This window comes from Streptomyces sp. T028 (genome assembly GCF_048159505.1).
Taxonomy (GTDB): domain Bacteria; phylum Actinomycetota; class Actinomycetes; order Streptomycetales; family Streptomycetaceae; genus Streptomyces.
In genome coordinates this window covers 196,252-252,412 of sequence record NZ_JBLRVZ010000019.1, presented here as the reverse complement: position 1 = coordinate 252,412, position 56,161 = coordinate 196,252, and the positions used below count along the sequence as shown (strand labels likewise).

General features: G+C 72.6%; 50 protein-coding genes and 2 pseudogenes (2 of these 52 running past the window's edge). 25 read left to right on the top strand and 27 right to left on the bottom strand.

Features of this window, described 5'->3' with window-relative positions; all coding sequences use genetic code 11:
* From narJ to ACLZN2_RS19675, 4 genes and pseudogenes are all read left to right on the top strand, one after another.
* On the top strand, positions 1–658 hold the 3' portion of the coding sequence (gene narJ / locus ACLZN2_RS19690; protein WP_416979800.1) for a nitrate reductase molybdenum cofactor assembly chaperone. Its footprint begins 161 nt before the window's first position; the window shows 658 of its 819 coding nt (coding positions 162–819); its start codon lies off the left edge, out of view; the stop codon is at positions 656–658.
* Positions 655–1,422, top strand: coding sequence for a respiratory nitrate reductase subunit gamma (gene narI / locus ACLZN2_RS19685; RefSeq protein WP_416979799.1), 768 nt, complete (start codon positions 655–657; stop codon positions 1,420–1,422). The genes narJ and narI overlap by 4 nt, the downstream gene beginning before the upstream one ends.
* Positions 1,419–2,054 carry a vitamin K epoxide reductase family protein gene (locus tag ACLZN2_RS19680; RefSeq protein WP_416979798.1) on the top strand — a complete coding sequence of 212 codons (636 nt, stop codon included), beginning with the start codon at positions 1,419–1,421 and terminating at the stop codon, positions 2,052–2,054. The genes narI and ACLZN2_RS19680 overlap by 4 nt, the downstream gene beginning before the upstream one ends.
* A 38-nt stretch (positions 2,055–2,092) precedes the next feature.
* Positions 2,093–2,335 (top strand): annotated as a pseudogene (locus tag ACLZN2_RS19675) (DUF6457 domain-containing protein); the annotation flags it as partial.
* A gap of 207 nt (positions 2,336–2,542) precedes the next feature.
* On the opposite strand, the gene ACLZN2_RS19670 reads toward ACLZN2_RS19675, so the two are convergent.
* The 3 genes from ACLZN2_RS19670 to ACLZN2_RS19660 are packed head-to-tail and all read right to left on the bottom strand — an operon-like array spanning position 2,543 to position 5,367.
* On the bottom strand, positions 2,543–3,109 hold the full coding sequence (locus tag ACLZN2_RS19670) for a NifU family protein (protein ID WP_416979797.1): 567 nt from the start codon (positions 3,107–3,109) through the stop codon (positions 2,543–2,545).
* Between the two features lie 6 nt (positions 3,110–3,115).
* Positions 3,116–5,065: a ferrous iron transporter B gene (gene feoB, locus ACLZN2_RS19665; protein ID WP_416979796.1), complete on the bottom strand. Its 1,950-nt coding sequence runs from the start codon at positions 5,063–5,065 to the stop codon at positions 3,116–3,118.
* Positions 5,062–5,367, bottom strand: coding sequence for a FeoA family protein (locus ACLZN2_RS19660; protein WP_416979795.1), 306 nt, complete (start codon positions 5,365–5,367; stop codon positions 5,062–5,064). Before ACLZN2_RS19660 ends, feoB begins: the two co-directional genes overlap by 4 nt.
* A gap of 548 nt (positions 5,368–5,915) precedes the next feature.
* On the opposite strand from ACLZN2_RS19660, the gene epsC reads away from it, so the two are divergent.
* From epsC to ACLZN2_RS19605, 11 genes are all read left to right on the top strand, one after another.
* Positions 5,916–6,506, top strand: a complete 591-nt coding sequence (gene epsC, locus ACLZN2_RS19655; RefSeq protein ID WP_416979794.1) for a serine O-acetyltransferase EpsC — start codon at positions 5,916–5,918, stop codon at positions 6,504–6,506.
* A gap of 56 nt (positions 6,507–6,562) precedes the next feature.
* Positions 6,563–7,477 carry a cysteine synthase A gene (gene cysK, locus ACLZN2_RS19650; RefSeq protein ID WP_416979916.1) on the top strand — a complete coding sequence of 305 codons (915 nt, stop codon included), beginning with the start codon at positions 6,563–6,565 and terminating at the stop codon, positions 7,475–7,477.
* A 172-nt stretch (positions 7,478–7,649) separates the two neighbouring features.
* A complete protein-coding gene (locus ACLZN2_RS19645) occupies positions 7,650–8,495 on the top strand; it encodes a class I SAM-dependent methyltransferase (RefSeq protein WP_416979793.1) in 846 nt (281 codons plus the stop codon).
* A 14-nt stretch (positions 8,496–8,509) separates the two neighbouring features.
* Complete coding sequence (locus ACLZN2_RS19640) at positions 8,510–8,860, top strand: cupin domain-containing protein (RefSeq protein WP_416979792.1); 351 nt, start codon at positions 8,510–8,512, stop codon at positions 8,858–8,860.
* 109 nt (positions 8,861–8,969) lie between these two features.
* On the top strand, positions 8,970–9,980 hold the full coding sequence (gene adhP, locus ACLZN2_RS19635; RefSeq protein WP_416979791.1) for an alcohol dehydrogenase AdhP: 1,011 nt from the start codon (positions 8,970–8,972) through the stop codon (positions 9,978–9,980).
* 231 nt (positions 9,981–10,211) lie between these two features.
* Entirely contained in the window at positions 10,212–10,553 is a 342-nt protein-coding gene (locus ACLZN2_RS19630) for an ArsR/SmtB family transcription factor (RefSeq protein WP_416979790.1), read from the top strand.
* The gene (locus tag ACLZN2_RS19625) at positions 10,550–12,304 is read left to right on the top strand and encodes a SulP family inorganic anion transporter (RefSeq protein ID WP_416979789.1); all 1,755 of its coding nucleotides are present in this window, start codon (positions 10,550–10,552) and stop codon (positions 12,302–12,304) included. Before ACLZN2_RS19630 ends, ACLZN2_RS19625 begins: the two co-directional genes overlap by 4 nt.
* The gene (locus ACLZN2_RS19620) at positions 12,301–12,711 is read left to right on the top strand and encodes a pyridoxamine 5'-phosphate oxidase family protein (protein ID WP_416979788.1); all 411 of its coding nucleotides are present in this window, start codon (positions 12,301–12,303) and stop codon (positions 12,709–12,711) included. Before ACLZN2_RS19625 ends, ACLZN2_RS19620 begins: the two co-directional genes overlap by 4 nt.
* Entirely contained in the window at positions 12,711–13,136 is a 426-nt protein-coding gene (locus ACLZN2_RS19615) for an ATP-binding protein (RefSeq protein WP_416979787.1), read from the top strand. Before ACLZN2_RS19620 ends, ACLZN2_RS19615 begins: the two co-directional genes overlap by 1 nt.
* A gap of 107 nt (positions 13,137–13,243) precedes the next feature.
* Positions 13,244–13,639 (top strand): anti-sigma factor antagonist, encoded by a 396-nt coding sequence (locus ACLZN2_RS19610; RefSeq protein WP_416979786.1) that lies wholly within the window; start codon positions 13,244–13,246, stop codon positions 13,637–13,639.
* A gap of 60 nt (positions 13,640–13,699) precedes the next feature.
* Positions 13,700–14,050, top strand: coding sequence for a zinc ribbon domain-containing protein YjdM (locus ACLZN2_RS19605; RefSeq protein ID WP_416979785.1), 351 nt, complete (start codon positions 13,700–13,702; stop codon positions 14,048–14,050).
* Positions 14,051–14,110: 60 nt separating this feature from the next.
* Here the strand turns inward: ACLZN2_RS19605 and ACLZN2_RS19600 are convergent, their stop codons facing one another.
* Positions 14,111–14,314: a hypothetical protein gene (locus ACLZN2_RS19600; RefSeq protein WP_416979784.1), complete on the bottom strand. Its 204-nt coding sequence runs from the start codon at positions 14,312–14,314 to the stop codon at positions 14,111–14,113.
* A gap of 213 nt (positions 14,315–14,527) precedes the next feature.
* On the opposite strand from ACLZN2_RS19600, the gene ACLZN2_RS19595 reads away from it, so the two are divergent.
* From ACLZN2_RS19595 to ACLZN2_RS19565, 7 genes are all read left to right on the top strand, one after another.
* A complete protein-coding gene (locus tag ACLZN2_RS19595; RefSeq protein ID WP_416979783.1) occupies positions 14,528–14,878 on the top strand; it encodes an ArsR/SmtB family transcription factor in 351 nt (116 codons plus the stop codon).
* A 125-nt stretch (positions 14,879–15,003) separates the two neighbouring features.
* Positions 15,004–15,486, top strand: coding sequence for an NADH-quinone oxidoreductase subunit B family protein (locus tag ACLZN2_RS19590; protein ID WP_416979782.1), 483 nt, complete (start codon positions 15,004–15,006; stop codon positions 15,484–15,486).
* The gene (locus ACLZN2_RS19585) at positions 15,483–17,516 is read left to right on the top strand and encodes a proton-conducting transporter membrane subunit (protein WP_416979781.1); all 2,034 of its coding nucleotides are present in this window, start codon (positions 15,483–15,485) and stop codon (positions 17,514–17,516) included. Before ACLZN2_RS19590 ends, ACLZN2_RS19585 begins: the two co-directional genes overlap by 4 nt.
* Positions 17,517–17,526: 10 nt before the next feature.
* Complete coding sequence (locus ACLZN2_RS19580; protein WP_416979780.1) at positions 17,527–18,483, top strand: respiratory chain complex I subunit 1 family protein; 957 nt, start codon at positions 17,527–17,529, stop codon at positions 18,481–18,483.
* Complete coding sequence (locus ACLZN2_RS19575) at positions 18,480–19,160, top strand: hypothetical protein (protein WP_416979779.1); 681 nt, start codon at positions 18,480–18,482, stop codon at positions 19,158–19,160. The genes ACLZN2_RS19580 and ACLZN2_RS19575 overlap by 4 nt, the downstream gene beginning before the upstream one ends.
* Positions 19,160–20,767, top strand: a complete 1,608-nt coding sequence (locus ACLZN2_RS19570; RefSeq protein WP_416979778.1) for a proton-conducting transporter membrane subunit — start codon at positions 19,160–19,162, stop codon at positions 20,765–20,767. Before ACLZN2_RS19575 ends, ACLZN2_RS19570 begins: the two co-directional genes overlap by 1 nt.
* A gap of 4 nt (positions 20,768–20,771) precedes the next feature.
* Positions 20,772–22,265: an NADH-quinone oxidoreductase subunit C gene (locus ACLZN2_RS19565; protein WP_416979777.1), complete on the top strand. Its 1,494-nt coding sequence runs from the start codon at positions 20,772–20,774 to the stop codon at positions 22,263–22,265.
* A 24-nt stretch (positions 22,266–22,289) separates the two neighbouring features.
* On the opposite strand, the gene ACLZN2_RS19560 is transcribed toward ACLZN2_RS19565, so the two are convergent.
* Genes ACLZN2_RS19560 through ACLZN2_RS19550 form a run of 3 tightly spaced genes read right to left on the bottom strand, consistent with a single transcriptional unit; the run spans position 22,290 to position 23,286 of the window.
* Entirely contained in the window at positions 22,290–22,763 is a 474-nt protein-coding gene (locus ACLZN2_RS19560) for an ATP-binding protein (protein WP_416979776.1), read from the bottom strand.
* On the bottom strand, positions 22,760–23,098 hold the full coding sequence (locus tag ACLZN2_RS19555; RefSeq protein WP_416979775.1) for an ArsR/SmtB family transcription factor: 339 nt from the start codon (positions 23,096–23,098) through the stop codon (positions 22,760–22,762). The genes ACLZN2_RS19560 and ACLZN2_RS19555 overlap by 4 nt, the downstream gene beginning before the upstream one ends.
* Before the next feature lie 5 nt (positions 23,099–23,103).
* A complete protein-coding gene (locus ACLZN2_RS19550) occupies positions 23,104–23,286 on the bottom strand; it encodes a hypothetical protein (protein ID WP_416979774.1) in 183 nt (60 codons plus the stop codon).
* Between the two features lie 176 nt (positions 23,287–23,462).
* Between ACLZN2_RS19550 and ACLZN2_RS19545 the strand changes: the two are divergent.
* Positions 23,463–23,906 (top strand): annotated as a pseudogene (locus ACLZN2_RS19545) (thioesterase family protein); the annotation flags it as partial.
* 24 nt (positions 23,907–23,930) lie between these two features.
* On the opposite strand, the gene ACLZN2_RS19540 reads toward ACLZN2_RS19545, so the two are convergent.
* The 20 genes from ACLZN2_RS19540 to ACLZN2_RS19445 form a co-directional block, all read right to left on the bottom strand.
* The gene (locus tag ACLZN2_RS19540) at positions 23,931–25,427 is read right to left on the bottom strand and encodes a DUF6519 domain-containing protein (protein WP_416979773.1); all 1,497 of its coding nucleotides are present in this window, start codon (positions 25,425–25,427) and stop codon (positions 23,931–23,933) included.
* 32 nt (positions 25,428–25,459) lie between these two features.
* Positions 25,460–27,664 (bottom strand): hypothetical protein, encoded by a 2,205-nt coding sequence (locus ACLZN2_RS19535; RefSeq protein WP_416979772.1) that lies wholly within the window; start codon positions 27,662–27,664, stop codon positions 25,460–25,462.
* A complete protein-coding gene (locus ACLZN2_RS19530) occupies positions 27,661–31,533 on the bottom strand; it encodes a putative baseplate assembly protein (protein ID WP_416979771.1) in 3,873 nt (1,290 codons plus the stop codon). Before ACLZN2_RS19530 ends, ACLZN2_RS19535 begins: the two co-directional genes overlap by 4 nt.
* The gene (locus ACLZN2_RS19525) at positions 31,530–34,601 is read right to left on the bottom strand and encodes a putative baseplate assembly protein (protein WP_416979770.1); all 3,072 of its coding nucleotides are present in this window, start codon (positions 34,599–34,601) and stop codon (positions 31,530–31,532) included. The genes ACLZN2_RS19530 and ACLZN2_RS19525 overlap by 4 nt, the downstream gene beginning before the upstream one ends.
* On the bottom strand, positions 34,598–34,969 hold the full coding sequence (locus tag ACLZN2_RS19520; protein ID WP_416979769.1) for a GPW/gp25 family protein: 372 nt from the start codon (positions 34,967–34,969) through the stop codon (positions 34,598–34,600). The genes ACLZN2_RS19525 and ACLZN2_RS19520 overlap by 4 nt, the downstream gene beginning before the upstream one ends.
* Before the next feature lie 4 nt (positions 34,970–34,973).
* The gene (locus tag ACLZN2_RS19515) at positions 34,974–35,303 is read right to left on the bottom strand and encodes a hypothetical protein (RefSeq protein ID WP_416979768.1); all 330 of its coding nucleotides are present in this window, start codon (positions 35,301–35,303) and stop codon (positions 34,974–34,976) included.
* A gap of 2 nt (positions 35,304–35,305) precedes the next feature.
* Positions 35,306–35,818, bottom strand: a complete 513-nt coding sequence (locus tag ACLZN2_RS19510; protein WP_416979767.1) for a phage baseplate assembly protein V — start codon at positions 35,816–35,818, stop codon at positions 35,306–35,308.
* A 9-nt stretch (positions 35,819–35,827) separates the two neighbouring features.
* Entirely contained in the window at positions 35,828–36,955 is a 1,128-nt protein-coding gene (locus tag ACLZN2_RS19505; RefSeq protein WP_416979766.1) for a hypothetical protein, read from the bottom strand.
* Positions 36,956–37,015: 60 nt separating this feature from the next.
* Positions 37,016–37,348: a tail protein X gene (locus ACLZN2_RS19500; protein ID WP_416979765.1), complete on the bottom strand. Its 333-nt coding sequence runs from the start codon at positions 37,346–37,348 to the stop codon at positions 37,016–37,018.
* Between the two features lie 40 nt (positions 37,349–37,388).
* The gene (locus ACLZN2_RS19495) at positions 37,389–38,030 is read right to left on the bottom strand and encodes a hypothetical protein (protein ID WP_416979764.1); all 642 of its coding nucleotides are present in this window, start codon (positions 38,028–38,030) and stop codon (positions 37,389–37,391) included.
* The gene (locus ACLZN2_RS19490) at positions 38,027–38,614 is read right to left on the bottom strand and encodes a hypothetical protein (protein ID WP_416979763.1); all 588 of its coding nucleotides are present in this window, start codon (positions 38,612–38,614) and stop codon (positions 38,027–38,029) included. Before ACLZN2_RS19490 ends, ACLZN2_RS19495 begins: the two co-directional genes overlap by 4 nt.
* Positions 38,615–38,624: 10 nt before the next feature.
* On the bottom strand, positions 38,625–44,945 hold the full coding sequence (locus ACLZN2_RS19485) for an eCIS core domain-containing protein (RefSeq protein ID WP_416979762.1): 6,321 nt from the start codon (positions 44,943–44,945) through the stop codon (positions 38,625–38,627).
* Positions 44,942–45,190 carry a hypothetical protein gene (locus ACLZN2_RS19480; protein WP_416979761.1) on the bottom strand — a complete coding sequence of 83 codons (249 nt, stop codon included), beginning with the start codon at positions 45,188–45,190 and terminating at the stop codon, positions 44,942–44,944. Before ACLZN2_RS19480 ends, ACLZN2_RS19485 begins: the two co-directional genes overlap by 4 nt.
* Positions 45,181–47,142 carry an ATP-binding protein gene (locus tag ACLZN2_RS19475; protein WP_416979760.1) on the bottom strand — a complete coding sequence of 654 codons (1,962 nt, stop codon included), beginning with the start codon at positions 47,140–47,142 and terminating at the stop codon, positions 45,181–45,183. The genes ACLZN2_RS19480 and ACLZN2_RS19475 overlap by 10 nt, the downstream gene beginning before the upstream one ends.
* Positions 47,142–48,329, bottom strand: coding sequence for a Pvc16 family protein (locus ACLZN2_RS19470; RefSeq protein WP_416979759.1), 1,188 nt, complete (start codon positions 48,327–48,329; stop codon positions 47,142–47,144). Before ACLZN2_RS19470 ends, ACLZN2_RS19475 begins: the two co-directional genes overlap by 1 nt.
* Positions 48,326–49,048 (bottom strand): hypothetical protein, encoded by a 723-nt coding sequence (locus ACLZN2_RS19465; RefSeq protein WP_416979758.1) that lies wholly within the window; start codon positions 49,046–49,048, stop codon positions 48,326–48,328. The genes ACLZN2_RS19470 and ACLZN2_RS19465 overlap by 4 nt, the downstream gene beginning before the upstream one ends.
* A complete protein-coding gene (locus ACLZN2_RS19460) occupies positions 49,041–49,769 on the bottom strand; it encodes a hypothetical protein (protein ID WP_416979757.1) in 729 nt (242 codons plus the stop codon). The genes ACLZN2_RS19465 and ACLZN2_RS19460 overlap by 8 nt, the downstream gene beginning before the upstream one ends.
* Before the next feature lie 10 nt (positions 49,770–49,779).
* A complete protein-coding gene (locus ACLZN2_RS19455) occupies positions 49,780–50,301 on the bottom strand; it encodes a phage tail protein (protein ID WP_416979756.1) in 522 nt (173 codons plus the stop codon).
* A 10-nt stretch (positions 50,302–50,311) separates the two neighbouring features.
* A complete protein-coding gene (locus ACLZN2_RS19450; RefSeq protein WP_416979755.1) occupies positions 50,312–52,114 on the bottom strand; it encodes a phage tail sheath family protein in 1,803 nt (600 codons plus the stop codon).
* 493 nt (positions 52,115–52,607) lie between these two features.
* Positions 52,608–53,318, bottom strand: a complete 711-nt coding sequence (locus tag ACLZN2_RS19445) for a FadR/GntR family transcriptional regulator (protein ID WP_416979754.1) — start codon at positions 53,316–53,318, stop codon at positions 52,608–52,610.
* Positions 53,319–53,576: 258 nt separating this feature from the next.
* Here ACLZN2_RS19445 and ACLZN2_RS19440 point away from each other — a divergent pair, with 258 nt between their 5' ends.
* Both ACLZN2_RS19440 and ACLZN2_RS19435 read left to right on the top strand, forming a co-directional pair.
* On the top strand, positions 53,577–54,749 hold the full coding sequence (locus tag ACLZN2_RS19440; RefSeq protein ID WP_416979753.1) for an ABC transporter substrate-binding protein: 1,173 nt from the start codon (positions 53,577–53,579) through the stop codon (positions 54,747–54,749).
* A gap of 50 nt (positions 54,750–54,799) precedes the next feature.
* Positions 54,800–56,161 carry the 5' portion of an ABC transporter permease gene (locus tag ACLZN2_RS19435; RefSeq protein WP_416979752.1) on the top strand. It continues 414 nt past the right edge of the window, so the window shows 1,362 of its 1,776 coding nt (coding positions 1–1,362); the start codon lies at positions 54,800–54,802; the stop codon falls past the right edge of the window.

The following is a 56,161-nucleotide window of genomic DNA, read 5'->3' as shown; positions in this document are numbered from 1 at the left end:
CCTGCAGTATCCCGACTCCGAACTGACCTCCGCCCGGGCGGAGTTGACCACCGTGGTGGAGGCCCTGCCGGCCACGCCCGCGGCGGAGCACCTGGCCCGGTTCACCGACTGGTTCGCCGCACAGGACCCCGAGGCGCTGGAGCGGCACTACGTCGAGATGTTCGACCTGCGCCGCAAGAGCAGCCTCTACCTCACCTACTACCTGCACGGCGACACCCGCCGCCGGGGCATGGCCCTGCTCACCCTCAACCAGCGCTACCGGGCCGCCGGCTGGGACACCGACGGCGGGGAACTGCCCGACCACCTCCCGGTCGTGCTGGAGTTCGCCGCCCTGGCCGGCCCCGGCGGCGGCGAGGCACCGCTGCGCCAGCACCGGCGCGGGCTGGAGCTCATCCACCGGGCGCTGACCGACGCCGACTCGCCGTACCGGCACGTCCTGGCCGCGCTGCTCACCCTGCTGCCGCCGCCCACCGAGGCGGACCGGGCGGCGGTGGACCGGCTCGCCGCCGAGGGACCGCCCAACGAGGAGGTCGGACTCGACCCCTACGGGACCTACGGGGAAGGGGAGTTCGCTCCTCCGGGCACCTTCGTGCCGCCGATGGCCGCCCCGCCGACCCGTGTTCCGCCCACTCCGACGATCCGTGAAGGCCACCGATGAACGCCGCGTTCTCCCCCTTGGCCGCCGCCTCGGCGAGCGGTGCCGATCTGCTCCTGTGGGTCGCCGTCCCCTACATCTGCCTCGCCGTGTTCGCCGTCGGACACGTCTGGCGCTACCGGCAGGACCAGTTCGGCTGGACCTCCCGCACCACCCAGCTCCTCGAACACCGCTGGCTGCGCTGGGGCAGCCCGCTGTTCCACCTGGGCGCCTTCATGGTGATCGCCGGACATGTCATGGGGCTCGCCATTCCCGACTCGTGGACCGAGGCCGCGGGCATCTCCGAGCACGCGTACCACACCACGGCCGTCTGGGGCGGTTCCGTCGCGGGCGTCGCCATGGTCACCGGGCTCGGCATGCTGTGCGCCCGCCGGCTGCTGACGCGGACGATCCGGCTGGGCACCGACCGCAGCGACAAGCTGCTCTTCCCGCTGCTGTCCGCCACCGTTCTGCTCGGCATCACCGCCACCGCCGCGCACAACGTGTTCGGCCCCGGCTACGACTACCGCTCCACCATCTCCGTCTGGTTCCGCGGCCTCTTCGTCCTGCAGCCGCAGCCCGAGGCGATCGCCGGCGCACCGCTGCTGTTCCAGCTGCACGCCCTGACCGCCTGCCTGCTCTTCGCCGCCTGGCCGTTCACCCGACTGGTCCATGTGTGGAGCGCGCCGATCGGATACCTGGCCCGGCCGTACCTGGTCTACCGGCGGCGAGCCACGGCGGGCACGGACCGGACCCGGCCGGCCTCCGTCTCCCGGCGAGCCGCATGAGTCACGGACCGGCGCTCGCACCGGACGCCCCGCCCACCCCGCGCCCGCGTGCGGTGGGCGGGAGCCGTCGCACGGGCTGGGTGATGGTCCTCACCGGGGTCGTCGGCTGGCTGGCCTCCTTCCAGCTCACCGTGGACGACTGGCGGCTGCTGCGCGATCCCTCCTACCAGCCGCCCTGCAACATCAGCCCCGTCGTGAGCTGCGGCAGCGTCATGTCCAGCCCGCAGGGCAGCCTGTTCGGCTTCCCCAACATGCTGCTCGGACTGGGCGCCTTCGCCGCCGTGACCGCCCTGGGCGTCGCCGTGCTCTCCGGGGCGCGCCTGCACCGCCGGCTGTGGCTCGCGCTGGACGCCGGAGCGCTGGTGGGGGTGGTGTTCGCGCACTGGCTGATCGGACAGTCGCTCTACGAGCTCAACAAGCTCTGCCCCTACTGCGCCGTGGTCTGGATCGCCACCATCGCCCTGTTCTGGTACGTCACCGTGCACTGTCTGGAACAGGGCGTCATCCGCGTGCGCCGGGGCGTCCTGGAGGCGGTGCGGGACACGCACTGGATGCTGCTCGCCGCCTGGTACGGGGTGATCGCGCTCCTCGTCCTCACCCGCTTCTGGCCGTACTGGAGCAGCCTGCTCTGACCGGCCGCACGAACGAAGGAACCACGATCATGGACGATGTACTGAAGGACTGGACAGCCGCTCTCAAGGCCGAACTGGGCCTCGACTTCGAGGTCGACCGCGCCCTCCTCCTCGCTCTCGCGGGCGATGCCGCTCACGGCGTCGCCCGGCCCGCCGCTCCGCTGACGACCTTCCTGGTCGGGTACGCGGCGGGACAGGCGGGCGGCGGGCCTGACGCGGTGGCGGACGCGGCCCGGCGCGCCGGAGAACTGGCCGCCCGATGGGCCGCCGAGGCCATGTGACGAGCCACACCAGTCAAACGTGCTCACCCCCCGACGGGTAGAACACCGGTCGGGGGGTGAGCACGTGGCGCCGACGGCAGCTCGGGCGAAGTCCGCTGCGGTGCGGCAGCGCCCCAAAGGGGCGCGGGGAACTGCGCAAAGGGGCGCGGGGAACTGCGCGACCAGCCACGACGGACCCGCAGATGACACACTGGCCCCAGCGGAGCGCTAACCGTTGCGGACCCCCCGCAGCGCGGGATGGCGCCGCCGCAAGTGGCCCTCCAGGCGCTGGTGAAGCGTGAACCAGGAAGCGGGGCAGCCACCGCAGGCGCCGCCGAGGCGAACGGTGACGACGCCGTCGCGTACGTCGACGAGGTCGATGCTGCCGCCGTGGGAGCGGGCGAAGTCGCCCACCTCCCCGGCCAGGACCTCGCATGCCACGTCCTGAAGCAGCGCATCGTCACCGCGGTGGTCCGAGCCGGAGGCCGGGATCCATCCGGCGGGTTCGTCGAGGGCGGCGTGCAGCGCGCTGCGGACCCGGGCGCCCTCCTCCGGCCAGGCGCGCCCCGGGCCCAGCCGGGTGACGACGGCCGCGCCTTCCACCTCGATCCGCGCGAGGGTGCCGTCGGCCAGCAGGGCGGCCAACGGCGCGGGCACCTCGGCGAGCGCGCCCGTGCCGGTTGCGGTGAGGGTTCCGGTTCCGGTTCCGGTTCCGGTGAGGATTCCGGCAGGGATCACCCAGCGCAGCCGGTCGGGCCGGCCGGGGATCCGCTGGGGGTGCAGGGGAACCGTCACGGCGGCTCACCCGCCCAGCAGTACGGTGACCGACCGGGCCAGGTAGGCCATAAGCCAGGCCAGCGCGGTCAGATAGCCGAAGGCGATCGTCGGCCATCTCCAGGTGCCGGTCTCCCGGCGCAGGACCGCGACCGTGGCCATGCACTGCAGCGCGTACACGAAGTAGACCAGCAGCGCGGCGACGGTGGGCGCCGTGAACACCGGCTCTCCGGCATGCTCACCGTCGGAGTAGGTCATGGCCGCCAGCGCCCGCTCCGGCTGTTCGGGGTCCTCGGCGGCGGCGACCTGGCCGAGGGTGGCGACGAAGGTCTCCCGGGCGGCCTGGGCGGACAGGACGCCGACGTTGATGCGCCAGTCGAAGCCCAGCGGGTCGTAGACGGGGGCGACCAGACGTCCCAGGTCAGCGGCGTAGCCGTGGTCGACGGTGTAGGCGGACACGGCGACGGAGTCGGTGGGGTCGACGCCTGCCGCGCGCAGCTGCGCGTCCGTGTGCAGCGGCAGGTTCAGCAGCAGCCACAACAGGAGGCTGGTGGCGACGATGACGGTCGAGCACTTGCGCAGGAAGGCGCGCGCGGAGGACCACATCGCCACCAGCACCGCGCGCGGGGCGGGCAGCCGGTAGGGCGGCAGCTCCATGAAGAACGGCACCGGCCGGCCGCGGCGGTCGCCGAGCCTCTTGAACACCCAGGCGGCCAGCACCGCCGAGACCGCGCCCAGCAGGTACAGGCCGAACATGACGAGGCCCTGTGCGCCGAACGGGCCGACGTCGGCGGACGGTTCGACCAGCAGGCCGATGAGCAGCACGTAGACCGGCAGTCGCGCCGAGCAGGTCATCAGCGGGGCGGCCATCATGGTGGCCAGGCGGTCCTTGGCCGAGGGCAGCGTGCGGGTGGCCATGATGCCGGGGATCGCGCAGGCGAAGGACGACAGCAGCGCCACGAAGGCACGGCCCTCCAGGCCGAAGCGGGCCATCACCCGGTCCATCAGGAAGGCCGCCCGCGCCAGATAGCCGACCCCCTCCAGCAGTGCCAGGAGCAGGAACAGCAGCACGATCTGCGGGACGAACACCAGCACTCCGCCGACTCCGCCGATGAGGGCGTCCCCCAGCAGCCCGGACAGCCACGGACTGCCGACGTGGGCGTCCACCTGGCCCGACAGCCACGCGAACAGCGACTCCACCCCGTCCTGCAACGGAGCGGCCAGGGTGAAGACGGTCTGGAAGAACAGCACCATCACCGCGAGGAACACCGCCGTTCCCCACAGCGGATGCAGCAGTACCGCGTCCACGCGCTGCGTGATCCGGTGGCGCTCCGGGGGCCGGTAGGCGGCGAAGGCCAGGACCGATTCCACCCAGGCGTCCTGCTCGCCCGGCTCGGTGGGCGGTGCCACGACCGGGGCCGACCAGGTACGCCAGGAGGTGAGCTGCTCGCGCAGTCGCGCGATGCCGACCCCTCGGTGGCCGATCACCGGCAGCACCGGCACGCCGAGTGCCTGAGCGAGCGCGTCGACGTCCAACCTGCCCTGACGGAGGGCCAGTTCGTCGGTGAAAGTGACGACCGCACAGGTCGGCAGCCCACGGGTCAGGACCTGGGCGACGAGACCGAGGGAGCGGCGCAGTGTGGTGGCGTCCACCACGACCAGCAGCGCGTCGGGCCGGTCGGTCCCCTCGAAGCGCCCGTCGAGCACGTCGACGGTGATCTGCTCGTCCGGGCTGATCGGCTCCAGGCTGTAGGTGCCCGGCAGGTCCTCGACCAGGTGACGGTGATGGCCCGTCCGTGCTGTTCCGACATGGCGGGACACGGTGACGCCGGGGTAGTTGCCGGTCTTGGCGCGCAGGCCCGTGAGGGCGTTGAAGACGCTGGTCTTGCCCGAGTTGGGGGCGCCGACCAGGGCGATCCGCTGCGCATCGGGCAGGGTCGCGGCCGTGCCCGGGGCCTCATGGCAGCCGGCGCTCACCGCTGCGCCCCGGTGACCCGCACGCACTCCGCCTGTGCCCGGCGCAGGCACACCTCGTAGTCCCTGACCCGGTAGAGAACCGGATCACGCAGGGGCGCCCGGCGTACCACCTCCACGACCGCGCCGGGGGTGAACCCGAGGTCGTGCAGCCTACGGGCGACAGCGGGCTCCCCGTCGGCGACGACCCCGATCACCGCGGCGCGGGCACCGGGTGCCAGGTTCGCCAAGGAGCGCGGCAGGGCATCGATGACGACGGTCCCCGGACCGCCTGCTTCCTCGAACGCCCCATCAGTGCCACTCATGTGTGTCTCCACCATGTCGCGCCGGGCACCATCAGCCCAGCAGAGATCATCAGCGAGACTTAAGTTAGCCTTACCTACCCATGGACGACCTGGGACATACGGCCCTCTGACCTGGGCCTGTCGGCCCCGTCGACGGGCACGAGAAGACCGGCGCCGAGTGCGCGTCCGGCCGCCCGCGCGGGTGTCGCAGACGGCCGGACGGTGACCGAACCGGGAGGACTCCGCTTCCCACCGCGGCCTCTGGAACAGGAGAACGCGCGGCCGGCGGAGGGAAGCAGTGGTCCGTGGCCTCCTCCCGGCCGATCCCGGAAGGCAGTCTCGCCCGGCCGCGGACCGGGACGCGCGGGCCGAAAAGCCCCTCGCCCAGGGGCTGTTGGTCCCGGACCACCAGCGGCGATCCGGACCGCCCGGCCCCCGCACACCGGGCGCTTCGGACCGGGCGCCGCGCCGGGAACGGGCCGTAGCGTTCACCAACCGCTCCGGCCCGCGGCGATGTGAACCGACCGCCGGTCGGCACCTTGCCGGGACCGGCCCACAGAAAGACGCGCATGATCTTCGAAGACCTCCGGACGGCCTGCCGCAAGGATCCCGCCCTGCACGGCGTCCACGTGGTCGAGGTCCTGTTGTATCCCGGCCTGTGGGCGATCTGGTCCCACCGGGTCGCGCACAGGCTGTACCAGCTCGGTCTGCCGCTGCTGCCCCGGCTGCTGTCCCAGCTCTCCCGCGCACTCACCGGCATCGAGATCCACCCGGGCGCGGTCATAGGGCGCCGCTGCTTCATCGACCACGGCATGGGTGTGGTCATCGGCGAGACGGCCGTCCTGGGCGACGACGTGATGCTGTACCACCGCGTCACCCTGGGCGGCACCGGCTGGTGGTCGGACACCAAGGCCGCCAAGCGGCATCCCACCGTCGGCGACCGGGTCGTCCTCGGTGTCGGCGCCACCGTGCTCGGCCCGGTCCACGTCGGCCACGACACGCTCGTCGGCGCGCACGCCCTCGTACTGCGCGACGTACCCGCCCACTCCCGCGTCCACGCCCCACAGGCGGCCTCCACCGCCCGCCCTCACGGCACGGCGACGGCTTCGCACACCGCCGGGATCCGCACTCCCGCAGACGAGAAAGAAGGACGGCCATGACCGCCACCCACCCCCCGACCACGCCACCGACCACTGCCCCGACCACGCCCTCGATCATGCCCTCGGTCACGGCGCTGATAGGCCGCACCCCCATGGTGGCGCTCCACCGCTACGGCGCGGACCTGCCCGCGCGTCTGGTCGCCAAACTGGAGTCAGCCAACCCCGGCGGCAGCGTCAAGGACCGCATCGCGCTCGCGATGATCGAGGACGCCGAGGCCACCGGTGCCCTCCGGCCCGGCACGCGCATCGTCGAACCGACCAGCGGCAACACCGGCATCGGCCTGGCCATGGTGGCGGCCGCCAAGGGCTACCCGGTCACCTTCACGATGCCCGAGAGCATGAGCACCGAACGACGCGCCCTGCTGCGCGCGTACGGCGCGGAACTGGTCCTCACCCCGGCCGCCGAGGGTATGACCGGCGCGGTCGCCCGGGCCACCGAACTGGCCGAGTACCACGGCTGGTTCATGCCGCAGCAGTTCCGCAACCCGGCCAACCCCGACGCCCACCGCCGCACCACGGCCCAGGAGATCTGGCAGGACACCGCCGGACAGGTGGACGTCCTGGTGGCCGGCGTCGGCACCGGCGGCACCGTCACCGGCGTCGGACAGGTCCTCAAGGAGAAGAACCCCGACGTCACCGTGGTGGCCGTGGAACCGGCGGAGTCGGCCGTCCTGTCCGGCGGCTCCCCCGGCCCGCACCGCATCCAGGGCCTCGGCGCCGGCTTCGTCCCCGACGTCCTGGACACCGAGGTGTACGACACCGTCTGCCGCGTCTCCCTGGCGGAGGCCCGGACCGAGGCCCGCCGCGTGGCCCGCACCGAGGGCATCCTCGTCGGAGTCTCCGGCGGAGCCGCCCTCCACGCGGCCACCACCCTGGCCCACCGCCCGGAGCACGAGGGCGCCCTGATCGTGGTCGTGCTGCCCGACACCGGGGAGCGCTACCTCAGCACGGACCTGTTCCACGACGCGTAGGGGCCCGCGCCGTGAAGGCCCACGCCGTGAAGGCCCGCGCCATGACGGGCCACCGGCCCACCGGGTCCACCCGGGCCCGGCAATCGGGACGTTCGGCCCCAGCCGCCCCACCACCACTCCAAGTTAGGTTCACCTAAGAAACACCGGTGCCGGCAGAGAGCGAGGCACGAACATGGCATCGACAGACCCTCAGACCCTCCACCAGAGCATCCCGGTACCCGGCGACGGACTGGACGCCGCCCGCATGCCCGGCCACTGGCTCCTGGCCCGCCTGGGCAAGCGCGTGCTCCGCCCCGGCGGCCTGGAGCTGACCCGCTGGATGCTCGACACCCTGGGCATCCGCACCGACGACCGGGTGGTGGAACTCGCCGCAGGGCTCGGCAGCACAGCCCGGCTCGTCCTCGAACACGCCCCGGCCGCCTACACCGCCGTGGACCGCGACCCCGCCGCCGTGGCACACCTCTGCGCCCTCACCACCGCCGGACCGACCGAGGTGGCCGCCGTGCGAGCGGACGCCGCCGACACCGGACTGCCGCCCGGCAGCGCCACCGTGGTGTACGGGGAGGCCATGCTGACCATGCAGCCCGACTCCGCCAAGGGCCGCATCATGCGAGAGGCACACCGGCTGCTCGCCGGCACCGACGGCCGGTACGCCATCCACGAGCTGTGCCTGCTGCCCGAGGACCTCGACCAGGAACACGCCGAGGAGATCACGAGGGATCTGGGCCTGGCCATCCACGTCGGCGCCCGTCCGCTGACCCCGTCGGGCTGGGTCGCCCTGCTCGCCGCCGAGGGCTTCACCGTCACCGCCCGCCGGCGGGCACCGATGGCGCTGCTCGAAACACGCCGCCTCATCGCCGACGAGGGACTCGCCCGGGCCACCCGCATCGCCGGCCGGGCCCTGCGCGACCCGGCAGCCCGGCAGCGGGTCCTGGAAATGCGCCGCGTCTTCCGCCGCCACCAGGCCCATCTGGGCGCGATCAGCCTCGTCGCCACCCCCACCACGCTGTTTTCCTGAGGAGAAGGATCCGCATGACCGCCACCGTCATCACCGACCTGGCCACCGAACTGCCGCTGACCGAGGACAGCACCCTCAGCCGCGTCCTGTACCGCGACGACCGGCTGCGCGTGGTCGGCTTCGCCTTCGCCGCCGGCCAGGAACTCACCGAGCACACCTCCGCCCTGCCCGTGGTCATCCAGGTCGTCAGCGGTCGCCTCGACCTCGTCCTGGGCGACGAGAAGACCGAGGCGACGCCCGGAAGCTGGATCCACCTGCCCGCTCGGTTGCCGCACACCGTGCGGGCCACCGAGCCCAGCGTCATGCTGCTGACCATGCTGCCCGCCCCGGAGCCGTCCGGCCCCGAAGCGCCCACCGCGGCATGACCTCGTCGTGGGGCCGGTCGGCCCCCCAACGGGGACGTCCAGCACCTGCCGCCGCACCGGTACGCGGCGCGACGCTGGAACCGCACCGCACCGAACTGAGGAGCATCCCATGAAGGCAGCAGTCGTCCGGACCTTCGGCGAGCCGCTGGTGATCGAGGAGCGGCCGGACCCGCAGCCCGGTCCCGGCCAGGTCCGCATCCGTCTGGAGGCGTCCGGACTGTGCCACACCGACATCCACGCCGCGCACGGTGACTGGCCGGTGAAGCCGACTCCGCCGTTCGTCCCCGGTCACGAGGGAGTCGGCATCGTCGAGGCGCTCGGGGACGGCGTGACCCATCTCGCGGTCGGGCAGCGGGTGGCGGTGCCGTGGCTGGGATGGGCCTGCGGGCGCTGCGAGCACTGCCTGTCGGGCTGGGAGACCCTGTGCGAACAGCAGCGCAACACCGGGTACGGCGTGGACGGCGGGTACGCCGAGAAGATGCTCGCCCCCGCGGACTTCGCCACCCCGGTCCCCGAGGGCATCGACCCGCGCGACGCGGCCCCGCTGACCTGCGCCGGTGTCACCACGTACAAGGCGCTGAAGGTCGCGGGCGTCCGGCCGACCCAGTTGGTGGCGATCTCCGGCGTCGGCGGTCTCGGCCACCTGGCCGTGCAGTACGCGAAGATCGCCGGAGCCACCGTCGCCGCGATCGACGTCACCGACGACAAGCTCGAACTGGCCCGGGAACTCGGCGCCGACATCCTGATCGACGCGCGCAAGGAGGATCCGGCCGAGGTGCTGAAGCAGCACGGCGGCGCGCACGCGGCCATCGCGCTGGCCGTCAACGAGCAGGCGTTCGCCGCCGTCTACGGCGGTCTGCGACGCGGCGGCAAGCTGGTCATGGTCGCCCTGCCCGCCGGCGGAACCATCCAGGTACCGATCTTCGACACCGTCCTCAACGGCACCTCCGTCATCGGCTCCATCGTCGGCACCCGCCAGGACCTGGAGGAGGTCTTCCAGCTCCACGCCGCCGGACGCACCAAGGTGATCTACGAGACCCGTCCGCTGGACACCGTCAACGACTCCATCGCCGATGTCCTCGACGGACGGATCAAGGCCCGCATCGTCTTCGAGATGTGACCCGGCTCGGACAGCCGGACGTCCCGCCGCCGCCGTCCACCCCGCCCTCCGCCCTCCGCCCTCCGCGAACGGTCGCGATCAGCAACGCGTCACTGACAGATGTCTGAATTGCAAAATTTCGCAAGTTCATACATGCTGAAGCGGCTGTGCCCGCTCCACCGGTAGCCGCGGGCGCAGCACAGTCGTGTCCGCCCGGAGGGGCGGAAGCAGGTGTAGGGAAGCCGAGGGGTCGTGTCCGTTCCGCTGTACCAGGCCAAGGCCGAGTTCTTCCGGATGCTGGGGCATCCCGTCCGGATCCGGGTGCTGGAGCTGCTCCAGGAGGGACCGAAACCGGTGCGGGAGCTGCTGGCCGCCATCGAGGTGGAGCCCTCGAGCCTGTCCCAGCAGCTGGCGGTGCTGCGCCGCTCCGGGATCGTCGCCTCGACCCGGGAAGGATCGACCGTCGTCTACGCACTGGCCGGCGGGGACGTGGACGACCTGATGAAGGCCGCGCGCCGGATCCTCACCGAGATGCTGGCCGGGCAGGGCGAGCTGCTGGCCGAGCTGCGGGAAACCGAGGTCGCCCCGCGATGACCTCGGCGATCAGCCGGGCAACGGCCCGGCTCACCGCGCTTCTGCCCACCCGCGCCGACCTGACCGACATGCGACGCGCCCCTCGGCGGGACCTGCTGGCCGGGCTCACCGTGGCGATCGTGGCGCTTCCGCTCGCGCTCGGTTTCGGTGTCTCCTCCGGTCTCGGCGCGGAGGCGGGACTGGCGACCGCCGTGGTCGCCGGCGCGCTCGCCGCTGTGTTCGGCGGGTCCAATCTCCAGGTTTCCGGGCCCACCGGGGCCATGACCGTGGTGCTGGTGCCCATCGTCGGCGAGTTCGGGCCGACCGGCGTGCTGACCGTCGGGCTGATGGCGGGCGTCATGCTCGTGGCGCTGGCCGCGCTGCGGGCCGGCAAGTACATGCAGTACGTGCCCGCGCCGGTGGTCGAGGGCTTCACGCTGGGTATCGCCTGTGTGATCGGACTGCAGCAGATCCCGGGCGCGCTCGGCGTGCCCAAGCCCGAGGGCGACCGGGTGCTCGTCGTCACCTGGCGGGCCGTCGAGGAGTTCGCACGGCATCCGAACTGGACGGCGGTCGGATTCGCGGTGTCGGTGGCCGCGGTCATGCTGATCGGTGCCCGTTGGCGGCCGACCGTCCCGTTCTCCATCCTCGCGGTCGTCGCGGCCACGGTCGTCGCCCAGGTCGCGGGACTGGACGCGGCGAAGCCGATCGGCGACCTGCCGTCCGGGCTGCCCGCGCCCTCGCTCGGCTTCCTGGACCTCGGCTCGCTCGGCACCCTGCTCGCGCCCGCCGTGGCGGTGGCGGCGCTGGCGGCCCTGGAGTCCCTGTTGTCCGCCTCGGTCGCGGACGGCATGACGGTGGGGCAGAAGCACGACCCCGACCGCGAGCTGTTCGGCCAGGGACTGGCCAACATCGCCGCCCCGCTGTTCGGCGGGGTGCCCGCGACCGGCGCGATCGCCCGGACCGCGGTCAACGTCCGCACGGGTGCCGGCTCCCGGCTGGCGTCCCTCATCCACGCCGCGATCCTCGCGGTGATCGTCTTCGCCGCGGCGCCCCTGGTCTCGAAGATCCCGCTCGCCGCCCTCGCCGGTGTGCTGCTGGCCACCGCGGTCCGTATGGTCGAGGTCGGCTCGCTGAAGGCCATGGCGAAGGCCACGCGTTCGGACGCGCTGATCCTCGTCCTGACCGCGGTGGCCACCCTCGCCCTGGACCTCGTGTACGCGGTGGTCATCGGCCTGGTCGTGGCAGGTGCTCTCGCCCTGCGCGCCGTGGCCAAGCAGGCCCGCTTCGACCAGGTGCCGCTCGACCGGGGCGACCACAGCGCCGAGGAACACGCGCTGCTGGCCGAGCACATCGTCGCGTACCGCATCGACGGGCCGGTCTTCTTCGCCGCCGCGCACCGCTTCCTGCTGGAACTGACCGAGGTGGCCGACGTACGGGTGGTCATCCTGCGCATGTCGCGGGTCTCGACCATGGACGCCACCGGTGCGCTGGTCCTGAAGGACGCGGTGGAGAAGCTGACCCGGCGCGGCATCCTCGTCCTGGCCTCCGGGATACGCCCCGGCCAGGTCCAGGTGCTGGACTCGGTCGGCGCGCTGGAACTGCTGCGGCACGACGGCCGGGACTACGCCACCACCCCGGAGGCGATCCAGGGTGCCCGCGATCACCTGGAGCTGGCGGGAGTGCTGCCCGCGGGTGCCGTCCGGCAGAAGCACAAGCGGGTCCCGAACCCCGCCACGGCTCCCGAGTTCCATGAGGAGGCCGCGCGATGAGCCGTCCCGACACGGCCCCGCGCCTGGTCGAGGTCTCCGGTGCGGAGGCGCTGTGGCTGGTGGAGGGCAGCAGTCTCGGCCGGCTGGTGTACCCGCAGCGGGGGCAGACCGTCGTACGGCCCGCCCGGCATGTGTGGGAGTTCGGGCGACTGATCGTCCGGGCTCCCGTGCAGGCGGCTGTCGTGTCCGACGAGGCTGTGACGTACCAGGTGGACGAGATCCGGGTGGTGGCCGGCACCGGCTGGACGGTGAGCCTGTCCGGCCCCGCCGAGGTGATCGCCGCCCCCGACGAAGCCGCGCACTACCGCCGCACCCTGACCGGCTGGACGCACGGCCCGCACGACACCGTGCTGCGCCTGCAGCCCAAGACGGTCAGCGGGTTCCGCCTGGTCCGCGCGGAGGCCTGATGTCCCGGCGACTGGAAGCCCTCCCCCACCGGCATGTGCTCACCCTGCCGACCCTGCCGGCCGCCGTGCGCACGGCCCGCGAGACGGCCGAGCAGGCGCTGACGGAATGGGGGATCGGCCTGCGGCACCCCGCCGTGGACCCGGCCTTACTGATCCTGGGTGAGCTGGTGACCAACAGCGTCCGGCACGCCGCCGTCCGCTCCCCGCAGCTGACCGTGATCTACGCGGCCGGCCGGGACTGCCTGGCCTTCGGCGTCCACGACCGCCACCCCTACCAGCCTCCGCTCCACGGCGCCCCCGTCGACGGCGGGACCGGCGGGCTGGCCACGGTCATGGAGCTGACCCTGGGGCTCGGCGGCAGCGGGGTCGTCCGGCCGGACGCCGACGGGCTGGGCAAGAGCATCTGGATCACCCTTCCCCTTTGAATCCGCTGAGTCCGCTGAATCCGCTGAATCAAACGAATCCGCCGGGCCGCTTGAATCCAACGGGCCGCTGCCTCCAACGGACCGCATCGCAAGGAAGTTCATTCCCCATGACCATCGAGTGGCGCTACGCCATCGAGCAGGATCTCGGCATCCTCTCCGTCACCGGACACCTGGGCCCGGACGCGGTCCGCCGCTTCGGCGGCGCGGTCGGCTGGGTCGTCGCCCGCGGCACCGGGCCGGTCATCCTCGACCTGACGGAGCTGCGCAGCTGGTCCGCCGAAGGCCAGCTGGCCATCACCGAGGCCGCGCGCCGTCTCGCCGGGGCGGGCCGCAGACTGGAACTGGCCGCCATCCCCGCCGACGGCTCACTGGTCCCGCCGGGCGACTGCCCGGACATCCCCGTCCACTGCGACCTGGCCGCGGCGTTCGCCGCCCACGCCCGGCGCGAGCCGGCTCCCGAGCAGGAGCAGCAGGCGTGGCGCACCGACGGCTGGCCCACCTGACCCCGAACCGACCCCCACCTGATCCACGTATCGGCCCCCTGACTGAAAGAACTCCATGCCATGAGTGACAACCTTCCCGCCTGCCCCGAATGCTCCGGTGCGTACACCTACGAGATGGGTGTGCTCCTGGTCTGCCCCGAATGCGGGCACGAATGGTCGCCGTCCGACGAGTCCGCGGGTGGCACCGGGGACAAGGTGATCCGGGACGCGGTCGGCAACGTGCTCGCCGACGGTGACACCGTGACGGTGGTCAAGACCCTGAAGGTCAAGGGCAGCCCGACCGGGATCAAGGCGGGTACCAAGGTGCGCAACATCCGCCTCGTCGACGGCGTGGACGGCCACGACATCGACTGCAAGGTCGACGGGTTCGGGGCCATGCAGCTCAAGTCCAGCGTGGTCAAGAAGGCCTGACCCCGGCACCTCTCCGCCGACCGCCCGGGACGACGTCCCGGGCGGTTTCGCGTGTGCGGATCAGTTCCCGTGGGTGCCGGACGCCGGGCCGCTCGTCCGGTCCGTTTGAGCCGGACGGTCGCCGAACGACAGCCTGAGCATGCGCGCGTCGCCGCAGCGAGGGCAGACGCCGTCCGGGCCGACGGCGGTGGGGCGGCACTTGAGACGGCAGGCGGGGCATTTGAGCCACATGACGCCGATGCCGCGCAGCGGGGTGATCCTCACGCAAACCTCCTCACAGGACCTCAGTAATTGCTAATGTTAGCAATTACTGAGGTCATCACCGCTGGATTCGGCGTCTCTGATTCCACCCGCGGGTTCGGCACGGCCGGTGCCGCAGGCGAGGATGGGCCGCATGTTCTTGACAAGTGGGTGGATGCGATGCGCCGAGTTCCGGCCGGTGGGGCCGTGCTGTTGTGTCGGGGAAGGGACGGCACGATGAGTACGCCGCTGTACCAACTGAAGGCCGAGTTCTTCAAGACGCTGGGTCATCCGGCCCGTATACGGGTCCTGGAGCTGCTGAGCGAGCGCGAGCACGCGGTCGCGGAGATGCTGCCCGAGGTGGGCATCGAGCCCGCCCATCTGTCGCAGCAGCTGGCCGTGCTGCGGCGGGCGAATCTGGTCAGGACGCGCAAGGAGGGGTCGACCGTGTACTACTCGCTGGCCAACCCACGGGTCGCGGAGCTTCTGCGGGTCGCGCGGAGCATCCTGTCGGGCGTGCTCGCCGGGCAGGCCGAGCTGCTGGCCGACCTCCAGGCCATGCAGCGCGAGGGGAAGCCGCCGTCGTAGCGACGGCCCTGGAACGGCGGCCGTCTCCCGGGAGTTGGACAGCGCTCTGTGGTGCGGGAGGCGGTCGCCTCACCCCTCCCCCACCACGTCGACAAGCGGCACAGCACCGTCTCCGGGAGGAGTTCATGGGCCTGTTGCGCAAGATCCGGACCACCGGGCGGGTGGCCGAGCCCGCTCCGCCGCGTCCGGAGGGCGAAGCCCCGCCGCAGGCGCGGGAGTTCGGCGGTTCGGTGCAGGTACGCTGCGTGGACGCAGGCTCCTGCAACGGCTGCGAGATCGAGATCGCCGCCGCCTTCAACCCGGTCCACGACGCCGAGCGGTACGGGGCGCGCCTGGTGGCCTCGCCCCGGCACGCGGACGTGGCGCTGGTGACCGGCCCGGTGACGCGCAACATGGCCGAGCCGCTACGGCGCACGGTCGCGGCGATGGGCGAGCCGCGGCTGGTGGTCGCGGTGGGGGACTGCGCGATCGACTGCGGGGAGTTCGCGGGCGGGTACGGCGTCGAGGGCGCCGTCGCCGATGTCGTACCGGTGGATCTGGCCGTGCCCGGATGCCCGCCGGAGCCGGAGGCGATCGTGGCGGCGCTGCGGAGGGTGACCGGACGGTGAGCGTGATTCCGGCCGCCCTCGCGACGGCCACCGCCCTGGGCGGTGCGGGCGCGCTCGCCGGACTGGCGCTGCCGTACCGGATCCGCGTCCCGGTGGTCGGAGTCCTGACCGCCGGCGTGGGCGCGGCGGGTGGCACGGCCGGTGTGGCCGCGCTGGGCGGAAGCCGCTGGACGGACACGCTCCCCGGGCTCCTGCCGCTGGCCGGAACGCAGGTGGCGGTGGACGCGCTGGCGGGCCTCTTCATGGCCGTGGCGGGGGCCGTCGTGACCGCGGTCGCGGTGTACGGCATCGGCTACGCCTGCGGGCACGGTCCGCACGGGCTCGGCTCGCATACGGCACAGGCGGTGCTGCCGCTCTTCGCGCTCACCCTCGTCCTCGTACCCGTGGCGGCGTCGGTGTCGACGTTCCTGGTGCTGTGGGAGCTGATGGCGCTCGCCTCGCTGCTGCTGGTGCTCGCCGAACACCGGGAGAGGGCGTCGGTGTGGCAGGCCGGTGTCTGGTACGCGGTGATGACGCACCTCGGTCTGGTGCTGCTGCTCATCGGCCTCGCGGTGTTCGCCGCGCAGGCGGGCGGGGAGACCTTCGCGGCGCTGCGGGCGGGTGCGCACGCCGTGTCGCCGACGCTGCGCGGGCTGGTGTTCGTGCTGGTCGCGGCGGGGTTCACGTCCAAGGCGGGCGCGGTGCCGCTGCACGCCTGGCTGCCGCGCGCACACCCCGAGGCGCCCAGCCCCGTCTCGGCGCTGATGAGCGCCGCGATGGTCAACCTCGGCGTCTACGGCCTCGTCCGCACCGGGCTCGACCTGCTCGGCGGCGGCCCGGCGTGGTGGTGGCTGGGGCTGATGGCGGTGGGCGGGGTCAGCGCGGTGTACGGCATCCTCCAGGCGGCGATGGCCTCCGACCTGAAGCGGCTGCTGGCGTACTCGACCAGCGAGAACATGGGCCTGGTGCTCATCGGGGTCGGGGCGTCCGGGCTGTTCGCCGCCTACGGCGACCGGTCGCTGGCGGCGCTGGCGCTGGCGGCGGCCCTGCTGCACGTGATCAACCACGCGGCGTTCAAGGCCCTGCTGTTCTGCGCGGCCGGGTCGGTGCTGCGGGCCACCGGCCTGCGCGACCTCGACCGGCTGGGCGGGCTGCGCGCACCGATGCCCGTCACCGCCGGGCTGTTCGCGCTCGCCGCCCTCGGAGCCGTGGCGCTGCCGCCGGGCAACGGGTTCATCAGCGAGTGGCTGTTGCTGCAGTCCCTCATCCACGGACTTCAGGTGCCGGGCGTCGCGGTGGCGGTCGTACTGCCGCTGTCAGTGGCGCTGATCGCCCTGTCGGCGGGGATCGCCGCGGCCGTGTTCGTGAAGGCGCTCGGGGTGGGGTTCTTCGCCCGGCCGCGCAGCCGGGAGGCGAGCGAGGCCGGGGAGTCGCCCCCGCTGATGCTCGCCGGAATGGGGCTGCTGGCAGTCCTGTGCGGGGCCCTGGCGCTGGTGCCCGGCGCGCTGGGCGACGGCCTGGACCGGGCCGTCACCGCGACCGGGCTGCCGGGCAGTGGTGCGGTGTCGGGCGGCGGGCTGAAGGTGCGGCTCGCGGACATCTCCGCGTCCCTGTCGCCGCTGTGGCTGGTGGCCGCCCTGACCGCCGCGCTCCTGCTGGCCGCCGGTCTGCCCCGGCTGTACGGGCGCCGCCGGCGCCGTGCGAACGCGCGACTGTGGGACTGCGGCGGCGGGGCGCCGACGCCGCGCATGGCCTATACGGCGACCTCCTTCGCGGAACCGCTCCAGCGGGTCTTCGACGACGTCCTCGCGCCCGAGCAGGACGTGAACGTCACACCGGTGCGCGAGTCGGCCTACCTGGTCGAACGCGTGCGGTTCCAGCGCCGGGTGCCCGACCGGATCGAACACCGCCTGTACGAGCCGCTGCTGCGCGCCCTGGCCGGTACCGGGCGGGCGGCCCGGCGGCTGGCGGGCGGCAGCGTCCATGTCTATCTCGGCTATGGCTTCGCCGGCCTGGTCGTCCTGCTGTTGGCGTTGGCGGTGGGCTGGTGAGAGCGAACCCATGAGTGCTGTCGGATACGCGGCCGTCGTCGGCCAGGTCGTCGTGGTCGCGGCGGGGGCACCGCTGCTGACCGGGTGGACGCGGCAGGTGCGTGCCCGTCTGGAGGGCCGGGCCGGGGCCGGGGTGCTCCAGCCCTGGCGGGACGCCCGCAAGCTGCTGCGCAAGGAACCGATCACCCCCGTCGGCACCGGGCCCGCCTTCCGCACGGCCCCGGCGCTGCTGGTCGCCACCACCGTGGTCGCCGCCGCACTCGTCCCCCTGCTGTCCACCGACACCCCGGTCAGCGGCCACGCGGACCTCATCGTCGTGGTGGCGCTGATCGCGCTCGGCACCCTGGCGCTGGCGCTGGCCGGCCTCGACAGCGGCACCGCGTTCGGCGGGATGGGCGCCTCCCGGGAGATGACGGTCGCCGCGCTGGTGGAGCCGACCATCCTGCTGGCGGTGTTCGCCCTGTCGATACCGACGGGCACGACCAACATCCCGGCCATCGTCAACGGCGCCATCGACGAACCGGCGAGGCTGGCCTCCCCCGCCGGTCTGCTCGCCACGGCCGCGCTCGCGGTCGCCGTCCTCGCGGAGACGGGACGGATGCCGGTGGACAACCCGTCCACCCACCTCGAACTGACGATGATCCACGAGGCGATGGTGCTGGAGTACGCGGGCCCGGACCTGGCGCTGGTCGAACTCGGTGCCCAGATGCGGCTCACCCTGCTGCTCGGGCTGCTGTCGTCGCTGTTCGTTCCCTGGGGCATCGCCACCGACGCCTCCTGGGCCGCGCTGGCCGTGGCGGTGGTGCTGTTCGCGGCGAAGGTCGCGCTGCTGGGCGCGGTGCTGGCGGCGGCCGAGGTGTTCTGGGCCAAGGTGCGGCTGTTCCGGGTGCCGGAACTCCTCGCCGGGTCCTTCCTGCTGGCGCTGCTCGCGGTGACCGCCTCCTACTTCCTGAGCGGAGCGTCATGAGCGGCGGCCTGTACACCCAACTCCTCGACCTGGCCTGCGGAGCCTTCCTGCTGGCGGCCGTGGTCGTGCTGTGGCTGCGCGAACTGGCCGCGATCGTACGGGCCTTCGCGGCGCAGGGCCTCGCGCTCGCGGCGATCGCCGTCCTGCTCGGCGCGCACGAGGAGCGCTGGGACCTGGTGGGCGTGGGGATCGGCATCGGGGTGCTGCGGGCCGGTGTCCTGCCGTACCTGATCCGTCGGGCCCTGGCCGCGCTCACCGCGGGCCGGGCGCACAGCGAGGAGGTGCGCGAGACACAGCCCCTGATCAACATCACCGCCTCGCTGCTGACCGCCGCCCTGCTGACCCTGCTCGCCTACGCGGTGAGCCGCCCCCTGACCGTGCTCAACCCGACGCCTGCCACCCGTGCCCTCCCGGTCGGCCTGACGGTCGTCCTGATCGGCTTCTTCGTCCTGGTCACCCGCCGACGGGCGCTCGCCCAGGTGGTGGGCTTCCTGCTGCTGGACAACGGCATCACCGCCACCGCCTTCCTCGCCACCTCCGGAGTGCCGCTGATCGTCGAACTCGGCGTCTCCTTCGACGTACTGCTGGCGGTCCTGGTGCTGCAGATCCTCACCTCCCGTATGCGGGAGGCGTTCGGCACCACCGACATCGACGACCTGCGGGAGCTGCACGACTGATGAGCCCGACCGCTGCCGCCCTGCTGCTCACCGCGCCCGCCGCCACGCCTCTGGTGGTCGCGGGGGCGTACGCGCTGGCGGGCCTGCGCACCAGGCGCCCCGCCGCCGTTCCCGCGCCGGTCACCGCGAAAGGACCGGTCCTGGTCGCCGAGGCACCCGCCCCCGAGGAGGCCCCCGAACGGCACCCGGCCGACTGGGCCGCCCTTCTCTCGCCGGTCGTGATCCTGCTGTGCGGGAGTCTGCTGGCGGCGGCCGTCGTCGACGACGGTCCGCGGACGGCGTACTCCGGGCTCCTGCGCGCCGACGCGCTGACCGCCTGGATGCTCCTGGTCGTCGGCGCCGTCGCCCTGATCGCCTGCGGCTCGGCACCGGCGTACCTGGCGGGTGAGCGGGCCGCGGGCCGGGCGGGCGACGCGACGGTGACGGGGGGCTCCCCGCCCGGGAGAGACCGGGAGTGGTGGAGCTACCACGCACTGGTCCAGGCGTTCCTGGCCGCCATGTGCCTGGCGGTGGTGACCGCGAACCTCGGCGTACTGTGGGTCGCCGTCGAGGCCACCACCATCGTCACCGCCTTCCTCGTCGGCCACCGTCACACCCGCACCTCCGTGGAGGCGGCCTGGAAGTACGTGGTGATCTGCTCGGCCGGGATCGCGCTCGCCTTCCTCGGCACCGTGCTGATCTACTACGCGGCCCGGCAGGCCGGCATCGCCGAGGCATGGGCCCTTGACTGGCCCACCCTCGTCGCCCATGCCGACCGCCTCGACCCGGCCGTCACCCGGCTCGGCATCTCGCTGATCGTCCTGGGGTTCGGCGCCAAGGCCGGCCTCGTCCCGCTGCACGCCTGGCTCCCCGACGCCCACAGCCAGGCCCCGGCACCGGTCTCCGCACTGATGTCGGGGGTGCTGCTGTCCGTCGCGTTCGCCGCGATCCTGCGCTACCGGGTCATCGCCGACGCCGCCCTCGGCCCGGACTTCACCCGCGTCCTGCTCACCGGGATCGCGCTGCTCACCCTCGCGCTCGCGGCCGGGCTGCTGCTGGCCCAGCGCGACTACAAGCGGATGCTCGCCTATTCGTCCATGGAGCACATGAGCCTGATCGCCCTGGCCGCGGCGATCGGCAGCCCGCTCGCCCTGTCCGCCGCGCTGCTGCACATCGCGGGCCACGGGCTCGCCAAGTCGGTCGCCTTCTGTGCCTCCGGGCGCATCCTGCAGATCACGGGGACGGCACGGATCGGACGGGTGCGCGGACTGCTGGCCCGGGCCCCCGCGACGGCAGGGGCCTTCGGGTTCGCGGTGGTGGCGCTGATGGCGTTCCCGCCCTTCAGCCTCTTCGCGTCCGAACTGGGCATCGCCCGCGCCGGCTTCGCGGCCGGGCCCGGCCTGGGCTGGGCCACCGCGGTGGCGCTGCTGCTCGTCCTGGTGGCCTTCGCCGCGCTGGCCGCCCGCACCGCCCGGATGCTGCTGGGACCGGGAACACCGGCCGAGCACCACCCGGCCACCGTGTGGCCCCTGCTGGTGGGCCTGGCCGCCTGCGCCGCCCTCGGTGTCGCCACCGGACCGCTGACCGACCTGCTCGACGCCGCCACCCAGGCGATCGGAGGCCACTGACGCGATGCGCACGACACACCGGATCAGCCTCGCCGCACTGCCCCGGCACGCGGAGGACCTGCTCACCCGGGGCCACCGGCTCGCCCTGGTCTCCGCCCACATCGACGAGACCGGCCCGCGCGTAGTGTACGTCTTCGTCTCCGGCCCGCCCGACACCCGCACCGAACTCCACGTCCGCCTCGACCCCGACCGGCCGGAAGTGCCGACGCTCGCCCATCTGTCCTTTCCCGCGGGCCGGTTCGAACGGGAGATGCGCGACCTGTTCGGCATCGTCCCCCTCGACCACCCGCTGCCCCGCCGCCTCGTCCGTCACTTCCACTGGCCGCGCGGCTGGTACCCGATGCGCCCCGACGCCGGCCCGCCACCGGCCTTCGGCGAGCAGGAGGGCCCCTACCCCTTCCTCGCGGTGGAGGGCGACGGCGTCTACGAGATCCCGGTCGGACCGGTGCACGCCGGGCTGATCGAACCCGGCCACTTCCGCTTCTCCGTCGTCGGCGAGACCATCCTCAAACTCAAGGCCCGCCTCTGGTTCGTCCACAAGGGCATCGAGAAGCTCTTCCAGGGCCGTACGGTCGCCGCCGGGCTCCCGCTCGCCGAACGCGTCAGCGGCGACACCGCCGTCGGTCACGCCCTCGCCTACTGCCTGGCCGTCGAGGAGGCCACCGGCACCGACGTACCCGCCGAGGCCCAGCGGGTCCGCGCGCTGCTGCTGGAACTGGAGCGGATCCACAACCACGTCGCCGACCTCGGCATGCTCTGCAACGACGTCGGCCACGGCATCCTCAACGCCCACGCCCAGCGGGTGCGCGAGCAACTCCTGCGCCTCAACCGGGAGATCACCGGCCACCGGCTGCTGCGCGGCGGAGTCGTCCCCGGCGGCGCCGCGCTCCACTCCGTACCGGACCCGCGACGCCTGAAGGCGATCGGCGAGGACATCCGTGAGATCACGGACCTCGCGCTCGGCCACTCCACGGTCCGTGACCGCTTCACCGGCACCGCGATCCTCACGACCGGCGCCGCCCGGGAGATCGGCTGCCTCGGCTACGTCGCCCGCGCCAGCGGACTCGCGGGCGACGCGCGGGTCGCCCACCCCTTCACCGGCTACGGCCCCCGGCTCGACGTACCCGTGCACGACAGCGGCGACGTCCTGGCCCGCTTCCTGGTCCGCGCCGAGGAGATCGACACCTCGCTCGCCCTGATCGAACAGTTCACCGAGGAGCTCGCCGAGGAGATCCACGCGCCCGGCGCCGTACTGGCGCCCCCACCCGCGCCCGGTACCGGTCCTCGTACGGGGGTGGGCCTGGTGGAGGGCTGGCGCGGCACCATCGCCACCCGCGTCGAACTCGCACCCGACGGCACGCTGGCCCGGGTCAAGCCGGTCGACCCGTCGTTCTTCAACTGGCCCGCGCTGCCGGTGGCTCTGGCGGAGACGATCGTCCCGGACTTCCCGCTGACCAACAAGAGCTTCAACCTCTCCTACGCGGGCAACGACCTGTGACGCCGCTCCCGCTGCTCCCGCCGCTCACAGAGGGATCTCGAACCGGACGAGGACGACCTTGCCCTCGTGGTTCACGGCCGGTTCCGCGCTCAGGTCCCCGTCGTAGTCGGCGGCCAGCTCGGCCACCATCCGCAGCCCGGCACCCATGCCCTCGAAGGTGAGGTCCGGCAGACGCGGCTCGGTGTCCGCGACGCTGACGACCAGCTGATCACCCGCGACGGTCATCCCCACGTCCGTCAGGGGCGTGCGCGGGGCGTGCCGCAGCACGTTGGTGACCAGCTCGCTGACCACCAGCAGCACCGCGTCCGCGAACGCGGACTCGGGGGCGATACCGGCCTTGGCGAACTGCCCGGCCACCGCTTCCCGGGCCTCCCGTACGGCGTCGGGTCCCACCGGTACCGAGGCGACGTGCCGTCGCACCGGAGGCGGCACATGCTCGACATGCGCGGCGGGCCGGCTGCGGTGCCACGGCATCCGGAACCGGTGGGCCCCACTCATCGTGCCCCTTCCGTGTGGCGCAGTTCGTCGAGGAGGTCCTGCTGCCCGGCCAGCAGCACGGACAGGATCCGGCGGGCCGCGGCCAGCAGTTCGGCGACATCGCCGCAGGCCGGCTCGTACACCACCGTCGATCCGGTACGGGTGGCCTTGACGATGCCGGAGCGGCGCAGCACGGCCAGCTGCTGCGACAGGCTCGAGGGCTCGACCTCGATCGCCGCGAGCAGGTCACGCACCGGCTTCGGCCCCTCCTGCAGCAGCTCCAGCACCCGGATACGGACCGGGTGGCCGAGCATCCGGAAGAACTGGGCCTTCGCCTCGTACAGCGGCATCGGCATCCCGGTCACCCCTCGGTCGTCCCCGTCGCCTCGACGTCGAGCCCGTGCCGCCGCGCCAGCCGTACGGCGTCGTCCAGCTCGTCCTCGGCCACCGCGACGGCATACGCGTCCCCGGCGTCCAGGGCCGCCGCCAGACCGGCCCGTGCCGCGCTCACGCGCGCCAGCAGCGCCTCGGCGACTTCGCTCATTCAGACCTCCGGACGGTGGATCACCTAGGAAACACGGCAACTAACCAATTGAAGAACTCTTCAATTGTAGGCCAGAAGGCCGCGCCGGACGCTGCGGCGGGCGGCCGAGCTGCTGAAGAGGCGGGCGGGCGCAGTAGCCCTCTGCCCACTTCTCCTGGCCCGCCACTTCACCACGGCCCAGTGCGGTAGCGGGCGGCCCCGACGACCGCCTCACCCCGCCGGGGTCCCTCGCCCCGTGGCCGGCGACCGACATCTGGCCCGGCGGCTACATCGACTCCCTGGAGATCCGCCCGGTCGCACCGCCCCGTCCGGGCCGTACTGCCGCCTGGGTCTCCACGCCGCTGGAGCTGGTCGCCGGTGGGTCCGCCGACCTGCTCGCGTGGTACATCGCCCTCGTCGACACCGCCAACGGCATCGCCGTCCGTCAGCCGCCCACCGCGTGGATGTTCCCCAACGTCGACCTGACCATCCACCTCCACCGCCAACCGCGCGGCCCCTGGCCGGGGTTGGACACCAAGGTCGCCTTCGGCGCCACCGGTCAGGGCCTGACCAGCACCGTCCTGCACGACCTCGACGGCCCGGTCGGACACGCCGCACAGACCGCCGTCAGGCCCCGGCCCGCCCCCACGAAGGCGATCCGCGGGTCATGCCGTGAGCTGTTTGAAGACCTTCCTCAGGTCCAGGGCCTCGCCGTCGTTGATCCACGCCAGCGGCGCGTAGTGGTAGGCGACGCCTGCCGGACGCGCCAGCAGCGGCCGCCCCACCGCGTCCATGGGCCACTCGACGGCGCCGGTGACGGTACGGGCGGCGAAGGTCCAGTAGTCACCGGACACATACCGCCCCCAGGGCGCGAAGTAGACCTGCACCCCGTCCTCGAGGTCGATCCACTCGCCCTCGACCAGCCTCACCGCGCCGCCCTCCAGCCTGGGCGCACCGCGCCGACGGCTCTCCAGCTGGTCCCAGCGCCGCAGGTAGGGATGGCGCCCCGGCTGCCGCCCGACCGTCCGGTCCGGGACCGCCGACAGGCGCACGCGCCGTCCGGGCAGGTCGACCTCGACCACCTGCAGCAGGTCGAAGATCTCACCGCGCCCGACGGAGGCGTCGTCGCAGACCTCGACGAAGTTGCCGACGTCCAGGTCGAGCTTGTCGTCGCGGCCCAGCGACTCCAGGGTGACCCACTCCTCGTCGACCGCGGTCAACGGCAGTACCACCGACCCGTTCTCACGCGACCACTTGTACGACGCCTCGCCGGCCTCACCGCCGCGGTGGATCTCCACCCGGTACAGCTGGTTCTCCGGTCCCCGGTACCGCGCGTCCGGCGCCACCAGGCACGGGTCGTCCTCGACCCGGGCCGGCCGCTCGGCGCGCGCCGCGAGCCGGCAGGTGCGGTCCTGCTGCGCGGCGACCCACTCGGCGAACGCCCCAGCGGGATCACGCCGCTGGTTCTCCCCCAGCTCCAGCGGCAGCACCTCCCAGTCGACCCGCACCCGTGCCGTGGTGTCCGGCAGCGCGGCGCCGAGCGCGGTCTCCCGCAGCAGCGGGTCCTGCACGGCGGTCACCAGCCGGTCGTGCACCCGCAGGTAGGCCAGGAACGGGCCGGACGGCAGTTCGTCGGTGTCCCGCTCGACATCGCGGTAGGCGTACGGCTGGTCCCAGTACGTCCACACCGGGCCGGCTCCCGTGCCCTCGTCGGACTTCGCCGCCTTCACCTCCGCCTTCGCCGCTGCCTTCGCGGACGCCGTCTTCTTCGCCGCGACGGGCTTCTTCGCGGCGGTGTCCGGGTGAGCGTGCCCGGCGTGGTCGTGGCCGGCGTCCGTCGGCCCGCCGCCGCACTCGTCCACCGCCGGCAGCGGTTCCGGTCGGGTGGCGTCGACCGCGATCCCGTCCACGTAGTACCGGCCGGGCGCGATCGTGAGTGAGGCCTTCTCGCCCTCGGACTCCGCGCCGTACTCGATCCTGAAGCCGTCACCGGGTCCGCCGTGCGGGCCGATCAGGTCGGCGGCCAGTGACCGGTCGGCCGACAGACCGAGATCGGCCTGCTCGTTGGACTCGGCGTCCAGCAGCACCCGTCCCTGCTGGCCGACCACCGCGACATAGTGTTCCTCCGGCCGGTACGTCCGACGCGAGAAATCGCCGTGCATCTTTCTCTCCCGAGTAATCGAATGACGCTGTGTCAGTTGACCGGGACGATCCCGGCGTCCATGCCGGCCGGTGAGAACTCCGCGAGCCGCGCCCGCAGGTTGTCCTCCCGCTGTGGCTGGAACAGGTCGTGCAGCACCCCGAGCTCGGAGCCGTCGTCCGCGCCCCGGCTGATCTCCACCGCGCACGACAGCGCGAGCTGGACGTAGGCCGGTGTCCCGTACCGTCGGCTGGTGAACCGCGGCCGCACCCGCGCGGCCTCCAGCGAGCGCAACCGCGGCAGGTCCGCCGGGTCGACGTCACCGGACTCGGCGAGCCGCCGCAGGTCCTCCCCGACCAGGTCCGGCTGACAGTGGTAGCGGCGCGGCGTCCTCGACCCCGGCGGCACCCAGCAGAACCGCAGGCACCCGATCCCCCGCCGCGCGACGTGCATCAGGCCGTCGAAGACCGAGTTCTCGCCCAGCCGGACCGCGTGCGCGTGCACCTCGCCGATCACCGTCGACCGCCGCACCGTCAGCTCCGCGTGCGCGTGCCGGCACTCCGGCGCCGACACCGCCTCGCGGTCCGCACCAGTCGCGTCCAGCACCGAGTCGGTGACGCACACCGTGACGGGATCGGTCCCTACCTCGTCGTTGACCACCAGGATCGATCCGACGACGCTGTTCGCGATCTCCACGCACGCCGTGGTGTTCTCCAGGACCAGGCTGGGCTCCTGCGGGTGCGTGGGACGGCAGTGCGGCTCCAGCGACCACCCGGGCACCAGCGTCGAGTGCCGTACGACGACCGCACCCATCGGCCCGGTCACGCTGACCCCACGGCCGGTGACCAGCAACCCGTCGAGCACGAACCGCGGCGGCGGCCGGTCGTCGCCCTCCTCCGGGCAGAGCGCCCGGATCTGCAGCGAGTCCGGCCGGTTGCTGTACCAGTCCAGCAGCCGCAGCACCGGCCGCCTGCGCTCCGCGCCGCGCAGCTCCAGCCGGTCCCCCGGCGACAGCACGAACTCCAACTGCTCCTGGTACGCCCCGGAGTCCGCGATCTCGATCACCGCCTCCGGCTGGGCGCCACCGGAGTTGTCGTGCTGCCACGCCGCGTAGGCCAGCTGGATCCGCTCGAACTCCTCCTCCGGCCCGACCCGGTACACCTTCGCCGCACCCGGCGTCGTCACGTCCCGCGGGTACTCCCCGCCACCGAGTTCGGACGGCTGGAGGAAGTGGTGGCTCACCCACACGCCGCGGCGCGGCGCCGACCGCGCCCCGAACACGATCCGCCCGAGCTCCGGGTCCACGACCACCTGGCCGCGCCGCGCCCGGTAGAACCAGCCCGACAGGTCGGCCACCACGATGTCGCTCACCGGCACCGGGTCCGGCTGCCCGTCGCGCCAGATCGCGAAGCTCTTGTCCCGGCCGTAGAAGTCCGGCAGCCGGTCGGCGAGTTCGCGCCGGGTGATCGGCGCCGGCACGTGCTCGCGTCCCGCGATGTGCTCCGGCGAGGGCTCGGGCACCGGCCTGGTCGCCAGGGGCACGTCGTTGCCGAGGATCGAGAACGTGTACTGGTTGCGGGCCCGGTCGACGCAGTACGCCGGCGCGTGGGTCAGCGGCTGCGGCCTCAGCCGCCACACGTACACTCCGACGTTCGCCGGACGGTACCGTCCCTGCCGTCGTGCCGAGCTGATGCGCGCGGCCTCGGCGAGGTGGCCCTGCGTCTCGAACGGCCCGCCGATCCCCACCAGCGCCGCGTCGTCGCGTACGTCGGCCAGCCCCGGCGCCGCCCGCGCCCGCCGCACCGCGGCCTCGTCCGAGGACGGGTACAGCCCGATCGGCTGGTCGCGCAGCAGCAGACGATGGAACTCGACCGCCCGCGACGGCCAGTCCGCCACCGACGACGCCAGCTCCTCCAGCATCGGCAGCGTCCCCTTGCGCCGCCTCGCGCCCACCGTCGCGGCGACGTCCCGCCGCGGCGCCAGCCGGGCCACCAGCCGGTCCGTGGTCGCCGTCGCGAGCGCCTCCTCGTGCCCGGGCAGCAGCCGGTAGCCCACCAGGTCGCCCAGATAAGGGACCGCCCAGCTCTCGGCGGTCTCCACGAACCAGTTGTCGTACAGCCGCTCCAGATCGCTCTGCACCAGGTCGACCTGCTCGCCGATCACCGCGAGCAGCGCCCGCAGCGCGGAGCCGTTCTCGGCGTCGGTCTTGCGGATGTGCAGCGCGAGCAGCTCGCTCAGTCGGTCCGGCCTGCGGCTCATCGGCGTACCTCCTTCAGGATCAACGTGGTCGGGACAGCGGGTGACAGCAGCACCAGCTGCGCGGGCCGGACACCGGCGAACACCACCACGCGGGTGCCCGCCGGCAGCGGCTCGGCCGGTGGCAGCCCGGGGTTCAGCCGGAGCAGCTCGGCGACCGTGATGCCGCTCCGGGCGGCGACCAACGTCAACGACTCGCTGTACGACGCGGGGTCGCCGCCGTCGGGCGGCCGCACGTCGTGGTACTCGACCGTGTAGGACGCCTGGCGGGCCGGCACCACCGGGTTCGGCGTGGTCAGCGTGGACGCCAGCTTCTGCAGCCCGGCCGGCGTCATGCTGCCCGGGACGCCGGCGAACACGTCCACGTCGACGTACTCGACTCCCGGCACCGCCTGCGCGGCGGCGATCGCCTCGGACAGGTACGCCGGCTGGCCCAGCTCGCGACTGTCGAATCCGAGCCGTTCCAGCAGCGCGCGTCGTACCTTCGGCTCCACCAGGTCGTAGGAATGGTCCGGCGCGATCTTCAGCCCGGCCGACATCACCAGCAGCACCAGCTCGCGCACGTCCACCCGGACCGGCAGCTGCGGGTCGCCGTACTGTCCGAGCGCGGAGCGCAGCGACCGGACGATCTCGCCGTCCTCGTCGAGGGTGATGTCACCGGCGCCGGCGATGGTGACGTGCATCAGCTCGCGGCCGGCGAAGATCCGCCGTGCCGCGGCCCGGCCGATCCCGGCCCGCGACCTGGTGAAGTCCTCGTAGTCGGTGATCCCGACCAGCCGGTCCAGCGCCGCCACCGCGAGCGGGATCTGCCGCCGGGTCTGCCGCAGCCCGTCCGGGTCGGCCCCGCCGCCCGCCGGCAGTGGGTTGGTGACGCCGGTGACGCCGAGCGGGCGGGTCAGCGGTGTGGTCACGGTGTCGGCGGCGACGTTGCCCGCGGCACCGATCCCGACCCGGTAGCGGGCCCGGACGTTCTCGTGGCCGGTGGGCAGCCGGGCGCCGTGCACGCCGTCGCCGAAGCCGACCGTGGTGCGGCCGTCCTCGCCGGTGCCGGTGACGTAGACCTTCGCGGTCGGCGGCTGCCCGGCGAGGCTGTCGACCTCGTGCCACAGCACCCCGTCGACCCGCACCTGGAGTGTGCTGCGGGCGCCGCGCGGGTTGTCGGCCGGCAGCCAGGTCAGCGGCGCGGCGAACAGGGTGAAGGTCTGCCCGGCCTGCCCCGCGTCGCCGCTGCCGATCGGCTCGTCCCGGGTCGCGCCGGCGTCGGCCCGTACGACGTTGCCGTGGATCGTCACCGTCGTACGGCGGTAGGTGTACGCCAGCGGTCCCGCGAGCGTGATCGTGGTGTGCACCGGCTCCCCGGGCTTGGCCGGGTCGACCGCGTGCGAGACGCCGGCGACCATCGCGAGCTCGGCGGCCCGTACCCCCGGTGTGTCCGGGATGTCGGTGCGCTCACCGGCCACGATCACCCAGCGGCCCGGCTCCAGCTCGTCGTACAGCTCGGCCAGCTCGATGACGCCGCCTGCCACGTCGTCCGGGATCGGCTCGGTGGCGACGGTGAGCGGCTCGCCGCCCGCGTACACCGTGGTTCTGCGGATCTGGGACAGCTGTGTGTCCTCGGGGCCGAGCCACGCGTCCGCCAGGGTCAGCTCGGTGACCTTGCCGGTGATCCCGAAGTCGGCCTGTGAGATGACCCGGGCGGTCTCGACCCGGGTGACCAGCTTCTGCAGCGACGGTACGGCGCCCGGCCGTTCGATCACGACCCAGCTCTCCGGTCCGATCCCCGGGTACACGGCGTCCAGTACGAGCACGTTCGGCGACACCGTGCTGGTGGTGGTCAGCGCGACCGTGACCCTGTCCGGGTCGTCGGTCCGCTCGGCCCGGCCGAGTACGACGTTGATGCCGCCGTGGGTGGTGGTCTCCTCGTCGCCGGGTTCGAGGTCCTTGACGACCGGCGCCGGGTCGGTCCCGAACGTCGGGGCGACCTCGACGGTGATCTTGCCCTGCGGTGTACCGCTGTCCGGCTTCGGCCCGGTGAAAGCAACCGTGCGTGCGATGTCGTTGCCCCAGCACCACAGCCCCACGGTGGCCGGAGCGTCGTCCGGTGTCGTGGTGGTGACCCAGACCCCCAGGGGCCCCACCCGGATCGAACCGACGAACGGCAGGTCCTGCGACACGCCGACCGGGCTGCCGGACTCGATCCATCGCGCGATGAGCGTCTTCGGCGTGCCGGCGTCGTACTCGACGGTGAAGGTCAGCGACTTCGAGCCCGTCAGCGGCCACTCGATGTGCCCGACGATCCGCCCGTTGTCGTCGTAGTCCGGCTGCAGCGGCGCGGTCGCGCCGAACGGGGTCGCCACCGTGCGCATCGCCTGCAGTCCGGCGAGCGGCAGCGGTTTCGTGAGGTTGACGTTGCGCCAGGCCTCGTACAGCGAGGCGAGCCGTGGGTCGAGCGCGGTCAGCAGCCGGACACCGGCATCGGATCCGGTGCTGAACACGTCCGCCGGGTCCAGCCGCAGCGCGCGGGCGGACGACGGCTGCGGCGTGAGCGGTTTGCGCAGCGAACCGAGCAGCGCGGCCAGTCCGAGCAGCGCCGGGTCGTCGGCCGGCGGCGCATCGCTGGGCCCGTTGCCGGTGGCCCCGTTGGCACCGGCCCCCTTGCCGGTGGCGACGAAGCGCGCGAGGGCGAGCTTGTCGAACAGGTTCTCGTCCTCGTCCGCGGGCCGGTCCTGCTCGGGCTCCAGCCGGCCGGTCAGCGTGCGGATCCCGGTCAGGTCCGTGCGCAGCGCGGCGAGGAAGGCGTGCACCGCCGGGTACGGCGCTGCCGCCGCCAGCGACTCCTCCAGCAGCTGCAGCGCGTCGTCGAGCGCCCGCGCGAACTCGGTCGGGGTCGTGATCGCGTCCGGGTCTTCGCCGTCCGAGTCCCCGCCGTCCTCGTCGAGGCCGACCGCGGCGCCCGGGACGGCTCCGATGACGACGGGCTCCGACGGCAGCCGGTCCTTCAGCGGCACGAGCACGGTGTCGACATATCGCCTGACGATCCTGCTGTCGCGGTACTTGTCGTCCTCCAGCAGTTCGGCGACCTTGTCCCGGAACCTGTCCCGCAGCGCGGCGAACGTCGGCGGTTTCGCGCCCGGCATGAGCACCGAGGTGATCCCCTCGACCTCGTCGACAGTGCTCGCCTGCACCACGTCGAGCGCCTGCCGCCCCGGTTCGGTGCCGAACACGAACAGCAGCCGGTCACCGGTCTGCAGCCGCGCCCCCGCACCGGCCAGGTGCACCTCGCGCCGGTCGATCGTGCGGTCACCCCGCAGCCGCACCGGGTAGGGCCGTCGCAGCCGTACCTTCAGGTCGTTCCACGCCGCCCGTGCCGCGAGGTCCTCGACGGTCTCGAACGACTGCGGCTCCTGGCCCGTCCCCGGCACGCTCTGCGCCCGTGACCCGGCCGGGATCATCACCGCCCGGTCCCGGTCCACCTGGTAGGCGAGATACACGCCCGCGCCGACACCCGGCCGCGGCGTGTGCCCCACCAGCCGGCCGAACAGCAGCAACGAGTCCGCGCGGGTCGCGGTGCGCAGGTAGCCCTCGTTCGCCACCTGCTCGGTGTGGAACCCGAGCAGGTCGCCCAGCACCGCCCACGCGTCCAGCCACGACAGCGCCGGGTCGTCCGGGGTGCGCACCAGCAGGTCGCCCAGCTCCGGGTACGCCGGGCTGGACAGCCGCGCCAGCATCGACGACCAGAACGCGTGGTGGTCACCGGTCCGGTACGCGATCTGCGCCAGCCCCGGCGGGTTCGCCCGGCTGAACGGCGTCTCCAGCTCGGTTCCGGTGCACCAGTCCCCGCCGCCCGTACCGCACCGACAGCCCCCGGTCATCGGCCTCCCCCGATCTCGATGTGCAGCCGGCCGTTCTCCGGCCGGTCGCGGTCGTCGTCCAGCTGCGCGACCTCCAGCGGCCCGATCCGCAGCAGCCCCTCGTCCAGCTCGCCGGCGTCCGGCGCGAACAGCCGCCGCAACCGGGTCACCAGCACGCTCGTCACACCCGGTACCGCGGCCACCGCCGCCACCACCCGGCTGATCCGCACCGGATCGCCGAACGTCACCGCGTCCGGCGCGAACAGCGCCAGCACCGCCCGCCGCACCGCATCGTGCACGTGACCGCGCTGGTGGCCCGGGGCGGCACAGACGCGCAGCTCCAGGTCCACCGGCACCGCCGTCGCGGGCTCCACGACCACGTCGTGCCCGATCCGCCGCACGCCGTCCAACGTGTGCGCGACCCGGGCCAGCAGCTTCGTGCCCGGCGCCCCGGTGCCGAGGGCGTCGACCGCGACGTGCACCTCCTGGCCGGTGCCGGTCCAGCGAAGGTCTGCCGCCGCCCGCTGCACACCCGGCACCGCCGAGGCCAGTTCGGCGTAGTCGTCCGCGGTCACCGCCCGCAGCCTGACCTGGTGCGGCTGCAGCGGCGCCAGCCGTCGTACGTCGTCGAGGGCCTCCGGCTCGGTCCCGCCGCGCGCCGGCAGCGGGTTGCGCACCAGGGTGACGGCGTCGTCGTGGCCGTCGCACAGCACCAGGTGCCCGATCGCCTCGGCGCCGACGTTGCCCGCGGCACCGTTGCCCACCCGGTAGCGGACGGCGATCCGCCCGCCCGCCGGCGGTGGCGCGCCGTGCACACCGTCGCCGAACCGCAGGGCCAGCCGGCCGTCCTGCTCGGCCTCGCCGACGAACGCCTTCGTGTCCGGCGTCGCGGTCAGCAGGTCGCGGCGCGGCGTCCACTCCCCCGCCGACGCGCCGTCCGGCGTGCGGGCCGTGACGGTCACCGCGGGCAGCGCGGCGCGTGGGTCCTGGGTGAGCGCGGCCGAGGCCGGACCGGCCAGCCGCGGGTCGTCGGCCCGCAGGCCGTCGGCGTACGACGGACCCCAGGTCTGCGCGAGCTCGTCGATGAGCCAGCCACCGAGCACCTCGCCGTCGCGTGCCCGGCGGGACAGCCGCGCCAGCCGCCGGATCTTCGCCCCCAGCAGGGACTCGTAGCGCAGCAGCAGGTCGCGCAGCGCCCGCGCCTCGTCGTCCGCGAACCCGAGCCGGTCCAGCACCGCCTGCCCGACGAGGAGCCGCAGCTCGGCGATCTCCTCCCCGGTCAGCGGCCGGGCCCCGCGCCACAGCACGGTGATCCGCGCCTTGGCCCGCGCGGCGATGCCGTCGAGCAGGTCCGCCTGCCCGGACGACACCAGCGCCGGGTCGGGGTACGCCGTCCGGTGCGTCACCGGTCTGTCGGTCAGCTCGGGGTGGAAGGGCTCCACCGTGCCCGGGTGGCTCAGCTGCGCCAGCAGCGTGTCCAGGCTCGCCGCCTGGTCGGCCGCGGGCGCGCCCGCGTCCAGCCCGGCCCGGTCCAGGGCCGCCTGGCCGACCAGCCCGCGCAGCGTCGTGACCTGCTCCTCGGTGAGCTGCTCACCGCGCCGCGCCACCGTCATCAGGCCCACGATCGCCTCCCCGGCGGGCCCCTGCCGGGGACGGTCCGGGCAGCAGCCCGGCTCGCACACCGGCGGGGCCACCGGCGCCGAGGGGACGTCGTACTCGTCCGGGTGCCCGCCGCAGAACGTCAGGTCCCGCCCGTGGTCGACCAGGACGACGTTGCCCCGCGCGACGGTCACGTCGACGAGCCGCTCGCACGCCGGGCCGCCCTTCGTCGTCAGGCAGGCGCTGAAGGTCAGCGCGTCCTCGTCCGCCCAGGTGACCTCTACGACCGCCCGGTCGTAGAGCGCGTCGCACGCCGGCGTCACCGAGGTGAGCCGCACGACCTGCCGGTGCGCCGGGTCGGCGTCGGCCGTCGCGCCGGTGCGCGGGCCGAGCACCTCCTCGATCACCAGCAGGTCACCGGGGACCAGGTACAGCCCCTCGTCGACGAGCGTCGCCGACGTCGCGCCCTTCGGCAGGCAGCACTCCTCGTCGCCCCAGGTGTGGAACCGGATCCGGTTGTGCGTCGGCCGCAGCTCGGTCTCCCCGCTCGCGACCGGCTCGAAGATGTCGGTCCGCACGGCCGGTGGCAGGGCGGCCAGCGCCCTGTCGGTCACGACCGCCCCCAGATCCGGCCGCTCCACCGGGTCCACCTGGCTGACGTCGATCGCCGCGAACCGGAACGTGCCCGGCCGCAGCGTCACCTCGTCTTCCACGCTCAGCGTCACCGCGGCACGCGCGTTGCACCCGTCATGCATCGGGTAGTCGACCAGCCGGACGTGCCGCCGCACCGAGGTCCGCCGCCGCGCGGTGTGCAGGTACGCCTCGGTCGCCACCGCGTCCAGCTGGTATTCCAGCTGGTCACCGACGTACGCGAGCAGCTCGATCACGGTCGTCCCGAGGTCCGGCACATGCCGCTCCACCCAGGAGGGCGCGACCAGCGTCATCCGGTCCAGCAGCTGCCGGCGCAGCGTCGAGTAGTCCCGCGCCGTGTAGTCGATCACCGGCACCGGCCGGGCGTCGTGGTGCTCCCCGCCGCACCCGCACGCGCAGTCGGACCGCGCCGGGCACTGCGGGTGGAACACGAAGTCGGCACGGGAGTAGCGCGGGTCGAACCCGGCCGCCGGCTCGGTCCCCGGCCGCCCGTAGGCGTCCGGCTCCACCACGGACAGCGTGTACGGCGAGGTGTCGCCGGTGCGGTCGACCACGACGAACGCCCGGTCGTCCAGGTCCGCGTCCTCCTCGCGCTCGATTGTCACCTCGGTGACGTGCACACCGGTGATCCGGCGGCCGCCGTCGATCCGGATGTTGCCCGGGGCGAGCCGCTTCGGTGCCTTGCCGAGGAACGTCACCACCAGCGTCAGCCCGTCGTCGTGCGCCTCCACGGCGTCGACGCCGTTGAGCTTCGCCCTCCTGACGTCCCCGCGCCGGTGCCCGGTCCCACACCGTGCCGTCTCCCCGGTGTTCCCCCGGGTGTTCCCCCCGGTGTTCATGGCGCCCTCCCCTCGAACGTCTCGGTACGGCGGTCGCCGGTCGCCTTGACGACGTACGCCACATGGACCCGCAGCACGTTGTCGTCGCTCTCGACGACCACCGCCTCGATCTGGATCACGTCACCCAGCCAGCGCTCCAGCTGTGCGTGGACGGCCAGTTGCAGGGTGGCCGCCAGCTCCGGGCTGTTCGGCTCGAACACCAGGTCCAGCAGGCCGCAGCCGAAGTCCGGGCGCATCACGCGTTCGCCCGGGCTGGTGAACAGCACCAGCTCGATCAGGTCCCCTACATGGCCGTCGTACCCGACGTCCGCCGTGCGCCCCCGCCGGTCCACCCGGAACGGGAAGTCGATGTCGATCCGCTCGGTCACTTGCTCAGACCCCTTTGGTTCGTTGCTGTACGACCGTCACCAGCGGCGGCCCCTGCGGGACCTGTTCCGCGCTGAGGCACAGCCCGGTCGACGCCTGCGTCACCACCGGTGCCCCCGCCACCGTCACCCGCGCCGCCGGGGTCACCCAGCGGATCGTCACGCACGGCTGCGGCTTGGTCCCGACGGTGAACGGGCAGCCCGCGATCAGCCAGGCGCCGGCCACGGTTGCGCCGGGCTGGCCGGACAGGTTCACCCGCGGGGCAGCCGGCAGGTACGACGCCCGCCCGCCGTGCGGGCAGCTGACGGTCGCGTTCACGTGCAGGATGTTCGTCATGGTCAAGTCACCGTGAGCCCGCCGGTGTTGACGTCCACCACATTGCCGACCAGTGAGATCGTCGCGCCCTTGCCGTTGCTGATCAGGATCCCGGTGTCGTTGACCGTGATCATCGCCCCGCCCGGTGAGCGCAGCGTGATGCCCGGGCCGCCGGGCAGGTCGGACATGAGGACGGTGTACTGGCCGCGGGTCTGCAGCACGATGTTCGGCTGCCCCGGCGGGCCGGCCAGCGCGGTCGGCGGCACCTCGGCCACCGAGCCGAACCAGCAGCCCGTCCAGATCGGGAAGCTGGGGTCGCCCTGCTCGAACTCGATCCACACCCCGGCCCCGACCACCGGTACGACGTACACCCCGGTCTGCGGACCGGCCAGCGGAAGGCACGGCATCGCGAACGTGCACGGGGTGTCGCCGAGCACGTCCGGCACCATCGCCTGGATCCGGCCCTGCTGCATCGGGTCGACGTTGTTCACCACGGTGCCGCGGTACTTGCCGAGATACTTCGTCGCTTCTGGCATCTGTCGTCCTCACGGGAGCACGGCCGGGGTCAGGGACACCAGGCCCTCGCGGGCCAGGGTGAAGTTCTGGGTGTACGAGCCGCGCTGCAGGTTGTGCGTCACGGACTTCACGTAGTAGAGGCCGTCGTACGTCAGTCCCGCCCCGCGCACGCCGACCAGCTCGCGGGGCCGCAGCACGTGCCCGTACCGGGTGACGTCGAGCTGGCCGGAGCCGCTCACCGCGTCGGACGACTCGACCGCCTTGGCGAGCGCCTCGGCGACCGCCTGCGCCGGCTCCTTCTTGGCGGTGTCCGCGATCACCTTCTTCTTCAGCGCCGGCGCCGGCCGGGCCGCGAGCGGCGGCCGCAGCACGCTCACCTCGGGCACCGGCAGCAGCAGCGCCACCTTGGTGGCGGGGATCTGGATCCGTGCGACCGGTTGTTCCCGGGCCGAGCCGTCGAACCCGAACGTCATCTGGTCCACGTTCGACAGATGGTCGGAGTTCACGGTCAGCGCGTGCTGCGGGACGCCGATCCGCGACTCCGGTCCCCAGTAGCCCTTGCTGATCCCGGGCACCGGACCGGGGTCGAGGTAGAACACGTACCCGTTCGCCCTGGCCAGCTCGTTGAGGTAGCCGAGGTCGGTGCCCTTCTGGAAGTCCACCCGCTGCGTCGGCAGCGGCGTCTGCGGCACCAGCTCGGGGACGACCAACGGCACGATCCCGTACTGCGCGTACTGCGCGATGATCGTCGCCACCCGGATCGCCGGACCCATCGCCGGAAAAGGCACACCCTCGCGCTCCTCGAGGTCCATCAGCACCGTCAGGTCCTCGCCGGTCAGCGTCAGCGTCGACTGCCCCGGCACGCCGCTCACGCCGACCTCGTGCCGCAGGATGATCCCGTCCATCAGCACCGTCGGCGTCCCGCGCACGATCGCCGTCAGCACCACCCGGGTCGGCGGGTCGAAGAACCCGGACGGCAGCAGTGTCCGCCCGATCAGCCCGCTCTTCGACAGGTCGAACGCCAGCTGGAACCCGCTGCGTTGCCCCGCGCTGACCGTGATCTGCGCCGAGAGCAACGCCTCGGTCACCGCCTCGGGCGCGGGCACCGCGATCTGCCGCCCCATCATCAGCAACAACCGAACCGGCGCCTCAGCCATCGGTCCCCCTCCGTCTTCGTTCACCGGGCCCTTGCGACCCGGTGTGCCGCGGTCGTCCCGTCAGCCGGTCTGGTCCGGCAGCGTGATCCGCAGTGCCCGGCCCGGGGTCCGGGTCAGGTCGACCGGGTCCATGACGGGGTTCGCGTCCGCGATCCGCCACCACTGCTCGGCGTCGCCCAGATACCGGTTCGCCAGGTTGTCGGCGCGGTCGCCGTCGGCCACCACGTGCTCGTCGATCTGCACCAGCCGCTCCGGCCGCGGCAGGATCCGGCGCGGCGTGTACGGGATCTCCTGCCCGTCCGCCGTCATGTGCACGGACTGCCCGACGCCGTGGTACCTGCTGGTCCGCGGGTACGGGTCCGGCGCCGGGATGTCGTCCAGCAGCCCTGCCATGTGCTTCCCCCTTCGTCCTTCGTCCTTCGTCGTACGACGTTCAGATGCCGGTCAGTCCGAGCTGCGCGAGCCTGCCCGCGGCGAGCTGCCCCGCCAGGCGTTCCTTCTGTGCGAGGTGCGCGAGATACAGCTCCGCGCCGCGGTGCCCGGCGGGCAGGTCGCTGACCGTCAGCAGCCGCAGCCCGACCGCGAGCGTGGCCCGGATCGGCTGCAGCTGCTGGTCGAACGCCTCCTCGGTGACCGAGAGCTCGGTCAGCCGGACCGGTACGACGCGCCGCGGGCCCCAGACGAACAGCGTCAGCGGCTGCTCCACGGGCGTGATCTCGAGCATGCCCATACCGGCCAGCCGGCTGTTCGCGCGCACCTGCGCGGCCGGCGGCTGGATCAGCATCTCCAGTGCCGCCAGGTGCGGGTGGATGCCGAGCGGCGACGGCACGGCCGGCTGGTCGGTGGCGTCCAGCTCGGCGGTGAACTTCCACGACTCCACCGCCGGCCCCTTCAACCGCAGCGCCTCGGTCCGGTCCCCCTGCTGCTCCCCGCCGCCCGCCTGCGGCGCGATGCTGCGCTCCAGCGAGTCCGGGTTGAACTGCAGCACGATCACCCGCTGCGGCGTCCCCCGCTCGGGGTCGACGATCACGATCCCGGCCTGCACCGGCTTGGGGAGATCCGCGTACCTGGTCATGAGCGTCCACCCTCGAACTGGCCGACGATCGCCGCCTCGCGGCGCAGTTCCGGCACCTCGTCCGTCGCGGCGACTCGTTCCAGCAGTTCCCCGAACTCCGGCCATCGCGAGAACGCCGTCGACCAGATACCGGCCCTGCGGATGTCCGCACCGTCCGCATCGATCGCTGCCGCGATCCGGCGGTAGACCTCCTCGTCGAACGCCGCCGGTGCTCCAAGACCCAGGCGCAGGATCGCCGACGCGTACTGTTCCGCCGTGGCAGCCGAGTCGACGTCGTCGAGCAGCCGTTCAGGGGAGGCCGCACGGAACAGTTCGGCCAGTAGATCTGCCGTCTCGTTCACGTCCTCTTTGTCGTCCCCCTCGACCTGGAGGAAGCAACTCGCCATCTTGGTCTCTTCGACGTAGTAGAGCTCCAGGCCCGGGTCGAGCTCCCAGGCGAGCTCGCGAGTCACCCCGAACCGTGGATCGGAGGTGGCGTCCCGGATCAACTTGAACCCGCGTCGGCTTGCGAAGTCCGCCACCGCCGGCAACTCGGAGGGGCCTGGCAGGACCAGCCTCCGGCTCCTGAATACGTCCACAGTCATCGACTCCTTCTCATCGCCGCGGATCCAGGAACCCGAGTCGACGCATCACCATGTCAATCACCTCGTCATCCACGCGCTGGAGCAGCTTCAGCCTTTCTTCCGGAAGAACCACCAACCCATCGCCGAAGTGCAGCGCGAGCAAGATGTCGATCTCCTTGCGAAGCATCCCGATCGGAGTCTCGAGCCCTCGCCTGAGCTGCTCCTCGGTCTTGCCCCTGTTGTACTTGGCCCGGAAGCGCACGCCCTCGATGTACCTCTGGTCCAGCTTCGACAGCCGATCGCGATGCTGCCTGACGTAAGCCAGCTGATCGGCGGGCGACATCGCCGGATCCAGCCTGCTCCTGACCTCGGCCAGCTGGCGGAATGCCTGGACCGACCCGGCGCGCATCCAGGCGCTCTCCCGGTGAGCCGTCTTCAACATCGACGCGACATGATCGGGATGTGCGTCGATGATGCGCTGCAGGTTGGCACGCCCCACCACTGCCCCCTCGGGCGCCCTCAGGCCCTCGGCCAAGGTGTGCGTCTTCTGCAAGAACACGGCCGAGGCGCCTTGCCGGGTAGCGGGAATGCTGGCGAAATCGTTGACCTGAGCACTGCGCAGATAACCCTGGAACTTCTGCGGACCAACATCCTTGACACCCGCCCGGATCATTCGGAAGTAGGACTCCGGCAGCATTTCGCCGGTTTTCGGGTCCTTCATACTGAAGACACCGTTCGAACCGACCTCGATCCGGAACGGCGAATTCTCTGCCTGGATTACTTTGACGGGTTTCCCGGCCGCCACCTGCGCGGTCATCTGCTCGTGTTCGGCCAGTGTGTGGCCACCGCGCGCAGCAGTGAGCGTTGTCGGGTCGGCCTGCTGGGCGGGTGGGTTCGCGGACGGCTGTCGAGCGTCTTCGCGTGCCGAGCGTTCACGCCGGCGACGAAGGATGTCGTCGAGCTTCTTGTCGACGCGGCGGTTGATGTCCAGAAGCCGAACCGTCTCCTCGTCGGTGACGGGCTGCTCAGGGCTCAGACCGGCACGGATCTGTCCATGGCCGCCGTTCGAGAGGGACAGTCTCTTGAGCCGGTACCAGATCCGCAGGCCGGCCAGGACTCCGATCAGCGGCGCTTTGCGCACCCCGGACTTCAAGAGCCGCCGCAGCACCGGCCGCAGCCTCGCGATGATCCGGGCGAGCCGCTGCTCCTTGGACTCCTGCGGCCTCTTCTTCTTGTTCTGGCGGTTCTGCTTGCGGCGGTCCGCGACGTTCTTGCGCCAGTCCTTGAACTTCTGCTTGCCCTTGGCCACCAGGTTCTTCAGTTTGCGGGCGCTCGCCTTCAGCGCGCGGCCGAGCCTGCTGTTCGCGAGCTTGGTGCCCAGCCGCTTGATCGTCCGGTTGACCGTCTTCAGCGCGGGCCCGACCACCCGGCCGACCGCACCGGCCGCACGTCGTACCCCGTCGGCCGCCCCGCGCAGACCGCTCTTGGCTGCGGCGCCCACCCGGCTCGCGCCCGAACGAACCGCCCGCGCGCCCGCGGTGACGCCACGCCTGACCGCGCGGGCGGTGGCGACGGCACCGCCCTTGACGGCCGCGACCCCGCGTCGTACCGCCTGGCGGGCGGCGTTGACCGCCCGGCCGGCGGTCTTCTTGACGGCGCGGGCGCCGCGGCCGAGGCCCTTCATGATCTTCTCGGCGATGCCCTTGAGCTTCGTACCGACGCCCTTGAGGGCGCTCGCGATCCGCACCATCAGGAAGTTCGTGATGAACTCCAGCAGCGCCACCGCACCGGCCGCGACGGCCTTGGCGAACAGGCACGCGGCCGCGACGCCACCGGCCTTCACGGCCTTCAGGAACGTCAGGAACGCGCTGAACGCGGCGATGATCCTGCTGATGCTCTGGTAGGCCGCCATCACGCCCTGCGCGATCGCGATGATGCCGCCGGCGGCCGGGACGATCAGGCCGATCAGCTTCTCGATGACGATCGAGATGATCATCGCGGGCAGCGACTTGACGATCGCCTGCCAGGCCATCCTGCCGATCTGCGCGACCGACATGCAGCCCTTCACCAGCACGTTCCACAGCATCTTGCCGATGCCGACGACGGACTCGACCTTGTCGTTGAACCACGCCTTGACCGCGGTCTTGATCGCGCCCCAGAGGAAGGTGCGGACCCCCTCCTTGGCCGCTCCGCCGAGCTTGCGGATCCAGCCGATCGGGTCCGGCGCGATGTCCTTGACCAGGGCCGCGAGCTCACCCAGCAGCTTGATGGCGGACTCGACGAACTCGATCGCCTTCATCACCACGCCGCGGACCACCTCGACCGCCGCGAGCAGCAGCTTCTCGTACGCCCGCAGGACCGCGACCAACGCGCCGGCCAGCGCGTCGATGAGCGCGTTGACCGCCTTCTTCAGCCGGTCGGCGAGCTGCTGCACCTTGGCGATCGCGGCGTCGCGCATCGAGATGATCGCCTTGCGCATCTTCTCCGCGATGCCGGGGAAGACCGTGCCGATCACGCTCACCACGGCCAGCAGCGCGTTCGCGAGGCCCTTGATGATGCCGGTGATCGCCTTCGCGGCCAGGTCGATCAGACCGTTGATCGCCTTCTTGAAGCCTTCCTTGATCGCGTCAATCGCCTTGACGGCCAGGTCGAACAGGCCCTTGATCGCCGAGACGAGCGCGTTGAAGGCGGCCTTGACCTTGGACTTGACCCAGCCCCACCAGCCGGAGGACTCCTCCTTCTTGGCCTCGCGCTCCTTGCGGGCCTTCTCCTCGGCGGCCCTGCGCTCCCTCTCGATCCGGTCGTTGTCCTCGTTCTTGCGCTTCTCGATGTCGGCGTCGGCCTCGGCCTTCTTCGCGCCGGTGTCCTCGCGGGCCTGCGTGTGCGCGTCGGTCGCGGTCCTGGTGTTGTCCTCGACCGCCCTGTCCTGCTCGTCACGCCACTCGCCGCGTCTGCCGGCGGCGTCCTCGCGGGCTTCCTGGCGTACGGCGGCCTGCTGGTCGCTGTTCTCCGCGATCGCCTGCTGGACCTGGGCCTGGTTGTCCGCCTTCGCCTGGTCGGACTGGGTCTGCTTGTCCTGCTGGGCCTGGCCCATCCTGCCCTGACCGTCGGCGAAGCCCGCCTGGATCTGCGGGCCACGCTCCTGTACGGCGACCGCCGACACCGTGTCCGGATCCGTCCCGCCTCCGCCCGGACCGCCTGCCGCGGCGGGCGTGCCACCGGCGGGCGTGCGGCCGGGCACCGAGGCGGTGAGCGTCTCGCCGGGCGCGTTCGGGTAGATCTGGTCCTCGCCGAGTCCGACCGCCGCGTCCTGCCTGCCGAGCGTGTGCGTCCGGTTGATCCGGTCCTCGGTCTGCCGGTGCTGCTCGTCGGCGAGCGCCGGGTCGGTCTCGCCCTCGAGCCTGACCCTGGGCGCGGCGCCGACGGTGGTGTACAGCCGGTCGTCGCTGGTGGGTACGCCGCCCACCGCGCCCTGCAGCTGCTGGATCTCGGCGTCGCTGGCCTTCTCCTCGTTGCCCCCGGCGATGACCGGGTCCTTGACGCGGGTCGCGGGGTTCGGGGTGTTCGCGGTCGGTGGCGGGTTGGCCTCGCGCTGCTTGGCGAGCGTCTGCGGGGTCACCTCCGTCATCGGCTCGACCGCGGTGGACACCGGCCCACCGGTCTGCGGGGCACCGGACTGCGTTTGAGGAGCGCCACTCGGGCGTTCGAGTGTGGGCGGTGCACCCTGGAGGTCCTGGTGCTCCTTGCCGACCGTGGTGCCCACGGCCTGGTCGACGCCGCCGAGTGCCTGCGGCATCCCGGCCGGTGGCTGGGACGAGATCGTCGCGAGCGCGGCCGTCGGCTCCTGACCGGAGACGTCCGGCGGCTGCGCCTGCGCCTTCTTCTCGGCCGGGGCCGGTGCTCCGCCTCCACCGCCGCCTCCACCGCCGCAGCCGCCTCCGCCCTCACCGCCCTGGGCGTCGGCCTCCGTCGTGGCCGCCGGCGCTCCGGCGCATCCGCCGCCACCGGCCTCCAGCGAGCCCTCGGGTCCTGCGCCTGGCGCGGCACCGTCAGGCCCCGGCTGACCCGGCGCCGCCGACTGCGCCACCACCGGCCCGCCGGCGGGTGCGGCCTCCGCGAGGTGCGGGTCGCCCGGCATGGGTTCGGTCGGGCGTGGTTCACCCGGTACCTGCGCGCCCGGCCCGAGCGCCGTGCCGCCCGCCCCGGCCGACGTGCCGACCGGAGCAGGGCCGGCTGAGTCCCCGACGGCCGCGGGTTCGGCCGTGACGGGTGCGGCAGCCGGCGCGGCTGAGGCCGGACCTGCACCGGTCGCGGCAGGTCCGGTGGCAGCCGGGGACAGGGCGGCGGCCGTCGAGGCGGCCGGTGCCGATGCAGCCGGGTTCGCGGTTGCGGGCTCCGCGGAGCCGGTCGTGGTGGCCGGTGCGGCTTCGGCCGGCCCGCCGGGAGCGGCCTCGGTGGCGTCGGCCGCGGGCGCCGTCGCCGGTGTGTCGGACTCGGCCTGTTCGCCCTCGGCCTCGACCGCCCTGTCCTGTGGGGCCTCCGCGTCGGCGCGCTCCAGCTCCGGCTCGGCGGCCTGTTCGGCCTTCTCTGCGCGGTCCAGGTCCCGCGGCTCGGCCTCGACCGGCGGCGGCGCGGGCATGGTCGGCAGTTCCCGCGGCTTCGGCGGCGTGGTCCCCGGCGCGGCCTTCAGTTCCTCGTCGGCGGTCGGCACCGCGGACAGGTCCGGGTCGGTCTTCGGTACCGGGTCCGGCTCCGGCTTGTCCGCCCCGGCCTCCTGCTCGGCCCGGTCGACGGCCTGCTGCGGCGGTTCGGGCTCGGCGGCCGCCTCCGGCGCCGGTACCTCGGACTCCGCACCGGACTCGGTGTGGAGCGGCTTCTCCTGCTCCGGCGGTTCGTCCTGCCTGCCCGGCTGCTTCGCCAGCCCGTGCTGGGCCAGCGGGCCCTGCGGGTCGTTCGCGACCGCCTCCGCGCGGTCCTCGCGCACCGGGTCCGCGCCCCCGCTGCCGACCGGGGCAGCCGTCCCGGCCTGGGCCCCGACGACCGGCGCCTGCCCGATCGGCTCCGGCCCGGCCCCGCCCGCTCCGGCCCCGCCCGCCTCGGCTCCGGGCGCGGCCACCGCCGGCGGCGCGGCCGCACCCTGCGCCGCTGCCTCCGCCTGCGCCGGCCCGCCCTCCGCAGCGGGCTGCTCCTTGCCCTCCGCCTCCGGCTTCTCACCCTTCTCGGTGGCCTTGCGGTGCTCCTCGTCCTCGCGTTTCTGCTCGTCCTCCTCGGCGGAGTCCTTGCGGCGCTGGTCGTCGAGCGCCGCCCCCTTCTTGCGCTCGGCGTCCTGCCTGTCCTGCTCGTCCTTGGTCGCCGCGTCCTCGCCGGTCCGCTCCCGGTCCCGGTCCTCCGCGCCCTGCCGCTCCTCGTCGCCGCCGTCGCGCTCCCGGTCCGCGCGCCCCCGTTCGTCGCCCGCCTTCCGCTCGGCCCGGTCGCGCCGCTCGGTCCGCTCCCGCTCTGCGGGCTCCACGACGGGCTCCGGTACGACGGCGGTGTCCACCGGCGTGCCCGCGGACGTCTCGGCCGCGACCACCAACTGCTCGACCCGCGCGTAGTCGGCCGACGGAAGCCGCTGCTGCAGCCGGGCCAGCACGGCGGACTGCAGCTCCGGCGCCAGCCGTACCAGCTGCTGCCGCACGCGCCCCGCCGCGTCCGCCGGGTCGCCGCGCAGCGTACGCACCACGCCGGCGACGATCCGGTCCACCAGCGCCGCCGGGTCCAGCTGCTCGGCCCGCAGCTGGGACACGTCGACGCTGATGAACCGCAGCCACGACACCGGCTGCGCGCCCCGCTCCCGCACCGCCTGCTCGCCGCCCCCGGCCGGAGCCGCGCCCCGGTCGCCGGAGGCACGGTCCACCCGCTCCTCGGCCTCGCGCTCGACCCCGTCCAACGGCCGGCTCAGTGTGCCGTCCTGCCGGCCGAGCCGCAGCCGGCCGGGCGCGTCCGGCACCTGCACGGTGTGCAGGAGCTCGTGCGCGAGCAGCCGTAAACCCTGGGCGGTCTCCGGGCGGTACGCGCCCGCGGCGAAGAAGATGTCCTGGCCGACGGCGACGGCATCCGCTCCGACCAGCGCGGCCAGTGCGGCCGCGTCCCGGTCGCTGTGGATACGGACCGCGCTGAAGTCGTGACCGAGCCACTCCTCCATCGCGCGCCCGACCCCCCGCTCCAGCGGCTTCCCGGCCTGCGCGAGCACCGCGTCCGGCGCCGGCGGAGTGCGTCGTAACCACTTGTCGCGCAGCGGCGTGGACCGTTTCGCGCGCCCCCGGCGCGGCGGCTCCGGCTGCTGCTGCCGTACCGGCGTGACGGCGCTCATCGCATCAGCTCCCGGTGCACGGCCCGCGCCAGCTCGCGCCCGAGCCGGCGCGGGTTCGTGGTGGCGGGCAGCGGACGCAGGCCGCTGACGACGTCGTACGAGGCGGCCTCGGCGGCCGGTGGCTGCTCGGTCAGCAGTCGGGTGAGTTCACGTGTGAACGCACTCGCGATGCGGTCCGCGTCGGCACGTCGCACGCCGTCGACGCCGCGGATCACCAGCTCGTCCACATGCAGGTTCACACCCATCCGGCCACCTCCGTGGACGTCACAGAGCGCTCGAGCTTGGCGTACTCGGTGTGCGCGGCGGCGAGCAGATGCCGCATCCGCAGCTCGGTGCCCTCGTCGGCGGCCAGGAAGGCGGCCGACAGCGCGATGTTCCGGATGCTGCCGCCGGCCACCGTCAGTCGCGCCAGCCGCTCGACCGCGACCCCGTCGACCGGGACCTGGGGCGGGATCACCCGCCGCCAGATCTCGGCCCGTTCGGCGACGTCCGGGAACGGGAAGTCCACCACGAACCGCAGCCGCCGCAGGAACGCGTGGTCCAGGGCCTTCTTCTGGTTCGTGGTCAGGATCGCCAGGCCCCGGTACGACTCCATCCGCATCAGCAGGTAGCTGACCTCGAGGTTGGCGTACCGGTCGTGCGAGTCCTTCACCTCGCTGCGCTTGCCGAACAGCGCGTCGGCCTCGTCGAAGAGCAGCACCGCGCCGCCGCGCTCGGCCGCGTCGAAGATCCGGCGCAGGTTCTTCTCGGTCTCGCCGATGTACTTGCTGACCACCTGGGACAGGTCGATGACGAACAGGTCCAGCCCGAGCTCGCCGGCCACCACCTCGGCGGCCAGCGTCTTTCCTGTGCCGCTGCTGCCGGCGAACAGCGCGGTGACGCCGAGCCCCCGCCGCAGCACGTTCTCGAAACCCCAGTCCTGGTAGACGGTGGCGCGCTGCCGGACGTGCGCGACGATCTCGCGCAGGATCGCGCCCTGCCGCTCGGGCACCACCAGGTCGTCCCAGCCGGCCCGCGGCTCCACCCGGCGGCCGAGTTCGTCGAGCGCGATCCGCGCGTGTGCCAGGCCCGCTCGCCAGGCCGCCGCCCGCACATCGCCGCCGGCGTTGCGGGCGACCGCGCCGGCGGACCGGATCACGTGCCCGGGCAGGCTGAACTGCGCCACGAGTCCGGCCACGTCGACGTCACCGGCGTGGCCGTCCAGCTCGGCGCGCCACAGTTCGCGCTGCTCGGCCTGCTCCAGCGGCTCGACGACCAGCTGCGCGCGGTGCGTCGCGGGTGCGGCGAGCGGGTCCTGGCTGGACAGCACCACGGGCACGCCGAGCATCGCCACGAACGCCTCCGCGGCCGCCGCCTGCCTCGTCTCGGAGACCTCGACCAGCAGTACGGCGGGCAGCAGCACGCCCTCGCGCTCCCAGAGCCGGGCCAGCACCGCGCGGTCCGCGGGCTCGGCCGGCAGGTCGGCCGCCGACAGCGTGAACGTCGCGAAACCGGCCGCGCGCGCCGCCGTGACCGTCACTTCGCGCCGGGTCTGCAGATCGCCGCCGGAGAGCGCCGCCACCCGGTCGGCGCTCACCGCCGCCGCCAGCTCCGCCGCCAGTCGCGCCTGCGACTTTGGCAGCCGGCCGGGTACGGCGGTGCGCGCGACCAGGCCCTGCAGCCGTGGCTCGACCTGCGACACGCCCAGCAGGAAGTGCAGCACCCGCTCGTCGATCCGCAGCCGCGCGGTGGTCAGCACCCCGTCGTCGGCAACCTCGACGAGCCGGTACCGGCGCAGCGGCGCGTCCGGCGTCAGCGCGCTCCAGTGCGGCTCGGGCAGCGCGGCGAGGGCCAGCGAGAAGGTCGGGAACTCCCGCCCGCTCGCCGCCGCGCAGCGCGCCGCCGCGGTCGGCACCAGCTCCATCGCCGCGCACAGCACCAGCAGGTCCCGCTCGAACGATGTCAGCCCGAAGCAGGCGGCCATCGTCGCCAGCGAGCCTTCGTCGTACAACGAAGGCTCGCTGCGACCCTCTTCCGGGGTCCCGCCGTCGTCGGCGCCCGCCGCCGTGTGCCGGGTCCGGCGCCGCGACCGTCCGGCAGGACCGCCGTCGGCCGCCTTGTCGGCGGCGGCCCGGGCGTGCGCGTCGAGGCGCGCGAGCACGTCGGCCACGGCCGTGGCCATGACCGCCGCGTCGACCTCACGCCCGTCGTCGTCCATCAGAACTCCACCACCGGCGTGCGCAGGTCCTCGCCGACCACCGTGTCGACGCCGTCGATCCGCAGCCGCAGCAGATAGCTGCCGGCGGCGACGCCCGGCGTCGCGACCGCGACCGCCTTCGGGTCCCGGGGACCGGGCAGCGGGTAGGCCGCGTCGAACCGGTAGCTGCCGGATCCGTCCAGCTCGTCCAGCAGCACCGACACCCGCTGCCGGTCGCCGACCGCGAGGTCCAGGGTGGCGACGACCCGGCCGTCGGTGACCTCGGACGCGGTCACGGTGGCCTGCCGCGCCATGGCGATCTCGTTCGAGTCGAGGATCCGGACCGAGTCGCCGAGCGCGATCTCGTGCAGTACCCGTACCGGGTGCACCCCCGGGGCCAGACCGGCGGGCGGGGTGAACACCACCTGGCCGTCGTCGACCGCGGACGGGTCCACCGGCTCGCCGGCGACGTCGACGGTGACCTTCTCGCCGTTCAGGTCGTGCCCGGTCAGCACCACCTCGTGGCCCACCGGCACCGGGCCGGGCCGCGGCTCGGCGTCCGAGCCGGCCGGGCGTCCGCGCAGCTCCTCCACCACCGGACGGCGGCCCGGGACCACTCGGACCCGGTGCTCCCGGACCGGGCGGCCGGCGGCCGGCACCTGCCGGCTCTCCAGCAGCAGCAGCGACGCGTCGAACGCGATCGACGGTGTGTACGGCGTCTGGATCAGCATCGACCACAGCTTCGACAGGTCCTCGAGGTCCATCTTCGACGGCGTCAGCCGGACCGCCTGCGGCGACGCCGCGAGGTCGGCGCCGGCCAGGAAAGCCTGCCCGGCGGCCGCCTCCAGGTCCTGCGCGGACAGCGCCGGCTGCTCGTGCAGCGTGCGTGCCACCGAGCCCAGCAGTGCCTGCGGCACCAGCTGGGTCTCGTTGCCGTAGCAGCTGATCAGGTAGTGCACGTCGTAGGCCGCGGTGGGTGTCCGCAGCAGCCGCCCGGCCCCGTCCCGGGTGGGCGTGTCGGCGTTGCGCCGGGACGCGTTCGGGGTGATCCGGTAGCAGAACACCGTGATGGTGGGCTCCGTGACCGGCTCGCTCGGCGGTTTGCGCGCCTCCACCTGTACGGCGTAGGGCACGTCGGACTGCACCGAGCGGGCCAGCAGGCCGCGCAGCGCCTCTGTGGCCTGGGCGATCGCCAGGTAGTTGCTCACAGCGCCTCCCGCCGGTCGAGGAAGGCCGCCAGCCCGACGGTCGGCTCGGGCCGTCCGGTCCTGCCGTTCCGTTCCCGCTTCGGTTCGGGCGCGGCGGTCGTCACCTCGAGTCGGCCGATGGTGACCTGGACCGACGGCTCGGCCGGTGCTGCCTGCGCCTCGCGCCGTCGGACCTCACCGGCGGTCCGCGGCACGGAGGGACGTGCCGTAGGCCCTGTCCGTGCGGCCGCGGTGAGCGGGACGGACGGGGGCCGCAGCGGCGTGTCCGCGACCGGTCGTCGATACGCCGGCTGCTCGAAGGCCTCCACCGCCGCGTCCGCCGACGGCACCAGCGGCTCCACGACGCCCCGTACGACAACCGGCGCGGCCGCGTGCTCCCCGCCCGGCGTCCCCGGCGCCCCTGCGAACACGGTGCGTACCGTCTCGATCGACCGCACGGTCCGCTCGATCTGGCTCAGCACCGACGGTCGTGGCGCCGACGCCCTCTGCGGTCCGGCCTGCGCTGTCGCCGGTGGTGCCGCCGGCACCTCCGGCACCGGCCGCGGCGGGGCGGCGGCGTCGATCTCGGCCTCGGTCTCGGTCAGTGCCGCCGCGGGCAGCCGCTCGAACGGCATCGCCAGCCGGGGCCGCGCCAGCGTTACCACGGCGTCCGGGCGGATCGCCGTCCCCGTGCGGGCGAGCAGCCGGTCGAACAGGTCCGGTGTCCGTGTCTCAGCCATGTCCGGCCAGCTCCAGGTAGTAGCGGCGGCGCAGCGGTGACAGCGCCAGGACGTCGGGTTCGGTCCACCCGTAACTGGAGGCCAGCGCGTGGACGTCGGCGAGCGTCGTACGGGCCCACGAGTCGAGCTCGTCCCACAGGTAGGTCGCGATGTCGAGCTGTGTCCGCACCTGCGCGCCGCAGTCCGGGCAGGCCATGGCGAACGAGATGTCGGCCGCCGGATCCGCAGCCGCGACCGCCTCGGCGAGCAGGTGTACGACGCGCTCCGGCAGCCGGTCCGCGCGCACCGCCCGGTCGCCGCGCCGTGCCTCGAGCACCAGCCGGGCCGCGAGCCCCCGTCGTGGATCCTCCGCGGCCTGGTCCCGCACCGCGAGCAGGTCGGCGGGCGTCGGCAGCCGGAACCGCACCGTCCAGTCGCCGTCGGTCAGCGGTTCCGGCTCGGCCTCGGGCGCGGTGGCCGCCAGGCCGGTCGCGTCGACGTCGAACTCCAGGTCCGCACCGCACGCGGGGCAGCCGATCCGCACCGACAGGATGTCGCCGAACAGCGCGGCGCGCAGGCCGAGCAGTTCGGCGTCCCGGGTTCCGACCGGGACCCCGAGCAGCTCGTCGGCCGCCCGCCCGGGCCGGGCGAGCGCGTGCAGCAGTGCCGCCCGCTGGGCCGAGGAGGCGGGCAGTGTGAGCCCGATCTCCCAGGCGGCGAGCAGCTCCGTCGGGGCAGCCACCTCGCGCCCCTTACGGAATCTGGTACGACGGCTCGTCCGGCTCGGCGACCTCCAGGTCCCGCTCCCAGCCCTCGCACTCGAGCTTCAGGTGCTGGATCGCGACCGCGTTCGCGTTCGCGTCCATCTCGCCGAGCACCTGGTACTCCGACGGGAACGCCCGGTACACCTTGTAGGCGAGCGCCACCTGCCCGGCCTCGTTGAGGACCTGGATCACGATGTCCTTGCGGAAGTCCTTCAGCGAGGACTCGCTGCCGAGGCCCTGGCCGACCATCCAGACCTTGTTCGCCCAGCGGTCGAACTCGGGGTCGTGGGTGACGCCGCGTTCGATCGTGATCGCCTCGAACTCGGTCCGGCCGGCGGATTTCCTCGGTGAGCTGGGATCTCCGCCGTTACGGTGCTTGATCACCTCGGTCGTTCTTTTCAGCGGGCTGATCTTGCTGCACCCGGCGACGGTCTTGCCGTCCCAGAGGACCAGGAACTTGAAGTTCTTGTAAGGGTCGAACCGCTGCGCGTTGACAGTGAATTCTGCCATTTTGAATTCCTCACACCTCGATCCGGCCGGCCATCTGCTCGATCTTCACCACGACGAACTCGGCCGGCTTCAGCGGCGCGAAACCGACGATCACATTGACGATTCCGCGGTTGATGTCGTCCTGGGTCGTGGTGTCCTTGTCGCACTTCACGAAGTAGGCCTCGCGCGACGACGTGCCCTGGAACGCGCCCTGGGTGAACAGGGTGTGCAGGAAGGCGCCGACGTTCAGCCGGATCTGGCCCCACAGCGGCTCGTCGTTGGGCTCGAACACCACCCACTTCAGGCCCCGGTACAGGCTCTCCTCGAGCATGAACGCCAGTCGCCGGACGGGGACGTACTTCCACTCCGAGGTGAGCGCGTCCGCGCCGAGGAGGGTGCGCGCGCCCCAGATCACCGGGCCGACGATGGGGAAGCTCCGCAGGCAGTTCACGCCGAGCGGGTTGAGCAGGCCGTTCTCCGCGTCGGACATCTTCACGCTCATCGCGCGCACGCCGGTCAGCCGTACGTCGGTGCCGGCCGGCGCCTTCCACACGCCGCGCTCCGCGTCGGTCCTGGCCATCAGCCCGGCGACCGCTCCCGACGGCGGGAACGTGCGCAGCCGTCCGGTGAGCGGGTCGGTCATCGTGATGTGCGGGAAGTACAGCGCCGCGTGGTCGCTGCGGACCGCGTCGTACGCCGGCAGCCCGGCGCGGGCCTGCTCGATGGTGGTCCACTCCGGCGGGCTGTCGACGATCAGCAGCATCCGCTTGTCCTCGCAGAGCTCCTCCGCGGTGGCGATCACGCCGATCGCGTCACCCGCGTAGTCCGGCCCGGCCAGGTCGGGAAGGCAGAGCAGGTTGACGTCCTGCACCTCACGCAGCGCCTGGATGCCGGTCTTGTCGGCCTCGCTGCCGCGGAACTCGGCGTCTGTCGGCGGGTCGCCGTCGTCGCCGCCCGCCAACGCGTAGGCGGTCGGGTGCGCCGTGATCAGGCCGAGCGCGTTCGCCACCTCGCCGGTGAGCGTCATCGTGGCACCCGCCGTCCCGGCAAGCACCTGCAGCCGTTTGCCGGCCACGTCGACGTCCGCTCTGGTGAAGGCCCGGTGGGGCGACGCCGCTCGCAGCCTGCGCTCCAGCAGCAGGCCGAGTTCGGTCAGCGACGCGGGCTTGGTGTCGGCGGCGGTGTAGAGCGTGATCTCGACCGGTTCGACGCCCTCGACGGTCGCGGTGAGCTTTTTGTCCGCGAGGTCCGGCAGCGGGTCGACCGGTGCCGAGACCGTACCGGAGAAGTCCGGCACCGCGTCACCGGTCGCCTTGGTGTCGATGTACGACGACTCGTTGACGACCGCCTCGACGAAGCGCGGCGCGTCGGGGCTCATCGACAGGTTGCGGTACCGCTCCAGCACCGCTCCGGAGGCGTCCAGCACGCGCAGGCCGAACGTGTCGTCGGTCGCGCCCGGGTCGATCGCGATCCGCAGTCCGTTGCCCCAGTCGCTGGCGTCCCGCGAGGTCACCGTCAGCGCCTTCGGCTCGCCGCCCGCCGCGATGTCCTTCGACGCCGGGGTGGCGCCCTTCGCGACCCGGACGACGACCGCGACCGAGCCGCCGGCCAGGAAGAACTGCTGCACGGCGTAGCTCAGCAGGCTCTTCGCGTCCAGGCCGCCGTACTGCCGCTCGAAGTCGGCGAAGCTGGTGATCGTCACCGCCTCGTCGATCGGCCCGCGCCGGGTCGCCCCCACGAACGCCGTCACCGACGTCGTCACCGCGGTGATCGTGCGGACCGCGCTCGGTAGCTCCTCGATGTAAACACCGGGATACGAGACGGACGTCGCCATACCCCCTCCATTCCCCTTGGCGATACTGCCCTTTGTGTTTTAGGCATGGAGGCACGCAGTGTCGCCCCCAGGCAATGCGGTGAAAAATCGCAAGTGAATACGCGAATCAGCAGCACGTACGGCGTGCACTCTGCGGCACGCAGACGCAATGGAAGCGATGCTCAGAAGAAAGTTTCCCCTGCCCCGTGCCCCTCCCCCGAGAGATTTCGGCTGACCTATATCAGCCGACACCATAAGTAACATGCACACAGCGTCAGGGTCAACCACTCATGGTAATTTTCCGTGATTAGCCATCACGGATCTACACAACTATCCGACAACCCGACTTTATAAAGAATCGCGATCTTGACCTGGATTCGTCAGCGGGGTCCGGCCTCCGATCGGCCCCCGATTCGGTCCGGCGGCTCACCAAGCCCCCGCCAGGTCCCGTCGCCCGGCATACATCAACCGGTAAACCGGTGCGCATCACCTCTCCGAGACCTGCGCCCGCCCCTCACACCCGCCCGAGATTCGCCCGCAGCCGCCGGGTCGCCGAGTCCATGTGCGCGTGCATAGCGGCCCGCGCCCCCTTGGCGTCCTTGGCGGCCACGGCCCTGAGCACCGCCTCGTGCTCGGCGAGCTTCCCCTCCCCCGGCCTGCGGATGTTCTGCTTGATCCACACGGCGACCAAGGACTCCAGCCGGGCCTGGAAACCCGACAGGGCGTTGTTGTGCGAGGCCTGGGCCAGGGCGCGGTGGAAGGCGAGGTCGGCGACGATGTACCGGTCCGGGTCGTCATGGGCGGCCCGCATGCGCGCGAGGTGGGACTCCAGGGCCGTGAGGTCGTTGTCGGTCCGGCGCAGGGCGGCCAGCTCCGCCAGGTCCACCTCCACACAGGCCCGCGCCTCCAGGAGCTCGTCCATGGTGTGGTCGCCGATCATCAGGCCCCACTCCAGGACCTGCGGCAACAGATCCGAGGTGGCCGCCCGGACATAGGTGCCGTCGCCCTGGCGAATCTCCAACAACCCCAGCAGCGACAGGGACTTGAGCGCCTCACGGACGGCCGAGCGGCCCACGCCGAAGGTCTCCACGAGTTCCCGTTCCGGGGGCAGCCGGTCGCCGGCCCGCAGGCGGCGCGATGTCAGCAGGTGGTCGAGCAGGCGGCGGGCCACCTCCACCGCCGGAGCGGTCGGTTCCTCCCGCTCGATCCGCGTCAGCCCGGCCATGGCACAGCCTCCCTGTTCGCTCGTTCGACGGTACGGCCGTGCCGTCGCACACAGCGACAAGGTAGCGCTCGCGGTCCTCCGACCTGAAAGAGAATGCGCCTCGAATGGTTGACAGGTTTACCGGTTGAGGTACATCGTCGTCGCATCTGAACGGGAGCAGAACCGGCACCGACCCCCACCGGCCGAAGAGCGGCCGACAGGGCCGGTGCTCTCGACGCAGTCGACAGCGCCGTCGCGCCACACACGAGAAGAGCCCCCATGTTTTCCACCCGTTTCGGGCCCGGAGCCGCACCGGCCCCCGATCGCCGGCCGTCCCGCCGCCGCGTGCTGCGGGGCGCCGCCGCCCTCGGAGCACTCACCGCCGCCGGCGGCACGCTCGCCGGTTGCACCGGCACCAACGCGAACGCCGCGGCCCGGACCAACCCGGGCTACTACCCGGACTCGTACGAGAAGCTCGTTGACGCCTCGCGCCGGGAGCGCAAGCTCCTGATCTACTCGAACACCTCGCAGACCGCCTGGCAGCCGATCTTCGACGCCTTCACGGACCACTACCCGTGGCTGTCCGACCTCCGCGCCACCAACCTGGGCAGCTCCGCGGTCTACGAGCGCTACTACAGCGAGGCGGCCACCGGCGGCTCCTCCGCCGACCTGCTGGTCTCCAACGGCGGCCCCCTCTGGGCCGACTACGCCACCCGGAAGATCGCCTCCGACTACCGCTCCCCGGAGTCGGACCACCTCCCCGACTGGGCCGAGATGCTGCCCGGCGTCTGGGTCTTCTCCACCGACCCCGTGGTCGTCCTCTACAACCGCAAGACCCTCGACGAGTCCCAGTACCCGAAGGGCCTCGTCTCCCTGGCGGGGATCGCGGAGGCCAAACCGTCCCGTTTCCGCGGCAAGTTCGGTGTGTACGACCCGACCAACGCCTTCGGCTACTCCAGCAACCAGGGCTACACGGCGAGTGTCCCGGACGGCTGGGAGACCTTCGGGCGCGTGCTGCCCTTCGCCCGCGCCGACCATTCCTCGGGCACGCTCGTGGAGAAGGTGGTCTCCGGCGAGTACGACGCCTCGTTCAACCTCAGCGGCGGTGTCGCCATCCCCGCCGCCGAGGGCAGCGGCGGTCTGCTGGGCTGGTCGTACTGCGCGGAGGGCACGGTGGTCGTCCCGCGGGCCGCATCCGTCGTGAAGACCGCCCCGCACGCCAACGCCGCACGCCTGTTCGTCGACTTCCTGCTCTCCGCCGAGGGCCAGGCCGCGGTCGCCAAGGGCGGCCTGACGCCGTTCCGTGAGGACGTGGAACAGAACGACACCGACAGTCTCCAGGACATCCGGCGCAAGGTCGGTGACGACCTCGTCCACCTCTACCACTACACCGAGGTGCCGGAGGACACCCAGGACAAGTACGTCGAGCGCTGGGAGAAGGCCATGGGCTGAGGCCCACCTCCCCTCAACCCCCGTAGGAATCACGCACGTACGGAGTCGCCATGGCCACCCAGACACCTCCGGCGCCCGCCGAGCCGCGCACCCTGCGCGCCGGCGAGCTCGGCACACCGCAGTACCGGCGCCTGTTCGGCGCGGGACGTGAAGTCACCATCCACTGGATGACGTTCCTCGTCACCGTCGTCCTCGTCCTCGCCCCGGTCGTCCCGATCCTCTACCAGTCGGTCCGCAACCAGCCGCTGTACGCGGCGGGCGGCGCCTTCACCCTGTCGAACTACGTGCACCTCTTCACCGAGGCCGAGTTCGGCACGATCATCCTCAACACGCTCTACTTCGCGCTCCTCACGACCGTGTTCGCCCTCGCCATCGCCGTCCCCATGGCGATCCTGCTGCAACGGACCCGCTTCCCCGCGGCGCGGCTGTTCGGGCAGGTGCTGCGCTGGCCGATCTACATCTCCCCGCTGGTCCTCGCCTTCGGCTGGATCCTCGTCTACGGCCCGGCGGGCTTCCTCACCACCGCGCTGCGCGAGGGCCTCGGCTGGGTGCCGTGGGACCTCTACACCCTGCCCGGCATGGCGTTCGTCGAGGCCGTCGCCCAGATCCCGGTGGCGTACCTGTTCTGTGCCAACGCCCTGGCCGCGTCGGACACTTCGCTGGAGAACGCGGCCCGCACCGTCGGCGCCGGCCCGATCCGCATCCTGCGCTCCATCGTCGTACCGATGCTGCGCCCGCCCATGCTCTACGCCGGACTGCTGATCTTCGGCACGGCCGTCGAGACCCTCTCCATCCCCCTGATCCTCGGTGAGCCCGCCGAGATCACCCTGTTCTCCAGCTTCCTGTACGAGCAGGGCATCGACTCGGTCAGCCCCGACTACGGCCTTCTCGGCGCCGCTTCCACTCTCATCCTGGTGTCCACGATCGGCCTCGTGGTGTTCCAGTCGCGGCTGCTGAGGCACGCGCAGCGGTTCGTGTCGGTGCGCGGCAAGGCGACCCGCTCGAACCTGCTCGACATCGGCGGCTGGAAGTGGCTCGGCTTCGCGTTCGTCGGCGTCTACGTCGTCTTCGGCGCGCTGCTGCCGATGATCGCCCTGGTCCTGCGAGCGTTCACCTCGCTGCTCACCCCGCTGGTCAACCCGCTGGACCTGCTCACCCTCGACAACTTCCGGCTGATCTTCTCCTATGCGCCCTACACCGAGTCGATCACCAACAGCATCACGGTGGCGCTCATCGGTTCCGTCGCGGTCACCCTGTTCGGCACGGTCGTGGTCCTGGTGGCGCGCCGCTCGAACTTCCGTCCGGCGCGGCTGCTGGAGACCGCCGCCCAGTCCCCGCACGCCGTGCCCGGACTGATCATCGGCATCGGCTTCTTCTGGGCCTTCGCCTGGATGCCCGGCGGGGACGCGGTC

Excerpts from the sequence above, each read along its gene's own strand:
- ACLZN2_RS19560 (WP_416979776.1), bottom strand. The coding sequence starts at position 22,763 with ATGAGTGGGGCCCACCGGTTCCGGATGCCGTGGCACCGCAGCCGGCCC.
- ACLZN2_RS19465 (WP_416979758.1), bottom strand. The coding sequence starts at position 49,048 with ATGGCTGAGACACGGACACCGGACCTGTTCGACCGGCTGCTCGCCCGC.
- ACLZN2_RS19515 (WP_416979768.1), bottom strand. The coding sequence starts at position 35,303 with ATGACGAACATCCTGCACGTGAACGCGACCGTCAGCTGCCCGCACGGC.
- ACLZN2_RS19640 (WP_416979792.1), top strand. The coding sequence starts at position 8,510 with ATGACCGCCACCGTCATCACCGACCTGGCCACCGAACTGCCGCTGACC.
- ACLZN2_RS19590 (WP_416979782.1), top strand. The coding sequence starts at position 15,004 with ATGGGCCTGTTGCGCAAGATCCGGACCACCGGGCGGGTGGCCGAGCCC.
- ACLZN2_RS19475 (WP_416979760.1), bottom strand. The coding sequence starts at position 47,142 with ATGGACGACGACGGGCGTGAGGTCGACGCGGCGGTCATGGCCACGGCC.
- ACLZN2_RS19445 (WP_416979754.1), bottom strand. The coding sequence starts at position 53,318 with ATGGCCGGGCTGACGCGGATCGAGCGGGAGGAACCGACCGCTCCGGCG.
- ACLZN2_RS19525 (WP_416979770.1), bottom strand. The coding sequence starts at position 34,601 with ATGAACACCGGGGGGAACACCCGGGGGAACACCGGGGAGACGGCACGG.
- adhP (WP_416979791.1), top strand. The coding sequence starts at position 8,970 with ATGAAGGCAGCAGTCGTCCGGACCTTCGGCGAGCCGCTGGTGATCGAG.
- ACLZN2_RS19495 (WP_416979764.1), bottom strand. The coding sequence starts at position 38,030 with ATGACCAGGTACGCGGATCTCCCCAAGCCGGTGCAGGCCGGGATCGTG.
- ACLZN2_RS19610 (WP_416979786.1), top strand. The coding sequence starts at position 13,244 with ATGACCATCGAGTGGCGCTACGCCATCGAGCAGGATCTCGGCATCCTC.
- ACLZN2_RS19485 (WP_416979762.1), bottom strand. The coding sequence starts at position 44,945 with ATGAGCGCCGTCACGCCGGTACGGCAGCAGCAGCCGGAGCCGCCGCGC.
- ACLZN2_RS19555 (WP_416979775.1), bottom strand. The coding sequence starts at position 23,098 with ATGCCGATGCCGCTGTACGAGGCGAAGGCCCAGTTCTTCCGGATGCTC.
- ACLZN2_RS19620 (WP_416979788.1), top strand. The coding sequence starts at position 12,301 with ATGAGCCGTCCCGACACGGCCCCGCGCCTGGTCGAGGTCTCCGGTGCG.
- ACLZN2_RS19480 (WP_416979761.1), bottom strand. The coding sequence starts at position 45,190 with ATGGGTGTGAACCTGCATGTGGACGAGCTGGTGATCCGCGGCGTCGAC.
- ACLZN2_RS19580 (WP_416979780.1), top strand. The coding sequence starts at position 17,527 with ATGAGTGCTGTCGGATACGCGGCCGTCGTCGGCCAGGTCGTCGTGGTC.
- ACLZN2_RS19660 (WP_416979795.1), bottom strand. The coding sequence starts at position 5,367 with ATGAGTGGCACTGATGGGGCGTTCGAGGAAGCAGGCGGTCCGGGGACC.
- epsC (WP_416979794.1), top strand. The coding sequence starts at position 5,916 with ATGATCTTCGAAGACCTCCGGACGGCCTGCCGCAAGGATCCCGCCCTG.
- ACLZN2_RS19535 (WP_416979772.1), bottom strand. The coding sequence starts at position 27,664 with ATGAGCCGCAGGCCGGACCGACTGAGCGAGCTGCTCGCGCTGCACATC.
- ACLZN2_RS19550 (WP_416979774.1), bottom strand. The coding sequence starts at position 23,286 with ATGAGCGAAGTCGCCGAGGCGCTGCTGGCGCGCGTGAGCGCGGCACGG.
- cysK (WP_416979916.1), top strand. The coding sequence starts at position 6,563 with ATGCCCTCGGTCACGGCGCTGATAGGCCGCACCCCCATGGTGGCGCTC.
- ACLZN2_RS19575 (WP_416979779.1), top strand. The coding sequence starts at position 18,480 with ATGAGCGGCGGCCTGTACACCCAACTCCTCGACCTGGCCTGCGGAGCC.
- ACLZN2_RS19450 (WP_416979755.1), bottom strand. The coding sequence starts at position 52,114 with ATGGCGACGTCCGTCTCGTATCCCGGTGTTTACATCGAGGAGCTACCG.
- ACLZN2_RS19530 (WP_416979771.1), bottom strand. The coding sequence starts at position 31,533 with ATGACCGGGGGCTGTCGGTGCGGTACGGGCGGCGGGGACTGGTGCACC.
- ACLZN2_RS19615 (WP_416979787.1), top strand. The coding sequence starts at position 12,711 with ATGTCCCGGCGACTGGAAGCCCTCCCCCACCGGCATGTGCTCACCCTG.
- ACLZN2_RS19645 (WP_416979793.1), top strand. The coding sequence starts at position 7,650 with ATGGCATCGACAGACCCTCAGACCCTCCACCAGAGCATCCCGGTACCC.
- ACLZN2_RS19490 (WP_416979763.1), bottom strand. The coding sequence starts at position 38,614 with ATGACTGTGGACGTATTCAGGAGCCGGAGGCTGGTCCTGCCAGGCCCC.
- ACLZN2_RS19680 (WP_416979798.1), top strand. The coding sequence starts at position 1,419 with ATGAGTCACGGACCGGCGCTCGCACCGGACGCCCCGCCCACCCCGCGC.
- ACLZN2_RS19595 (WP_416979783.1), top strand. The coding sequence starts at position 14,528 with ATGAGTACGCCGCTGTACCAACTGAAGGCCGAGTTCTTCAAGACGCTG.
- ACLZN2_RS19510 (WP_416979767.1), bottom strand. The coding sequence starts at position 35,818 with ATGCCAGAAGCGACGAAGTATCTCGGCAAGTACCGCGGCACCGTGGTG.
- ACLZN2_RS19505 (WP_416979766.1), bottom strand. The coding sequence starts at position 36,955 with ATGGCTGAGGCGCCGGTTCGGTTGTTGCTGATGATGGGGCGGCAGATC.
- ACLZN2_RS19565 (WP_416979777.1), top strand. The coding sequence starts at position 20,772 with ATGCGCACGACACACCGGATCAGCCTCGCCGCACTGCCCCGGCACGCG.
- ACLZN2_RS19625 (WP_416979789.1), top strand. The coding sequence starts at position 10,550 with ATGACCTCGGCGATCAGCCGGGCAACGGCCCGGCTCACCGCGCTTCTG.
- narI (WP_416979799.1), top strand. The coding sequence starts at position 655 with ATGAACGCCGCGTTCTCCCCCTTGGCCGCCGCCTCGGCGAGCGGTGCC.
- ACLZN2_RS19570 (WP_416979778.1), top strand. The coding sequence starts at position 19,160 with ATGAGCCCGACCGCTGCCGCCCTGCTGCTCACCGCGCCCGCCGCCACG.
- ACLZN2_RS19500 (WP_416979765.1), bottom strand. The coding sequence starts at position 37,348 with ATGGCAGGGCTGCTGGACGACATCCCGGCGCCGGACCCGTACCCGCGG.
- ACLZN2_RS19455 (WP_416979756.1), bottom strand. The coding sequence starts at position 50,301 with ATGGCAGAATTCACTGTCAACGCGCAGCGGTTCGACCCTTACAAGAAC.
- ACLZN2_RS19540 (WP_416979773.1), bottom strand. The coding sequence starts at position 25,427 with ATGCACGGCGATTTCTCGCGTCGGACGTACCGGCCGGAGGAACACTAT.
- ACLZN2_RS19440 (WP_416979753.1), top strand. The coding sequence starts at position 53,577 with ATGTTTTCCACCCGTTTCGGGCCCGGAGCCGCACCGGCCCCCGATCGC.
- ACLZN2_RS19605 (WP_416979785.1), top strand. The coding sequence starts at position 13,700 with ATGAGTGACAACCTTCCCGCCTGCCCCGAATGCTCCGGTGCGTACACC.